The 55,340-nt window shown below is 72.5% G+C and carries 58 protein-coding genes (1 of these 58 running past the window's edge); 12 read left to right on the top strand and 46 right to left on the bottom strand.

Translation table 11 applies throughout. From position 1 onward, the window contains the following. Nucleotides 1-108 carry the 3' portion of a hypothetical protein gene (locus ABD352_RS44470; RefSeq protein WP_344618639.1) on the top strand. The gene continues 78 nt to the left of window position 1, outside the view, so only the last 108 of its 186 coding nucleotides appear in the window; its start codon lies beyond the left edge, outside the window; the stop codon is at nt 106-108. A 64-nt stretch (nt 109-172) separates the two neighbouring features. On the opposite strand, the gene ABD352_RS44465 is transcribed toward ABD352_RS44470, so the two are convergent. The 9 genes from ABD352_RS44465 to ABD352_RS44425 all read right to left on the bottom strand — a co-directional run bounded on the left by ABD352_RS44465 (nt 173) and on the right by ABD352_RS44425 (nt 9,357). After that, nucleotides 173-892: a gamma-glutamyl-gamma-aminobutyrate hydrolase family protein gene (locus ABD352_RS44465; protein ID WP_344618638.1), complete on the bottom strand. Its 720-nt coding sequence runs from the start codon at nt 890-892 to the stop codon at nt 173-175. A gap of 4 nt (nt 893-896) precedes the next feature. After that, complete coding sequence (locus ABD352_RS44460) at nt 897-1,799, bottom strand: TIGR03619 family F420-dependent LLM class oxidoreductase (protein ID WP_344618637.1); 903 nt, start codon at nt 1,797-1,799, stop codon at nt 897-899. A 14-nt stretch (nt 1,800-1,813) separates the two neighbouring features. Continuing rightward, nucleotides 1,814-2,512, bottom strand: a complete 699-nt coding sequence (locus ABD352_RS44455) for a gamma-glutamyl-gamma-aminobutyrate hydrolase family protein (protein WP_344618636.1) — start codon at nt 2,510-2,512, stop codon at nt 1,814-1,816. Beyond that, complete coding sequence (locus ABD352_RS44450; RefSeq protein ID WP_344618635.1) at nt 2,509-3,273, bottom strand: 3-oxoacyl-ACP reductase; 765 nt, start codon at nt 3,271-3,273, stop codon at nt 2,509-2,511. The genes ABD352_RS44455 and ABD352_RS44450 overlap by 4 nt, the downstream gene beginning before the upstream one ends. Then, a complete protein-coding gene (locus ABD352_RS44445; protein WP_344618634.1) occupies nt 3,274-4,629 on the bottom strand; it encodes an aldehyde dehydrogenase family protein in 1,356 nt (451 codons plus the stop codon). An 11-nt stretch (nt 4,630-4,640) separates the two neighbouring features. Beyond that, entirely contained in the window at nt 4,641-5,993 is a 1,353-nt protein-coding gene (locus ABD352_RS44440; protein WP_344618633.1) for a glutamine synthetase family protein, read from the bottom strand. Between the two features lie 42 nt (nt 5,994-6,035). Next, complete coding sequence (locus tag ABD352_RS44435; RefSeq protein ID WP_344618632.1) at nt 6,036-6,779, bottom strand: FadR/GntR family transcriptional regulator; 744 nt, start codon at nt 6,777-6,779, stop codon at nt 6,036-6,038. 61 nt (nt 6,780-6,840) lie between these two features. Then, nucleotides 6,841-8,388 (bottom strand): amino acid permease, encoded by a 1,548-nt coding sequence (locus ABD352_RS44430; RefSeq protein ID WP_344618631.1) that lies wholly within the window; start codon nt 8,386-8,388, stop codon nt 6,841-6,843. 9 nt (nt 8,389-8,397) lie between these two features. Next, complete coding sequence (locus ABD352_RS44425) at nt 8,398-9,357, bottom strand: phosphotransferase (protein WP_344618630.1); 960 nt, start codon at nt 9,355-9,357, stop codon at nt 8,398-8,400. A 213-nt stretch (nt 9,358-9,570) separates the two neighbouring features. On the opposite strand from ABD352_RS44425, the gene ABD352_RS44420 reads away from it, so the two are divergent. Next, a complete protein-coding gene (locus ABD352_RS44420) occupies nt 9,571-12,015 on the top strand; it encodes a GcvT family protein (RefSeq protein WP_344618629.1) in 2,445 nt (814 codons plus the stop codon). Here the strand turns inward: ABD352_RS44420 and ABD352_RS44415 are convergent. Next, on the bottom strand, nt 12,012-12,362 hold the full coding sequence (locus ABD352_RS44415; RefSeq protein WP_344618628.1) for a YybH family protein: 351 nt from the start codon (nt 12,360-12,362) through the stop codon (nt 12,012-12,014). The genes ABD352_RS44420 and ABD352_RS44415 overlap by 4 nt on opposite strands. A gap of 70 nt (nt 12,363-12,432) precedes the next feature. On the opposite strand from ABD352_RS44415, the gene ABD352_RS44410 reads away from it, so the two are divergent. After that, nucleotides 12,433-13,305: a LysR family transcriptional regulator gene (locus tag ABD352_RS44410; RefSeq protein WP_344618627.1), complete on the top strand. Its 873-nt coding sequence runs from the start codon at nt 12,433-12,435 to the stop codon at nt 13,303-13,305. 156 nt (nt 13,306-13,461) lie between these two features. Here the strand turns inward: ABD352_RS44410 and ABD352_RS44405 are convergent, their stop codons facing one another. Next, nucleotides 13,462-14,160, bottom strand: coding sequence for an SDR family NAD(P)-dependent oxidoreductase (locus tag ABD352_RS44405; protein WP_344618626.1), 699 nt, complete (start codon nt 14,158-14,160; stop codon nt 13,462-13,464). 103 nt (nt 14,161-14,263) lie between these two features. On the opposite strand from ABD352_RS44405, the gene ABD352_RS44400 reads away from it, so the two are divergent. Continuing rightward, the gene (locus tag ABD352_RS44400) at nt 14,264-15,082 is read left to right on the top strand and encodes a helix-turn-helix transcriptional regulator (RefSeq protein ID WP_344618625.1); all 819 of its coding nucleotides are present in this window, start codon (nt 14,264-14,266) and stop codon (nt 15,080-15,082) included. Between the two features lie 109 nt (nt 15,083-15,191). Next, entirely contained in the window at nt 15,192-15,644 is a 453-nt protein-coding gene (locus ABD352_RS44395) for a hypothetical protein (RefSeq protein ID WP_344618624.1), read from the top strand. A 41-nt stretch (nt 15,645-15,685) separates the two neighbouring features. Here the strand turns inward: ABD352_RS44395 and ABD352_RS44390 are convergent, their stop codons facing one another. The 8 genes from ABD352_RS44390 to ABD352_RS44355 form a co-directional block, all read right to left on the bottom strand. Then, entirely contained in the window at nt 15,686-16,282 is a 597-nt protein-coding gene (locus ABD352_RS44390) for a hypothetical protein (protein ID WP_344618623.1), read from the bottom strand. A gap of 80 nt (nt 16,283-16,362) precedes the next feature. Then, nucleotides 16,363-17,202, bottom strand: coding sequence for a GNAT family N-acetyltransferase (locus ABD352_RS44385; protein WP_344618622.1), 840 nt, complete (start codon nt 17,200-17,202; stop codon nt 16,363-16,365). A gap of 371 nt (nt 17,203-17,573) precedes the next feature. Beyond that, complete coding sequence (gene ispG, locus ABD352_RS44380; RefSeq protein ID WP_344618621.1) at nt 17,574-18,740, bottom strand: flavodoxin-dependent (E)-4-hydroxy-3-methylbut-2-enyl-diphosphate synthase; 1,167 nt, start codon at nt 18,738-18,740, stop codon at nt 17,574-17,576. A 38-nt stretch (nt 18,741-18,778) separates the two neighbouring features. Continuing rightward, the gene (locus ABD352_RS44375) at nt 18,779-20,080 is read right to left on the bottom strand and encodes a M50 family metallopeptidase (RefSeq protein WP_344618620.1); all 1,302 of its coding nucleotides are present in this window, start codon (nt 20,078-20,080) and stop codon (nt 18,779-18,781) included. After that, nucleotides 20,080-21,273, bottom strand: coding sequence for a 1-deoxy-D-xylulose-5-phosphate reductoisomerase (gene dxr / locus ABD352_RS44370; protein WP_344618824.1), 1,194 nt, complete (start codon nt 21,271-21,273; stop codon nt 20,080-20,082). The genes ABD352_RS44375 and dxr overlap by 1 nt, the downstream gene beginning before the upstream one ends. A gap of 325 nt (nt 21,274-21,598) precedes the next feature. Then, nucleotides 21,599-22,828, bottom strand: coding sequence for an aspartate--tRNA(Asn) ligase (gene aspS, locus ABD352_RS44365; RefSeq protein ID WP_344618619.1), 1,230 nt, complete (start codon nt 22,826-22,828; stop codon nt 21,599-21,601). Between the two features lie 476 nt (nt 22,829-23,304). Continuing rightward, nucleotides 23,305-24,003, bottom strand: a complete 699-nt coding sequence (locus ABD352_RS44360) for a DUF2786 domain-containing protein (protein WP_344618618.1) — start codon at nt 24,001-24,003, stop codon at nt 23,305-23,307. A gap of 6 nt (nt 24,004-24,009) precedes the next feature. Then, the gene (locus tag ABD352_RS44355; protein ID WP_344618823.1) at nt 24,010-25,632 is read right to left on the bottom strand and encodes a Rieske 2Fe-2S domain-containing protein; all 1,623 of its coding nucleotides are present in this window, start codon (nt 25,630-25,632) and stop codon (nt 24,010-24,012) included. A 146-nt stretch (nt 25,633-25,778) separates the two neighbouring features. Here ABD352_RS44355 and ABD352_RS44350 point away from each other — a divergent pair, with 146 nt between their 5' ends. Further along, nucleotides 25,779-25,997 (top strand): DUF2631 domain-containing protein, encoded by a 219-nt coding sequence (locus ABD352_RS44350; RefSeq protein ID WP_344618617.1) that lies wholly within the window; start codon nt 25,779-25,781, stop codon nt 25,995-25,997. Nucleotides 25,998-26,284: 287 nt separating this feature from the next. Here the strand turns inward: ABD352_RS44350 and ABD352_RS44345 are convergent, their stop codons facing one another. The 9 genes from ABD352_RS44345 to ABD352_RS44305 all read right to left on the bottom strand — a co-directional run bounded on the left by ABD352_RS44345 (nt 26,285) and on the right by ABD352_RS44305 (nt 34,789). After that, nucleotides 26,285-27,475, bottom strand: a complete 1,191-nt coding sequence (locus ABD352_RS44345; protein WP_344618616.1) for a DivIVA domain-containing protein — start codon at nt 27,473-27,475, stop codon at nt 26,285-26,287. After that, nucleotides 27,472-28,662: a dual-specificity RNA methyltransferase RlmN gene (gene rlmN / locus ABD352_RS44340; RefSeq protein WP_344618615.1), complete on the bottom strand. Its 1,191-nt coding sequence runs from the start codon at nt 28,660-28,662 to the stop codon at nt 27,472-27,474. The genes ABD352_RS44345 and rlmN overlap by 4 nt, the downstream gene beginning before the upstream one ends. A 67-nt stretch (nt 28,663-28,729) precedes the next feature. Beyond that, nucleotides 28,730-29,671: a phosphatidate cytidylyltransferase gene (locus tag ABD352_RS44335; protein WP_425553910.1), complete on the bottom strand. Its 942-nt coding sequence runs from the start codon at nt 29,669-29,671 to the stop codon at nt 28,730-28,732. Then, the gene (gene frr / locus ABD352_RS44330; RefSeq protein WP_344618614.1) at nt 29,671-30,228 is read right to left on the bottom strand and encodes a ribosome recycling factor; all 558 of its coding nucleotides are present in this window, start codon (nt 30,226-30,228) and stop codon (nt 29,671-29,673) included. The genes ABD352_RS44335 and frr overlap by 1 nt, the downstream gene beginning before the upstream one ends. Further along, complete coding sequence (gene pyrH, locus ABD352_RS44325; RefSeq protein WP_344618613.1) at nt 30,225-31,016, bottom strand: UMP kinase; 792 nt, start codon at nt 31,014-31,016, stop codon at nt 30,225-30,227. Before pyrH ends, frr begins: the two co-directional genes overlap by 4 nt. A 94-nt stretch (nt 31,017-31,110) precedes the next feature. Then, nucleotides 31,111-31,938, bottom strand: coding sequence for a translation elongation factor Ts (gene tsf / locus ABD352_RS44320; protein WP_344618612.1), 828 nt, complete (start codon nt 31,936-31,938; stop codon nt 31,111-31,113). Between the two features lie 35 nt (nt 31,939-31,973). Then, nucleotides 31,974-32,837 carry a 30S ribosomal protein S2 gene (gene rpsB / locus ABD352_RS44315; RefSeq protein ID WP_344618611.1) on the bottom strand — a complete coding sequence of 288 codons (864 nt, stop codon included), beginning with the start codon at nt 32,835-32,837 and terminating at the stop codon, nt 31,974-31,976. 362 nt (nt 32,838-33,199) lie between these two features. Continuing rightward, a complete protein-coding gene (locus ABD352_RS44310) occupies nt 33,200-34,438 on the bottom strand; it encodes a hypothetical protein (protein ID WP_344618610.1) in 1,239 nt (412 codons plus the stop codon). A 207-nt stretch (nt 34,439-34,645) separates the two neighbouring features. Further along, nucleotides 34,646-34,789: a hypothetical protein gene (locus ABD352_RS44305; RefSeq protein ID WP_344618609.1), complete on the bottom strand. Its 144-nt coding sequence runs from the start codon at nt 34,787-34,789 to the stop codon at nt 34,646-34,648. Between the two features lie 308 nt (nt 34,790-35,097). Here ABD352_RS44305 and ABD352_RS44300 point away from each other — a divergent pair, with 308 nt between their 5' ends. Beyond that, nucleotides 35,098-36,276 carry a pyridoxal phosphate-dependent aminotransferase gene (locus ABD352_RS44300; RefSeq protein ID WP_344618608.1) on the top strand — a complete coding sequence of 393 codons (1,179 nt, stop codon included), beginning with the start codon at nt 35,098-35,100 and terminating at the stop codon, nt 36,274-36,276. Between the two features lie 5 nt (nt 36,277-36,281). On the opposite strand, the gene dprA is transcribed toward ABD352_RS44300, so the two are convergent. The 4 genes from dprA to ABD352_RS44280 form a co-directional block, all read right to left on the bottom strand. Further along, nucleotides 36,282-37,478: a DNA-processing protein DprA gene (gene dprA, locus ABD352_RS44295; RefSeq protein WP_344618607.1), complete on the bottom strand. Its 1,197-nt coding sequence runs from the start codon at nt 37,476-37,478 to the stop codon at nt 36,282-36,284. Then, nucleotides 37,475-38,989: a YifB family Mg chelatase-like AAA ATPase gene (locus tag ABD352_RS44290; RefSeq protein ID WP_344618822.1), complete on the bottom strand. Its 1,515-nt coding sequence runs from the start codon at nt 38,987-38,989 to the stop codon at nt 37,475-37,477. Before ABD352_RS44290 ends, dprA begins: the two co-directional genes overlap by 4 nt. Then, complete coding sequence (locus ABD352_RS44285) at nt 38,989-39,342, bottom strand: YraN family protein (RefSeq protein ID WP_344618606.1); 354 nt, start codon at nt 39,340-39,342, stop codon at nt 38,989-38,991. Before ABD352_RS44285 ends, ABD352_RS44290 begins: the two co-directional genes overlap by 1 nt. Nucleotides 39,343-39,504: 162 nt before the next feature. Further along, nucleotides 39,505-40,542, bottom strand: a complete 1,038-nt coding sequence (locus ABD352_RS44280) for a GNAT family N-acetyltransferase (RefSeq protein WP_344618605.1) — start codon at nt 40,540-40,542, stop codon at nt 39,505-39,507. A 106-nt stretch (nt 40,543-40,648) separates the two neighbouring features. On the opposite strand from ABD352_RS44280, the gene ABD352_RS44275 reads away from it, so the two are divergent. The 4 genes from ABD352_RS44275 to ABD352_RS44260 all read left to right on the top strand — a co-directional run bounded on the left by ABD352_RS44275 (nt 40,649) and on the right by ABD352_RS44260 (nt 44,582). Beyond that, the gene (locus tag ABD352_RS44275) at nt 40,649-40,927 is read left to right on the top strand and encodes an ACT domain-containing protein (RefSeq protein ID WP_344618604.1); all 279 of its coding nucleotides are present in this window, start codon (nt 40,649-40,651) and stop codon (nt 40,925-40,927) included. Then, a complete protein-coding gene (locus tag ABD352_RS44270; protein WP_344618603.1) occupies nt 40,924-41,283 on the top strand; it encodes a hypothetical protein in 360 nt (119 codons plus the stop codon). Before ABD352_RS44275 ends, ABD352_RS44270 begins: the two co-directional genes overlap by 4 nt. A 695-nt stretch (nt 41,284-41,978) precedes the next feature. After that, nucleotides 41,979-42,890, top strand: coding sequence for a tyrosine recombinase XerC (locus tag ABD352_RS44265; RefSeq protein WP_344618821.1), 912 nt, complete (start codon nt 41,979-41,981; stop codon nt 42,888-42,890). Between the two features lie 531 nt (nt 42,891-43,421). Beyond that, a complete protein-coding gene (locus tag ABD352_RS44260; RefSeq protein ID WP_344618602.1) occupies nt 43,422-44,582 on the top strand; it encodes an aminotransferase class V-fold PLP-dependent enzyme in 1,161 nt (386 codons plus the stop codon). 10 nt (nt 44,583-44,592) lie between these two features. On the opposite strand, the gene ABD352_RS44255 is transcribed toward ABD352_RS44260, so the two are convergent. Next, a complete protein-coding gene (locus ABD352_RS44255; protein ID WP_344618601.1) occupies nt 44,593-45,174 on the bottom strand; it encodes a M23 family metallopeptidase in 582 nt (193 codons plus the stop codon). A gap of 138 nt (nt 45,175-45,312) precedes the next feature. Here ABD352_RS44255 and ABD352_RS44250 point away from each other — a divergent pair, with 138 nt between their 5' ends. Beyond that, nucleotides 45,313-45,492 carry a hypothetical protein gene (locus ABD352_RS44250; protein ID WP_344618600.1) on the top strand — a complete coding sequence of 60 codons (180 nt, stop codon included), beginning with the start codon at nt 45,313-45,315 and terminating at the stop codon, nt 45,490-45,492. Between the two features lie 42 nt (nt 45,493-45,534). Here ABD352_RS44250 and ABD352_RS44245 read toward each other — a convergent pair whose 3' ends face one another. The 13 genes from ABD352_RS44245 to ABD352_RS44185 form a co-directional block, all read right to left on the bottom strand. Then, complete coding sequence (locus ABD352_RS44245; RefSeq protein ID WP_033357832.1) at nt 45,535-45,855, bottom strand: DUF2469 domain-containing protein; 321 nt, start codon at nt 45,853-45,855, stop codon at nt 45,535-45,537. Further along, nucleotides 45,852-46,598 carry a ribonuclease HII gene (locus ABD352_RS44240; RefSeq protein ID WP_344618599.1) on the bottom strand — a complete coding sequence of 249 codons (747 nt, stop codon included), beginning with the start codon at nt 46,596-46,598 and terminating at the stop codon, nt 45,852-45,854. The genes ABD352_RS44245 and ABD352_RS44240 overlap by 4 nt, the downstream gene beginning before the upstream one ends. A gap of 2 nt (nt 46,599-46,600) precedes the next feature. After that, complete coding sequence (locus ABD352_RS44235) at nt 46,601-47,059, bottom strand: NUDIX hydrolase (protein ID WP_344618598.1); 459 nt, start codon at nt 47,057-47,059, stop codon at nt 46,601-46,603. A gap of 20 nt (nt 47,060-47,079) precedes the next feature. Next, on the bottom strand, nt 47,080-47,721 hold the full coding sequence (lepB, locus tag ABD352_RS44230) for a signal peptidase I (protein WP_344618597.1): 642 nt from the start codon (nt 47,719-47,721) through the stop codon (nt 47,080-47,082). A gap of 21 nt (nt 47,722-47,742) precedes the next feature. After that, nucleotides 47,743-48,558 (bottom strand): signal peptidase I, encoded by an 816-nt coding sequence (gene lepB, locus ABD352_RS44225; protein ID WP_344618820.1) that lies wholly within the window; start codon nt 48,556-48,558, stop codon nt 47,743-47,745. 756 nt (nt 48,559-49,314) lie between these two features. Next, on the bottom strand, nt 49,315-49,674 hold the full coding sequence (gene rplS / locus ABD352_RS44220) for a 50S ribosomal protein L19 (protein ID WP_344618596.1): 360 nt from the start codon (nt 49,672-49,674) through the stop codon (nt 49,315-49,317). Between the two features lie 131 nt (nt 49,675-49,805). Further along, a complete protein-coding gene (gene trmD / locus ABD352_RS44215) occupies nt 49,806-50,522 on the bottom strand; it encodes a tRNA (guanosine(37)-N1)-methyltransferase TrmD (protein ID WP_344618595.1) in 717 nt (238 codons plus the stop codon). Between the two features lie 169 nt (nt 50,523-50,691). Further along, nucleotides 50,692-51,240 (bottom strand): ribosome maturation factor RimM, encoded by a 549-nt coding sequence (gene rimM / locus ABD352_RS44210; RefSeq protein ID WP_344618819.1) that lies wholly within the window; start codon nt 51,238-51,240, stop codon nt 50,692-50,694. Between the two features lie 6 nt (nt 51,241-51,246). After that, the gene (locus tag ABD352_RS44205) at nt 51,247-51,504 is read right to left on the bottom strand and encodes an RNA-binding protein (protein WP_344618594.1); all 258 of its coding nucleotides are present in this window, start codon (nt 51,502-51,504) and stop codon (nt 51,247-51,249) included. Further along, nucleotides 51,479-51,943 (bottom strand): 30S ribosomal protein S16, encoded by a 465-nt coding sequence (gene rpsP / locus ABD352_RS44200; RefSeq protein ID WP_344618593.1) that lies wholly within the window; start codon nt 51,941-51,943, stop codon nt 51,479-51,481. Before rpsP ends, ABD352_RS44205 begins: the two co-directional genes overlap by 26 nt. 194 nt (nt 51,944-52,137) lie before the next feature. Further along, complete coding sequence (locus ABD352_RS44195; protein ID WP_344618818.1) at nt 52,138-52,761, bottom strand: ribonuclease FAU-1 family protein; 624 nt, start codon at nt 52,759-52,761, stop codon at nt 52,138-52,140. A gap of 156 nt (nt 52,762-52,917) precedes the next feature. After that, nucleotides 52,918-53,565 (bottom strand): ribonuclease FAU-1 family protein, encoded by a 648-nt coding sequence (locus tag ABD352_RS44190; RefSeq protein WP_344618592.1) that lies wholly within the window; start codon nt 53,563-53,565, stop codon nt 52,918-52,920. A gap of 557 nt (nt 53,566-54,122) precedes the next feature. Then, nucleotides 54,123-55,196 (bottom strand): amidohydrolase family protein, encoded by a 1,074-nt coding sequence (locus ABD352_RS44185; RefSeq protein ID WP_344618817.1) that lies wholly within the window; start codon nt 55,194-55,196, stop codon nt 54,123-54,125. Nucleotides 55,197-55,340 lie beyond the last annotated feature (144 nt).

The raw sequence follows: 55,340 nt of genomic DNA, 5'->3' as shown, positions 1-55,340 counted from the left end.
GCCCAGGCCGAGGCCGTACTGCAGGACTCCGACGACCGCGAGGACTACCGCGAGAACGCGCCTGACCTGCGCATCGAGCACCGCACGGGCGACGAGGCCGCCTCCTAGCGCGCGGCCAGCAGCGCCCTCACGGCCGAGGCCGGCGCGTCCTCGCGGCCGAAGGCCAGCCCGGTTATGGGCGTGTGGCTACATTGTCCCGGCGGGCGCGGGCGGCCGCCACGAAGGCCTCGAACAGGCGGAAGTCCGTCGTGTCCTCCGGGTGCCACTGCACGCCGACCGTGAATGTCTTCGACGGGTCCTCGACGACCTCGATGAGGTCGTCCTCCGGGCACCAGCCGGTCGGCACGAGCCGGCCCGGGTCGGCGCAGCCCTGGTGGTGGAACGAGTTGACGATCACCGCCTCGCCCAGCACCGCCGCCGCGCGGGAGCCCCGGGCCAGCCGCACCGGGTGCTCGCCGAACTTCGGCCCGCTCACCGGCCGGTGGTTGTGGTGGCCGAGCACGTCGGGCAGGTGCTGGTGCAGCCGGCCGCCGTAGGCGACGCACATGAGCTGCATGCCCCGGCAGATGCCGAACAGCGGCAGGTCGGCGGCGAGCGCCGCCTGCATGAGCAGCAGCTCGGCGGCGTCGCGCTCGGGCTTGACCTTGGTCGTGGCGTGCGGGGGCTCGCCGTAGAGGTCGGGGTTCACGTCGGAGCCGCCGGTGAACATGATCCCGTCGAGGCCGTCGAGCACGTCGATGTCGGGGTCGTCCGGGGTGACGAGGACCGCCCGGCCGCCCGAGGCGTGCACCGCGTGCACGTAGGAGAGCGGCAGGACTGCGGAGAAGGTGTCGTTGAGGCCGAAGCGGGTTTCCTCGGCGTACGTGGTCAGGCCGATGACCGGTCGCGACATGACCTCAACTTAGACCCATCGGGCTGAGGTTGTGCAGGATGCCCAGGGCCCGCTCCTCGGCCGCGACCGGGTCCACGTCCTCGCCGACCACCAGCGGATCCCAGTTCAGGTCGTAGAAGACCTCGGTGACGCCCTGGGTGCCGAGCCACGCGACGTCCTCGCGGATCTTCTCCCAGGACCCGTCGAGCAGGCCCCGCTCGGGCCGGAAGAGCACGCCGCGGCACACGATGCGCAACTCGTCCGGGTCGCGCCCGGCCTTCTCCGCGCCCGCGCGCACCAGCGCCACGTCCTTGTGGATCTGGGTCAGGTCGTGCGCGCTGCGGCTGATCCAGCCGTCGGCGATCTCCCCGGCCCGGCGCAGCGCGGCCGGCACGGAGCCGCCGAGCAGGATGGGCACGCCGCCCGGCTGCACCGGCCGGGGCGCCATGCGGCTGGGCGGCACCGTGTAGAGCTCGCCGCCGAACTCGCTCACCTCGTCGCGGAAGAGGGTGCGCAGCGCGGCGACGTACTCGCGCGACCGCGCGGCCCGCTTGCCGCCCTGGGCGCCGGTGGCCGCGAACTCGGCCTCCGACCAGCCGGTGCCCAGACCCAGGTCGATCCGCCCGCCGCTGAGCACGTCCAGCGTGGCGACCTGCTTGGCGACGTACGCGGGCGAGACGAAGGGCAGATTGAGCACCGCCACCCCGAGCCGGATGCGCTCGGTCAGGGCGGCGGCGTAGCCCAGCGCCACCAGCGGGTCCAGCACGCTGCGATACACGGGCTCGAGCTGCTGGTCGGCCCCGACGAGGAGCCGCTGGAAGCTCCAGAGGGAGTCGTACCCCTCCCGTTCGGCCGCCACCGCGACCCGCCCGAGCGGGCCTGGCGTGGCCCACGTGCCCGACACCGGCAGTCCGAACCCGATCCGCATACTCCGAACCTAGTTCAGATCGCGGCGACGAGCGCGGCGAAGGGCCGCACATCGCCGGCCTCCTCGGGGTGCCACTGCACCCCGAGGACGAAGCGCCGCCCGGGGTCCTCGACCGCCTCGACGACCTCGTCGTCGGCCCAGCCGGTCACCGCGAGGGTGCCGGGCTTCTCGACCGCCTGGTGGTGGTACGAGTTCACCTCGGCGACCGGCCCGAACACGGCCTCGGCCCGGGAGCCGGGCGCGAAGCGGGCCGGGTGGGCGCCGTACACCCCGGGGGCCGGCTGATGCCGCTCGCTGCCCAGCAGGTCCGGCAGGTGCTGGGTCAGGGAGCCGCCGTAGGCCACGGCGAGCAGCTCCATGCCCCGGCACACGCCGAGGATCGGCAGGTCGGCCTCCAGCGCCGCGGCGAGCACGGCCAGCTCGCCCGCGTCGCGGTCGGGCCGGGTCTTCGTGGCCGGGTGCGCGGCCGCGCCGTAGCGGGACGGCTCGATGTCGGCCCCACCGGCCAGCACGAGGCCGTCGAGCCGGGCGACCAGGCCGGCCGCGTCCGCGGGGCCGCCGAGGTCGTCCGCGGGCAGCACGACCGGGCGCGCCCCGGCCGCCTGCACCATCCGCACGTAGGCCTCCGGGATCAGCACCGCGCGGGTGTCCCAGACGCCCCACCGGGCCGGCTCCGCGTAGGCGGTGATCCCGACGAGCGGCCGCGCGCTCACAGCGGCGTGACGTAGGCGCCGGTGATGCCGCCGTCGACGAGGAACGTCGAGGCGGTGATGAACGACGCGTCGTCGCTGGCCAGGAACGCGACCGCGCCCGCGATCTCCTCCGGGGTGCCGAAGCGGCCCATCGGCACGTGCACGAGGCGGCGCTGGGCCCGCTCCGGGTCCTTGGCGAAGAGCTCCATGAGCAGCGGGGTGGCGATCGGGCCGGGGCACAGCGCGTTGACCCGCACCCCCTGCCGGGCGAACTGCACGCCGAGCTCGCGGGTCATGGACAGCACGGCGCCCTTGGAGGCGGTGTAGGCGATCTGCGAGGTCGCCGCGCCCATGAGGGCCACGAAGCTGGCCGTGTTGATGATGGAGCCCTTGCCCTGGGCGAGCATGTGCGGGATGGCGTACTTGCAGCAGAAGTACACGCTGGTGCTGTTGACCTTCAGCACGCGCTCCCACGCCTCGAGGCCGGTGTCGAGGATGGAGTCGTCGTCGGGCGGGGAGATGCCGGCGTTGTTGAACGCGATGTCCAGCCGCCCGTAGCGCTCGGCGACGCCGTCGAAGAGGGCTTTGACCGCGGCCTCGTCGGCCACGTCGGCGGCGACGAACTCGCCGCCCACCTCCTCGGCGGCGGCCTTGCCGGCGTCCTCGTTGAGGTCGACCGCGACCACCTTGGCGCCCTCGGACGCGAAGCGCCGCGCGGTCGCGAGGCCGATGCCGCTGCCGGCGCCGGTGATGACCGCGACGCGGTCCTGCAGACGTTGCACCTAAACCTCCGTGCTGAAGAAGACGTTCTTGACTTCGCTGAACGCGGTGAGCGCGTCCGGGCCGAGCTCGCGGCCGAGACCGCTCTGCTTGACCCCGCCGAACGGGGTCCAGTAGCGCACCGAGGAGTGCGAGTTGACGCTGAGGTTGCCCGACTCCACGCCGCGGGCGACGCGGATGCCGCGGCCCAGGTCGCGGGTCCAGATCGAGCCGGACAGTCCGTACTCCGTGTCGTTGGCCAGCCGGATCACCTCGTCCTCGTCGTCGAAGCGCAGCACCGACAGGACGGGGCCGAAGATCTCCTCGCGCCAGTGCCGGTCCTGGGTGGAGCGGGCGGTGAGCACGGTCGGGGCCATCCAGTAGCCGGGGCCGTCGGGGGCGGTGCCGCGGAAGGCGATCGCGTCGTCGGAGACGAAGGAGCGCACCGTGTCGCGCTGGCCGGCCGAGATGAGCGGGCCCATCTGGGCGCTGTCCAGGGCCGGGTCCTCGCACCGGAACGCCTTGACCGACTCCTCCAGCAGCCCCATGAACTCGTCGTAGACGCTCGCCTGCACGAGCAGCCGCGACCGCGCGCAGCAGTCCTGGCCGGCGTTGTCGAAGACGGATCCGGGCGCGGACGCGGCCGCCTTGGCGAGGTCCGCGTCGGCGAAGACGATGTTGGCGCTCTTGCCGCCCAGCTCCAGGGTCACCCGCTTCACCTGCTCGGCGCAGCCGGCCATGATGCGCTTGCCGACCTCGGTGGAGCCGGTGAAGCAGACCTTGCGCACGAGCGGGTGGGTGACGAAGCGCTGACCCACGACGGAGCCCTTGCCCGGCAGTACCGTGAACACGCCCTCCGGCAGCCCGGCCTCCAGGGCCAGCTCGCCGAGCCGGATCGCGGTCAGCGGGGTGAGCTCGGCCGGCTTGAGCACCACGGTGTTGCCGGCCGCGAGGGCGGGCGCGAAGCCCCAGCCGGCGATCGGCATGGGGAAGTTCCAGGGCACGATGACCCCGACCACGCCGAGCGGCTCGTAGAAGGTGACGTCGAGCCCGCCGGCGACGGGGATCTGGCGGCCACTGAGCCGCTCGGGCGCGCCGGCGTAGAAGTTCAGCACGTCGCGGACGTTGCCGGCCTCCCAGCGGGCGTTGCCGATGGTGTGCCCGGCGTTGCGCACCTCGAGCTGGGCCAGCTCCTCGTTGTGCGCGTCGACCACGGCGGCGAAGCGGCGCAGCAGCCGCGCGCGGTCGCCGGGCGCGACCGCGCGCCAGGTGGCGAACGCGGCATGGGCGCGCTCGATCGCGGCGTCGGTCTCCTCCTCGGTCAGCGACGGAACCGTCGCGACGACCTCCTCGGTGACCGGCGAGATGACGTCGTGCATGGAGAACCTTCCTAGAGACGCTCGAAGCCGCGGGTCAGCTCCCAGTCGGTAACCGCCGCGTCAAACGCTGCCAGCTCGATGCGGGCCATGTTGGCGTAATGCGCGACGACGTCCTCGCCGAACGCCTCCCGCGCGGCCGCGCTGCCCTCCCACAGCTGCAGCGCCTCGCGCAGCGTGGCCGGCACCCGCGGGGCGGCGGCGTCCTCGTAGGCGTTGCCGGTGTACACGTCCTCCAGCGCCAGTCCCTCGCGGATGCCGTGCAGCGCGCCCGCGGCCATGGCGGCGATGGCCAGGTACGGGTTCACGTCGGCCCCCGGCACCCGGTTCTCGACCCGCATGGACGGGCCATGCCCGACGAGGCGCAGCGCGCAGGTGCGGTTGTCCACGCCCCAGCGCACCGCGGTTGGGGCGAACGAGCCGGCCTGGAAGCGCTTGTACGAGTTGATGTTCGGCGCGTAGAAGAGGGTGAACTCGCGCATCGTGGCCAGGATGCCGGCCATGGCGGAGGCGAACACCGGCGACAGGTGGTGCGGCCCGTCCCCGGCCACGGCCGGGCGTCCGTCCGCGACCGAGCGCAGCGAGAAGTGGATGTGGCAGGAGTTACCTTCGCGGGCGTTGGGCTTGGCCATGAAGGTGATGGAGACGCCCTCCTGCGCGGCGATCTCCTTCGCGCCGTTCTTGTACAGCACGTGCCCGTCGGCGTTGGCCAGCGCGGCGTCGTACCGGAACGCGATCTCGAGCTGGCCGAGGTTGCACTCGCCCTTGGCGCTCTCCGGCACGAGCCCGGCGCCGGCCATCTCGTTGCGGATCCGGCGCAGCAGCGGCTCCACGCGCGCGGTCTGCAGCAGCGAGTAGTCGGAGTTGAACAGAGTCACGGGGGTCAGGTCGCGGTACCCCCGCCGGAACGCGTCCTCGTAGGAGTCCCGGAACGCGATGAACTCGAGCTCGGTGCCCGTGTAGGCGGTGAACCCGGCGCCCCCGAGCGCGCCCAGCTGGGCCTGCAGGATCTGGCGGGGCGACGCGGTGACCGAGCCGCCGGACAGCAGCCGCAGGTCGGCGAGGACCAGCGCGGTGCCGGGGTGCCACGGGATTCGGCGCAGGGTGGCGAAGTCGGGGATCATCGCGAAGTCCCCGTAGCCGCCGGCCCAGGAGGACATCGCGTAGCCGTCCACCGTGTTCATGTCCACGTCGACGGCGAGCAGGTAGTTGCAGCCCTCGGTGCCGTGCGCGACGACGTCGGCCAGGAAGTGCGCGGCGTGGAAGCGCTTGCCCTGTAGCCGTCCCTGCATGTCGGTGACGGCCACGATGACGGTGTCGATCTCGCCCTCGTCAACGGCGATGCGCAGCTGTTCCACGGTCAACATCTGACGTCCCGTCCCCTAAAGGTCTGGAAAGAAACCATAAGCTCATCCGAGCAGGCCGCGCAACAGGGCCGCGGTGGCGTCGCAGTGCTGCTCCATCTCGCTGCGCGCCACGTGCGGGTCGCCGGCCAGGATCGCCTCGACCACGCGCTCGTGCTGGGCGTCGGAGTGGTCGAGGTTGCGCCGCAGCACCGGGATCGCCGCGAGGAGGCGGTCCAGGCGCAGCTGTACGTCGGCGATCGCGGCCGCCACCGACGTGGACCCGCCGGCCGCGGCGATCGCCAGGTGCAGCCGCGAGTCGTTGACCCGCCGGGTGAGCGGGTCACGCGTCCGCGCGGCGGCCAGGCACGCGACCAGGTGCGCGCGGTCGGGCGCGGCCAGCGCGCGGGTCGCGGCCAGCGCGGCCGCGCCCGGCTCCAGCACCCGCCGGAAGTCCAGCGCGTCGTGCAGCGCGTCGCCCATCTCCCGGGCCAGCTCCGCGGCGTCGCGGGCCGGCTCGGCCGCGGTGGGCTCCCCGTTGGCCCGGACCACGAACGTGCCGCCGGAGCGGCCCCGGCGCGACTCCAGGAACCCGGCCTCGCGCAGGGCGGCGATCGCCTCCCGCAGCGTGACCCGGCTGACCTGGAGCCGCTCCGCCAGCTCGCGCTCGGGCGGGAGTCGCTCACCTACCGGCACCAGCCCGAGCCGGATCGCCTGGGCCAGCCGGGCGACGGTGATCTCGAAGGCGTTGCCGCCCCGGACCGGCCGCCACATCGGCACGCCCGACAGGGGCTCCGCAGCCACCGGCATCCGACCTCCCCGCGACGGTCCCGGGCCGGCACGCGACCGCGCGGCCCGGAACCATCATCTCCTACTCCGTCACGGCCGCCGTGTCCTCGGCCACGGCCTCGTCGATGGTGCGGATCGGGCCCTTGAACCAGTGCTTGGCCGACACCGCCCACCACAGCGCGGCGCCGCCGATGACCAGCAACAGGGCCAGCGGCGCGTAGTTCACCGCGGTCCAGGTGAAGCCGTCGTTGCCCGGGACCGCGGCCGGCGTGAACGGCATGATGAAGTAGATCGACACGATGACGATCTCGATCACGGCGATCCAGCCGAGCACCTTGTACTTGCTCCCGAGCGTCCACGGCCCCGGCACGAACCGGTCGCCCATGCGCAGCCGCAGGTAGATCGGGATGAGGAAGGCGACGTAGAGGCCGATGACGGCGACGGAGACGACGGCGTAGAACGCGGTCGGCACGCCGGTCGGGCTCTTCCACAGGGCCGGCAGCGTCAGCACGAGGCCGGCGATCGAGGCGCCGACGATGGCGTTGACGGGGGTGCCGTTGCGGTCCACCTTGGACCACAGCCGCCAGCCCGGCACCGCGCGGTCGCGGCTGAACGCGTACGTCATGCGCGACATGCTGGTGATGCAGCTCATCCCGCAGAAGAACTGGCCGATCGTCGAGATGAGGATGACGGCCTTGAAGAAGCCGGGGCTCAGCGACGTCTCGAAGATGGCGCCGGAGAACCCGCCGGCCTTGGTGATGGCGTCCACGTCGGTCGCGGCGAAGAGGAACGACAGCAGCAGGATCCAGCCGCCGATGGCCGAGTAGAAGATCGACTGCCACAGCCCCCGCGCGGCCGCCTTCGAGGCGCCGAGGGTCTCCTCCGAGACGTGGGCACAAGCGTCGAAACCCGTGATGGTGTACTGCGTGAGGAGGAACCCGAACGGCAGCACCAGGAACCAGTAGGTGGCGTCGGAGTACCCGGAGTTGTTGAACCGCTGGGTGAAGACGAACTCGAGGCTCTGGTGCTTCTCGGGCACGAAGACCAGGATCAGCACGACCACGGCCGAGCCGAACACGTGCCACCACACCGAGACGTTCTGCAGCACGTCGATGATCGCGTGGCCCCAGATGTTGATGACCATGTGCGCGGACAGGATCACCACGAAGAGCAGGAACGTGAGGTACAGGTTCGTGCTGTCCCACGAGGTGTAGGCGTCCAGGACGAGGCTGAGGAAGGTGGCACAGCCGTAGTCGACCGACGCGGTGACGGCGACGAGGCCGACGAGGTTGAGCCAGCCGGTGAACCAGCCGTGCACCGGCTTGCCCATCCGGGCCGCCCACCAGTAGATCCCGCCCGCGGTCGGGTAGGCCGAGACCAGCTCCGACATGCAGAAGCCGATGATCAGGATGAAGATCGAGATGAGCGGCCAGCCCCAGGAGATGGCGATCGGGCCGCCGTTCATCCAGGCCTGGCCGAAGGTGGTGAAGCACCCGGCGAGGATCGAGATGATGGAGAACGAGATGGCGAAGTTGGAGAACCCGCTCCACTTGCGCCGCAGTTCCTGCTTGTAGCCCAGCTCGGCGAGACGCTTCTCGTCGTCATCGGCTTGAGTCGACGTAGCCGTCATGGGCACCTCCTATGTGTTGGGGGTGGGTGTGTTCCTTCCGGTCACCGTGCCGAGCAGGCGCCCGAGCCCGGGGTCCTCCAGCGCGTCGCGCGCCTGGCCCCACTTGTCGGCCGCCTCGGCGTCGTAGTCAAAGCCCACCGCATCCCCGCCGCGGGCGGCAGCGAGGAGTCCATGGTGGACGGTGAACCACAGCGCCCAGGTGACGTTGGACGCGATCTGGAACAGCCGGACCCGGGCCAGCAGCGCCGGCGTGAGCGCCTGGCCGAAGTAGGCGCCGGCCAGCCGGCCGGCCTGGTCCGGGTCGTAGTCCGCCTCGGCCGCGATGTCGCCGAGCTCGAACGCCGGGTCGTTGTTGCCGGAGAGCTGGTAGTCGACGATCCGCACGCCGCTGGACGTCGCGATGAAGTTCTCCGCGAGGAGATCGTTGTGGCACGGTACGGCGGGCAGCGCCGCCTCCGCGAGCGCCGCCCGGATCACGTCCACTGTGGACGAGTGGTCGGCGTACCCGCCCGGGAGCGGCAGGTCGTGCCGCGCGCAGACGCCCAGCAGCTCCTCCCGCTTGGCGAAGATGTCGAAGTCGTTGTCGAAGGCCGGCCCGGCGTGCAGCCGGCGGCACGCGAGCGCCAGCGCCGGAATCACCTCGGGGCGGCGCACCTCGGCCGCCGAGAGAGTGCGCCCGGGCAGGAACTCGAGCACGACCGCCGGGACGTCGGGCAGCACGGCGTAGACCTGGGCGCCGACGCTCGCCGCGGCCGCGCGGGTGTTGGCGATCTCCCGCTCGGGCGCGATGCCGAGCCCGGCCGCGGACACGGCCGGTTCGAGCACCCGCAGCACGTACGGCACGCCGTCGACGTCCACGCGGTACACGTGGTGCGACAGGCCGCCCTCGAGCCGGCGCCACTCGACCGCGCGGCCCACCCACGACGGGACCCGCTCCAGCAGGTCCGCGACCGACGGCACCGCACTCATGGCATCCGGCCCCTTCGCCGCGCCGAATTCGGGCGAAACCAGGCCTTTAACGCCTTTGGCCTGGCCAGCTCGAAGTGATCGGCGTCATAGTGGGACCGAGTTAACGCCGCTGTAAGCCGCCCGTCAAGAGCGATCCTCACGTTTACCAGCCGGAAACAGTTGGCACGCGTTCAGACCTTTTCCGCGGCACATCGCCGGGTTCACAATCATGCGATGTCGATCGAGACGGAGCCGCCCCGCGCCGCCCGCGCGGTCGTGATCGGCGGCGGCGTGGCCGGATGCTCCATCGCGTACCACCTCGCCCGCCTCGGCTGGACCGACGTGCTGCTGCTCGAGCAGCACGCGCTCACCGAGGGCACGACCTGGCACTCCGCCGGCTTCGTCGGCCAGCTGCGCTCGACGGTCAGCCAGACCCGCATGATCATGTACTCCTCCGGCCTCTACGCCGAGCTGCGCGAGCTCACCGGCCTCGACCCCGGCTGGCGCGGCGTCGGCGGCCTGCGCCTGGCCACAACGCCCGAGCGGGTCGAGGAGCTGCGCCGCCAGGCGAGCTCCGCCACCACCTACGGCCTGGACATGGCGCTGCTCGGGCCGGCCGAGACGCTCGACCGGCTGCCGCTGCTCAACGTCGCCGACGTGCGCCTGGCCGGCTGGCTGCCCGGCGACGGCTGGCTGGAGCCGGCCCGCCTGGCGGCCGCGCTGGCCGCCGGGGCCGAGCGCCTGGGCGTGCGCATCGTCACCGGCACGAAGGTCACCGGCATCGCCGTGGAGGGCGGCCGGGTCCGCGGCGTCATGACCCCGGCCGGCCCGATCGCCGCCGAGGTGGTCGTCAACGCCGCCGGCGCGGCCGCGGGCCACGTCGCCCGGCTGGCCGGCGTCGAGCTGCCGATCGTGCCCATCAAGCACCAGTACGTCGTGACCGAGCCGCTCCCGGGCGGCGCCTCGACCGACGCCGTGCCGACGGTGCGCGACCCGGACCGCATCGTGTACTTCCGCGGCGCCGACGACACCGCGCTGCTGGTCGGCGGCTACGTGCGCGAGCCCGCGCTCTGGCGCCCGGAGTCCGGCGCCCCGCTGGACGCGCCGCGCACCCTCTTCGAGCCCGACCTCGCCACCTTCGCCGAGTCGTGGGCCAACGCCCGCCACCGCGTCCCCGCGCTGCGCGAGCTGGACATGGCCCGCGTCGTGCACGGCCCGGAGGCGTTCACCCCGGACGGGGAGTTCCTGCTCGGCGAGACCCCGGTCGCCGGCCTCTGGGTGGCCGCCGGCTTCTGCGTGCACGGGCTGGCCGCGGCCGGCGGCGTCGGCAAGGTGATGGCCGAGTGGATCGCCGACGGCACGCCGGAGTACGACGTGTCCACGATGGACGTACGCCGCTTCGGCGCCCACAGCGCGTCGCGCCGCTGGGCGTCCGCGCGGGCGCTGGACGGCTACTCCCGCTACTACGACGTCGTCTACCCCGGCCAGGAGTGGGCGACCGCGCGGCCGCTGCGCCGCTCCGCCGTCTGGCCCCGGCTGGCCGGCCTGGGCGCCGCCCTGGGCGAGAAGGCCGGCTGGGAGCGGGCCAACTGGTTCGAGTCCAACGCCGCGCTCACCCCGCAGGCCCAGCGCCCCAAGGGCTGGGCCGGGCGGCACTGGTCCCCGGCGATCGCCGGCGAGGTGGCCGCGACCGCGTCGGCGGCCGGGCTGTTCGACCAGTCGTCCTTCGCCAAGCTCGACGTGCGCGGCCCGGGCGCGCTCGGCCTGCTGCAGCACCTGTGCGCCAACGACGTCGACCGGCCGGTGGGCGCCATGACGTACACCCAGATGCTCAACGCCCGCGGGGGCATCGAGGCCGACGTGACGGTCACCCGGCTGGCCGACGCCCACTTCCGCGTCGTGACGAGCACCGCCAGCGGCGTGCGCGACGCCGACTGGATCCGCAAGCACGCCCTGGCCGCGGGCGCGGACGCGCTCGTCGACGACGTCACCGGCGCCTACGGCTGCCTGTGCCTGTGGGGCCCCCGCGCCCGCGACGTCCTGCAGCCGCTCACCGACACCCCGCTGGACTTCCCGTTCATGCGGGCCGAGCGCCTCTTCGCCGGCCCGGTCCCCGTCCTCGCGCAGCGCGTCACGTTCGTCGGCGAGCTCGGCTGGGAGCTCTACGCCCCGACCGAGTACGTGCTGACCCTGTGGGACCTGCTGCTCGAGGCCGGCGACGGGTTCGGCCTGCGCCCGGGCGGCTACCGCGCGATCGACTCGATGCGGCTGGAGAAGGGCTACCGGGTGTGGGGCAGCGACCTCACCACCGACACGGACCCCTTCGCCGCCGGCCTGGGCCAGTTCGTGCGCCTGGACAAGCCGTTCCTGGGCCGCGAGGCGCTGCTGGCGGCGCGCGCGGCCGGGCCGCCCCCGCGCCGCCTGCGCTGCCTGGTGCTGGACGACCCGGGCACGGTCTGCCTGGGCGGCGAGCCGGTGCGCGTCAACGGCGTGCCGGCCGGGCGGGTCACGTCGGGCGGGTTCGGCTACCGGGTCGGCGCGTCGATCGCCTTCGCCTACCTGCCCGGGGACGTCCCCGCCGGCACCCCGGTCGACGTGAGCGTCTTCGACCGCTGGGTGCCGGGCGTGGTTCGCCAGGATCCGCTGTACGACCCCAACATGACTCGAATCCGCGGCTAGCCGCGCTGCTCCGGCCGGTCGATCACCCGGAGCCAGCCGCCGCCGGCCTGGCGGCGCACGACCTGCACGCGGCCGCCCGTGCCGTCCTTGGCCGCGGTCGACGTCAGCGCGAGGTCGCCGTGCCGGACGGTCGGCAGGGCGTCCTCCGGCTCGAACCTCGGCACGTGCTGGAGCATCGTCGCGAACACGGCCCGGATCGCGTCGTGCCCGACGGAGGTGCTCCCCGGCGGGTACGCGAGCACCGCGTCCGGCTCGTAGAGCTCGACGAGCCCGTCCACGTCGCCGGCGTTGGCCCGCTCGACGAACAGGCGGGTGATGTCCTCGGGAGTCTCGGCCTTGATGGTCATGTCTCCACCGTGCCGCACCCGCGCGCAGAACTCCAAGAACGGTTCCCGATCGGATCTAGAATCATCGGTTATGGAGCTGCACCAGCTGGAGTACCTCGTCGCGGTCGTCGAGGAGGGCGGCTTCACCCGCGCGGCCGCGCGCCTGCACATCGCCCAGCCCGGGGTGAGCGCGCAGATCCGCAAGCTGGAGCGGGAGCTCGGCCAGCCGCTGCTGGACCGCTCCGCCCGCGCGGTGCGCCCGACCGCGGCCGGGCGGGCCGTGCTGCCCTACGCCCGCGCCGCGCTGGCCGCCGTGGAAGGCGCCTGCCAGGCCGTCGACGAGCTGACCGGCCTCACGCGCGGGCGCGTCGCGATCGGCACCGTCACCTCGCACACCGTCGACCTGGCCGGCATCCTCGCGGACTTCAACGCCCGCCACCCGCTGGTCGAGATCACGCTGGTCGAGGACGCGTCCGAGCGGCTCGTCGACGACGTGCGCGAGGGCCGCCTGGACGCGGCAATCGTCGCCCTCGGCGCCGCCGACCCGGACGGCCTGGACGTCCACGTGGTCACCGACGAGGCCATCGACGCCGCCGTGTGGCCCGGGCACGAGCTCGCCGGCCGGGACACGATCCCGCTCACCGCGCTGCGCGACCGCGCGCTGATCTGCCTGCCGCGCGGCGGCGGCATCCGCGCGATCCTCGACGAGGCGTGCGCGGCGGCCGGCTTCACGCCGCGGGTGGCGTTCGAGGCGGGCTCCCCCGCGGTGCTGGAGCAGCTGGCCGCGCGGCGCCTGGGCGTGGCCATCCTGCCGTCCTCCATCGCCCGCCACCGCGCGCACCTGCACGCGCTGCGCATCGTCCGCCCGTCTCTGCGCGGGCGCCTGGGGCTGGCCTGGCGGCGCTCCGGCCCGACCAGCCCCGCCGCGGCCGCGTGGCTCGCCCACGCCCGCGCGTCGCTCTAGAAGGGCACTGCCCTTTCCTCACCGTGCCCTAGAAGGGCACTGCCCCTTCCTCACCGCGCCCTAGAAGGGCACCGCCCCTTCCTCACCGCGCCCTAGAAGGGCACCGCCCCTTCCTCACCGCGCCCTAGAAGGGCACCGCCCCTTCCTCACCGCGCCCTAGAAGGGCACTGCCCCTTCCTCGTCGAAGAAGCCGCCCGTCGGCCCGTCGTCGGGCAGCGTCGCGAGCCGGATCGCCGCGACCGCGCCCTGCCCCGGCGTGCGCGGCCCCGCGTGCCCATTCAGGTCGGTGGCGCAGTACCCGGGGTCCGCGACGTTCACCTTGATCGACGTCCCCCGCAGCTCGTTGGCGTACGCGAGCGTCACCGCGCTCAGGGCCGACTTCGAGGAGTTGTACGCCAGCAGGGGATTGCGCGCATACACGTGCTCCGCGTCCGCGGCGTACGCGAGCGACCCCAGCCCGCTGCCGAGGTTCACGATCCGCGCCGCCGGGGCCCGCCGCAGCGCCGGCAGCAGCGCGTTGGTCACGGCCACCACGCCGAACACGTTGACGGCGAAGGTGTCCCGCAGCATCTGCACCGGGATCCCGCTCGGCGGCGCCCCGCGCTCCAGCAGGATGCCGGCGTTGTTGACGAGGACGTCGAGCACCTCGATCCCCTCCGCGAGACGGGCGATCGAGTCCTCGTCGGTCACGTCGAGCGGCACCGCGGTCGCCCCGATCGCCTCGGCCGCCTCCTTGCCGCGGATCGGGTCGCGGGCCCCGAGCAGCACCTCGAACCCGACGTCGCGCAGCCCCCGGGCGATCTCCAGCCCGATGCCCTTGTTGCCCCCGGTGACGAGGGCGGTCTTGGTCGTCATGGCTCCAACCGTCGGGCGCGGGGGCGCCCGGCGGGAGAGACGCGGCGAACATCGGATCGCCGGTCCCTGGTTCGGGCGGGCGGGATCGCGCAGCATGGAACACATGAACCGGGCGCTGCTGGCCGACTTCCTGCGGGACCGCCGGGCGCGGGTCAGCCCGTCCGACGCGGGCCTGCCCGCGGGCACGCGCCGCCGCACGCCGGGCCTGCGCCGCGAGGAGGTCGCCCGGCTGGCCGGCATCTCGGTGGACTACTACGCGCGGATGGAGCAGGGCCGCGGCCCCCGCCCGTCGCGGCAGGTGCTCGCCGCCCTCGGCCGGGCGCTGCGGCTGTTCGAGGACGAGCGCGCGTACCTCTTCCAGCTGGCCGGCGAGCAGCCCGGCCCGCCCTCCGGCCCGAGCCAGATCGTCTCGTCCGGCATCCGCCACCTCCTCGACCGGCTCGACGACACCCCGGCGTTCGTGATCGACGCGAAGTACGACCTCCTGGCCTGGAACGCGATGGCGGTCCGGCTGATGGGCGAGCCCCCGCCCGAGCGCAACATGATCTGGAACGCCTTCTGCGGCCCCTGGCCACTGACCCCGGACTCCCCGCCCGAGGCCCTGGCCTTCGCCGACGAGTCGCTGGCCGACCTGCGGGCGGCGTCCGTGCGGTACCCGGACGACGAGGGCATCCGCTCCCTGATCGCCCGGCTGCACGCCGCCAGCCCGGAGTTCACGCGCCGCTGGAACGAGCACCGGGTGTGCGTGCGGCGGACCACGGTGAAGACCCTGACCCATCCCGTGCACGGCGAACTGGTCCTCGAGTGCCAGCTGCTGCACGCCGACGAGCAGGGCCAGCGGGTCGTCTTCTACACCGCGGCCCCCGGCACCCACGCCGCTGACGTGCTGTGCGGCCTGCGTGGGCGCATTCCATCGATATGATGACGGCATGCCGCGCCCGGAACTGATTCCTCTGCCCGCCGCGGACGCGGTTACGTTCCGTCCCGGCTTCTGGCGCTCGTTCGGGTTTGCGCTGACGATATCCGCGGCGGTGTCTTCTGTGCTGCTCATCGCTTTGGCGGCGGCACCCGTCCCGATGTCCGTGGCGCAGTGGCTGGTGCTGGGCGGCAACACCCTTGCCGGATCGATCACCTACGCCGCGACGTTCGCCCTGCTGCGCTGGCGGTGGTGCCGGGACTGGCTGCGGATCTCCAGTGCCGGCCTGGAGCTGGCCAGTCAGGGCTCGTATCCGATGCTGGTGCGGTGGCCGGCGCTGGAGACGGTGCGCCTCGTCCGGCGCTGGGGCACCCCGTCGCTGGAGGCGACACCGACCGGACCACACGGTGTCGCGGTCCCCGCCGGTAGCCCGTCGATGCCACGACCCAGGACCCACGACGGTCGCGACACGTTCACCGTCGTGACCTGGCTGACGCAACCCGGCCGCGCCGCGCTGCGCTCCGCGCTGGAGCGCCACCTGCCGCCCGCCGCGATGCCCGCACCGTAGGCGGGTCCGCGGCCGTGCCGCCGGGGCCGCGGCCGTGCCGCTCAGGCGACCCGCGTGGCGTCGGGATCGGCGGCGACCGGCCGGGTCACGGTCGCATCCGGGTCGTCGCCCACCCGCCGGGTCGGCTCGTCCTCGGCATTGCGCCGCGCCGCATCCGGCCCGGCGAACTCGGAGGCCCGCTCGGACTGGTGGCTGAGCCGGACGGTGAGCAGCGCCGCCTGCCGCGCGATCCCCCCGACCACCGCCGGCACCAGCGGCAGCAGCCAGTCCGCGACCACCCCGGTGGCCGGCAGATGCACGATGATCAGCGCCGCGAACGCGGCCGCCGCCCCCTCGGCGAACCCGCGCCAGGCCCCCCGCCCGGCCGCCGAGGCCGCCTCGCGCCGGGGCGTCCGCGCGTTGAGCGCCTCGGCCGCGGCGAGGTCCCGCCGCCCGAGATTGAACCCGAACACCCCGCTGGCGGCGGACAGCCCGAGCACGGTGGACACCAGCCAGCTGCGCAGGAGCAGGTACGAGAGCCCCAGCACCGCCCCGCCGGCCACCACCGCGAGCAGCGCGCGCAGCCACTCCTTCTTGTCGCCGGGGTACCAGTAGTACCGGGTCGTGTTCGGCCCGATCTGCCGGGTCATCTGGCCCATCCGAGCATCCCCTCGTTCGGCCGCCTGCGTTGGGGGGTCCCTCGTTGATCATGCGCCCCGGACGGGCGATTTGTCCGGGATTAGAACAAAACCGTCGCGAACGTGCCGACCTGTTGGAACCCGCAGCGCTCGTACACGCGCCGGGCCGCCGTGTTGTAGTCGTTGACATACAGGCTGACCGATGGCGCCACCCTGCGCAACGCGTCTCTCACCACGGCCGCGATCCCCGCCGTGGCCAGCCCGTGCCCGCGCAGCTCGGGATCGGTCCAGACCCCCTGGATCTGGGCGGTGTGCCGCGTGACCACCGCCAGCTCCGCCTTGAAGATCACCCGGCCGTGGTGAAACCGCGCGTAGGCCCGCCGCGCCCGCACGAGCTCCCCGATCCGCTCGCGATAGGACCGCTCGCCGCCGTCGGCGGTCGGCGAGACCCCGACCTCCTCGGTGTACATGGCGACGGCGGCGGGGAACAGCGCGTCGATCTCGTCGGGCCGGACCAGCCGGACCTCGGGATCGGGCGCGATCGGCGACGGCGAGCTGATCGCCATGAGTGGCTGGTTGGGCCGCACGTCCCGGGAGGGCCCCCACGTCGGCACGAGGTGGGACCAGAGTCCGAGCACCGCGTCCGCCGACCCGACGATCGACGAGCATCCGCGCGGCTCGCCCGCCACCATCTCGGCGAAGGCCGCCACCGCGGCCGTGGACGCATGCACGGGGATGAGGTTCGCGCCGATCCAGCACAGCGACTCGAGGTTGCGCCGCGACCCGTAGCCGAAGATCCGCGCGTCCTGCCGCCACCAGGCCAGACCGGCCATCGACACGCGCTCGGCGACCTGGGCTCCTCCGAACGGGTCTCGATCGAGCAGCCGCTCCACCGACCCGCGCTCGGCGTCGCCGAGCAGTCGCGCTGCCACCGTCAGCATGCGTACCAGCCTGCCAGATCCGTCGGGGTACGGCTGCACATACCCTCGGGCCAGTGAACGGCGCGCCGCCGGGCGGCCGCGCGCTCGCCCAGGCCCGCTTCACCCCCGCGGAGTACTGCCCCGCAACCCCAGGCTCCCACAACCCTAACCATTTTGAGCGACCGGCAAACCACCACTCGCCGCCGCGGTCGCCCCGGGCCGCGGCGCGCTTTCTCAGCGCGTTCCGGGGCCAGGGGCCGCGTCCTCCAGAGGGGCCGGCGACGGGTGAGGGTACTCAGGCGTCGGACCCCGGCGGCGGCGCGCTGCTCAATCCACCGTAACAGATGGCTCCAAGTTGACCTTGGGTGGAAATGCGCAGCGTGACGGCGCCCCTAGTGCACGGTGACCGACGGGCCCACGCCGCGCAGTTCCTCCGGCAGGTCGACGCCCAGTTCCTCGGCCAGGCGCAGGGCCTCCTCGACCAGGGTCTCCACGATCTGCGACTCCGGGACGGTCTTGATGACCTGGCCCTTGACGAAGATCTGGCCCTTGCCGTTGCCCGACGCCACGCCCAGGTCGGCCTCGCGGGCCTCGCCGGGGCCGTTCACCACGCAGCCCATGACGGCGACGCGCAGGGGGGCCGGGAAGCCGTCCAGCGCGGCGTGGACCTGGTCGGCCAGGGTGTACACGTCGACCTGGGCGCGGCCGCAGGACGGGCAGGAGACGATCTCCAGGCCGCGCTCGCGCAGGCCCAGGGACTCCAGGATGGCGTTGCCGACCTTGATCTCCTCGACCGGCGGGGCGGAGAGGGAGACGCGGATGGTGTCGCCGATGCCCTCGGCCAGCAGGGCGCCGAAGGCGACGGAGGACTTGATGGTGCCCTGGAAGGCCGGGCCGGCCTCGGTGACGCCCAGGTGCAGCGGGTACTCGCACTGCTCGGCGAGCTGGCGGTAGGCGCGGATCATCACGACCGGGTCGTTGTGCTTGACCGAGATCTTGATGTCGCGGAAGCCATGCTCCTCGAACAGGGAGCATTCCCACAGCGCCGACTCCACGAGGGCCTCGGCGGTGGCCTTGCCGTGCTTCTCCAGCAGCCGCTTGTCGAGGGAGCCCGCGTTCACGCCGATGCGGATGGGCACGCCGGCGTCGGAGGCGGCCTTGGCGATCTCCTTGACCTTGTCGTCGAACTGGCGGATGTTGCCCGGGTTGACGCGGACCGCGGCGCAGCCGGCGTCGATGGCGGCGAAGACGTACTTCGGCTGGAAGTGGATGTCGGCGATCACCGGGATCTGCGACTTCTTGGCGATGGCCGGCAGGGCCTCGACGTCGTCCTGGCTCGGCACGGCGACGCGCACGATCTGGCAGCCCGACGCCGTGAGCTCGGCGATCTGCTGCAGCGTGGCGTTGACGTCCGCGGTGAGTGTGGTGCACATCGACTGGACCGACACCGGTGCGCCGCCACCGACGGGCACCGAGCCGACCATGATCTGACGGGACTTGCGCCGGGGCGCCAGCGAGGGCGGCGGCACTGCGGGCAGGCCGAGGCTGACAGCGGTCATAGGGATGCGCCCTTACCTTCGCGTGAGGAGAACGAGCATTACTTCAGCGTGATCGGGTTGACGAAGTCGGCGGTCACCGTCAGCAGGACGAAGACGCCGAGGACACCGATCACGGCCAGCGTGATCGGCGCCAGCTTGTAGTAGTCCACGCGGCCGGGGTCGGGGCGGCCCATCCGGGCCGCGATGAAGGACCGCACGCGCTCGAACCAGGCGATCGCGATGTGCCCGCCGTCCATCGGCAGCAGCGGGAACAGGTTGAAGATGCCGAAGAACAGGTTCAGGGTCGCGAACAGCGACAGCAGGGTCGCCCAGTCGCCGGCCTCGAACAGCTCGCCACCGATGCGGCTGGCGCCGACCACGCTGACGGGGGTGTTCGGGTCGCGCTTCTCGCCGAAGATGGCCTTGAACAGGTTCGGGACGCGCTCCGGGATGCCCTTGAGCGACTCGAAGGTCCGCTCGACGAGGGTGGCGGTGGCCGAGAACGTCTGGCCCGCGCCGTCGACCGGGCCGTACCGCAGGACCGGCAGGTCGGTGGTCTTGTACGCGACGGTGATGCCGAGCAGCCCGCCCTGCTCCAGGTCGTCCTTGGTGATCTGGTCGGCGGTCTTGCTCGGGTCGACGTCGGACTTGATCCGCTCGGCGACCGGGATATCGGCGTTGCCGGAGAGGGTCTGGTCGCCGCGCTTGTACTGCACCGCGACGTTCTTGCCGGCGTCGGCCTTGAGCTCGTCGCGCAGCGCCTGGTTGCCCTGGATCTGCTTGCCGTTGACGGCGAGGATCACGTCGCCCGGCTGCAGGCCGAGCTGGGCGGCCGGGCTCTTGGGGTCCTTGTCCTTGTCGCACGCCTTCTGGGTGTGCGTCGCCGGGTCGATCTCGAACTTCGTGCTGACGCACTGGGCGACGCTGCCGACGCGGACCGGCACCTGGTTGATCTTGTTGCCGTCCGGGATGCCGACGAAGGAGAAGAGGATCCACAGCACGATCAGGGCGAGCGCGAAGTGGGAGATCGACCCCGCGGCCATGACGATCGTGCGTTTCCACACCGGGAAGCGCCACATGGCCTTCGGGTCATCGGCGCCCGATTTGCCGGTCTCGGGGTCGATGTCCTCCTCGGCCGGGGTCATGCCGACGATCTTCACGAACGCCCCGAACGGGAGGGCCTTCACGCCGTACTCGACGCCGTTTCGCTTGAACGCGAAGATCGTCGGGCCGAAGCCGATGAAGAACCGGGTCGCCTTCATCCCGAACCAGCGAGCGGTCCAGAAATGGCCCATCTCGTGCAGGGACACGGCGATCAAGATGCCCAGGGCGAACAGGACGATGCCCAGCGCGAAGGTCATCAGGCCCCTCTCCGGTCGGCGCCCGACGCGATGAGCGCACGGGCGTGGGCCCGCGCCCAGGTTTCGGCGGCGAGCACGTCATCGACGGTACCTGGTTCGGCGAAATCCGGGGCCTCGGCCAAGGTCCGCTCGAGCGTCTCCACGATGCCGAGGAACGGCAGATCACCCGCCGTGAAGGCGGCGACACACTCCTCGTTGGCCGCGTTGTAGATCGCCGGGCGACACCGGCCGGCCTCCCCGGCTGCCTTGGCCAGGGCCACCGCCGGGAACGCCTCCTCGTCGAGGGGCCGCAGCTCCCAGGTGTGGGCGGTCGTCCAGTCCACGGCCGGCGCGGCGTCGGGCACGCGGTCGGGCCAGCCGAGGGCGAGCGCGATCGGCAGGCGCATGTCGGGCGGGCTGCACTGGGCGAGCGTGGAGCCGTCGGTGAACTCGACCAGGGAGTGGATGACCGACTGCGGGTGAACCATGACCTGGATGGCGGAGTACGGCACGCCGAACAGCTCGTGCGCCTCGATCACCTCCAGCCCCTTGTTCACCAGCGTGGCGCTGTTGATCGTGACGACGGGCCCCATGTCCCAGGTCGGGTGGGCGAGGGCCTCCTGCGGCGTGACGCCGACGAGCTGCTCGCGGGTGCGGCCACGGAAGGCGCCCCCGGAGGCGGTCAGCACCAGGCGGCGGACCTCGTCGCGGGTGCCGCCGCGCAGGGCCTGGGCGAGCGCGGAGTGCTCGGAGTCGACCGGGACGATCTGGCCGGGCTTGGCCGCGGCGCGCACCAGGGGGCCGCCGGCGACCAGGGACTCCTTGTTGGCCAGGGCCAGGGTCCGTCCGGCCCGCAGCGCGGCCAGCGTGGGCGCCAGGCCGAGCGAGCCGACCACGCCGTTGAGCACCATGTCGCAGGGCCACTCGGCCAGCTCGGTCATCGCGTCCGGCCCGGCGAGGATCTTCGGCAGCCGGAAGCCGCCGGTCGCCCAGCCGCGGCGCTGGGCCTCGGCGTAGAAGGCGAGCTGCAGGTCCTGGGCGACGGAGGCCCGGGCCACGCCGACGGCATCGACGCCGAGCTCGAGGGCCTGGCGGGCCAGCAGGTCGACGTTGCCGCCGCCGGCCCCGATCGCGACGACCCGGAACCGGTCCGGGTTGCGGCGGATGATGTCGATCGCCTGGGTGCCTATGGACCCGGTCGAGCCGAGGAGCACGATCTCGCGAGGGATCACCCCTTCATTGTGTCAGGCCGCCACGGGGCCGGACCGCGCCCTGCACACACCGCCCGGGAAACCTTCACAGGATCCGCCGTCCACTGTGGATCAAACGCGGCGACGCGGCCGGCGATCTCCCCCCGCCGGCCGCATCACTCATGCCTTCCCAAGCCCCCGCTGGAACTGATCAACAGCGGTACGAGCTGGGCAAACGCGACGCGCACAACGCGCGCCCCCATTCATCAGCGCGGTGAATCCCAGATGCCGTCCCCGTTCGTACGCATGTTTCAAATTATAGATCATCATAGCTGGCCCGGCAAACGATTTACGGCGCCAGCCGGTGCAGGTCCCGCGGGAAGAGCGTGGTCTCGCGCACGTTGGCCGCCCCGGTGAGCCGGGCAAGGAACCGCTCCAGCCCGATGGCGAAGCCGCCGTGCGGGGGCATGCCGTGCCGGAACGCGGCCAGGTACCCGTCGAGGCCCTCCGCCTGCGGCCCGAGCGCGGCGAGGTAGTCGGCGTAGCGGTGCAACCGCTGCCCGCCGGTCACCAGCTCCATCCCCCGGAACAGCAGGTCGAACGAGTTCGACCAGCGCGGGTCGGACGGCTGCGGGTGCGTGTAGAAGGGCCGTTTGGCCATCGGGTACCCCTCGACGTACACGAAGTCGGACCCGTGCTCGGCCAGCGCCCACGCCCCGATCGTCCGCTCGTGCTCGGGCGCGAGGTCGGGCTCGTCCGGCGCCGCCCCGGCGATCTTCAGCGCCTCCGTGAAGTGCACCACCGGGATCTCGCCGGGCAGCCGCACCTCGCTCAGCCCGGCGGCCTCCGCCATCGCCCGCACCACCCGGGACAACACCGCCATCACGTCCCGGTGGTCGCGCACGAACCCGAGCTCGGCGTCGAGCGACGTGTACGTCGCCAGGTGCCGCGACGTGTCGTGCGGCTCGGCCCGGAACACCGGCCCCACCTCGTAGACGCGCTCGAACACCCCGACCATCGTCTGCTTGTAGAACTGCGGCGACTGGGCGAGGTACGCCGGCCGCCCGAAGTAGTCGAGCGCGAACACGTTCGCCCCGCTCTCCGTCGCCGATCCGACAATCTTGGGCGTGTGCACCTCCGTGAACCCGAGCCCGTCGAGCGTGGCCCGGAACGCCTTGACCGCCGCCGCGGACGCCGCGAACACGGCCCGTCGCGCAGGGTGACGCAGGCTCACCGCGGCATGGTCGAGCAGCGCCGGCAGCCCCGCCTCGACGGCCGGCCGGAACAGCTCGACGGGCGGCGGCTCCGCCTCCGACAGCACCTCGATCCCCTCGTACGCCACCTCGAACCCGCCGGGCGCGACCGGGTTGGCCACCACCCGCCCGGTCACCTCGACCACGGACTCCTCCCCCGGCACGGCCACCCCGGGCGGCACCACGACCTGAGCCAGCCCGGCCCGGTCGCGCACGATCAGGAACGTGACCTTGGCCAGCACCCGCCGGCGATGCACCCAGCCACAGAGCCGGATCGACGCCCCGGTATGGGCGGACAGTTCGGCGGACAGCACGCGGTACGACATGAAACACCTCCTGGAAAGGGACGCTCCCCGGAGGTGTGGGCGATGGGGCCGGTCGCGGTGCCACCACACCTTCGCCGCGGCGGGACACCGTGGCCTCGATCGGCCCGATGACGAGGGGCCGGCCCGGCGGGGCATCAACGGCGGTCGTCACTCGCCGCCCCGCACCAAGAAGAATGCCGCCTGCGCCGCCCCCGCGCGACGCAAATTCCCGCTCGGGTGAAGAGCCTTTGCATGGCTCCGGTCCGTGCAACCAGGGGGCCGTTGCTCCCGTCAGACACCGGTCGGCCCTGGGGGGGCCTCCCTGCCAGCGCCGCCGTGCCAAGACCCGCGACGACTCCCACGCCAAGATCAAGCCAGATAAGTCGGGCGCTGGCGCGCCACGACTTATCCGATTTATACCCCGACACCGTATAAATCCGACAAGTCGTGGCACGGAGTGCCCGACTTGTCGGAAAAGCCCGATCCCGGCGGCTCGGTCAGCCGGTGAGCTCGGAGCGGCTCGCCGTCGCGACCCGGGCGCCGCCCAGGTCGGCCTGGTGACCGGCGGCGCTGCCCGCGTCGAAGCCGCCCCCGCTGAGCCGCCGGCGGCGGCCGGTCCTGACGTTCGGGTACTGCTCCTGCACGGCCAGGTCGACCGCGTGCTCCCGGTCGGCGAGGACGAGGGCGGTGCCCGGCGCCTCGGGCTCGGACAGGCGCGCGGCGGCGGCCTCGAAGCGGTGGGCGATGGCGGCGCCGAAGCCGACCAGCCACGAGCGGCGCCAGGCGGCGGGCTGCTCCCCGGCGGGCACCGGCTCCCGGAGCAGCCCCCGGGCGGCCTGGACCAGCAGCGAGGCGAACAGCAGCTCGGCGCCGGCCACGTCGGACTCGAAGCCGAAGAGGTGCACCGACACCCGCAGGCCGTCCGCGGCCCGCCGCTCCAGGCGGATCGACCGGCAGCGCAGGGCAGCGGCCACCACGTGCAGCAGGTAGGCCTTCTCGCGCAGGTACGGCGCGGACAGCTCGACCAGCCGGTTGCCGACGACCGGCGCACGCTCCTCGCGGGCGTCGAGCAGGGCCTGGTCGATGCCGTACTTGGCGACGAGCGCGAGCGCCTTGGCCGTCAGGGCCTCGGCCTCCTCCGGCGTGCACGCCGGGTCCTCGGCCTTGGCCAGCAGCTTGCGGACCTTGTCGAGCACGGCCGCCTATTCGCCGCCCGCCGCCGCCTCGACCGGCTCGCCGCCCATGGGGGCCACACCCGACGTTCCGGCGTCCGGGTCGGCACCGGGGGCGGGGGTGCCGGCCGGGCGGGAGCGCAGCTCGTGGCCCACGCTCGTCAGGCAGCGGCCGCTGGGCAGGTCGAACTTCCAGCCGTGCAGCTGGCAGGTGAGCGTCTTGCCGTCGACGATGCCGAACCGGGTCAGGTCGGCCTTGAGGTGCGGGCAGCGGCGCTGGACGACCCAGTCGCCGAGCTTGATGTCCTCGGCGTCGGGCTTCTGCTCGGCGAACCAGCCCTCGGCGTACTGCAGGCGCTCCTCGGAGAGGCACTTGAAGAACGAGTAGACGAACTCGTTGTACTGCCCGATGCGCGCGGCCGAGAAGCGGCAGGACAGGAAGAGCGAGTTGACCCAGTCGACCTCCTCGATGAACAGGAGGTGCTCGATCAGCGCGCGCTCGGTGCGGAACCGGTAGCGGACCTTCTCGTCGTCGTAGTGGCGCACCTCCTTGCCCGGGAAGTCGACCACGATCGACTCGACGGACTCGCCGTCGTAGCCGACGAGGTCGAAGCGGACCGGGCCGCCGACGCCCTTGGCGAGGTACACCGACTCGTCCAGCAGCGGCTCGATGCGCCGCTTCATCTCGGCCAGCACGTCGACCTCGGGGTGCCGCCAGCTCGCCTTGGCCGCCTCGATCACCGGGCGCTTGCGCTCGCGCATCTCCTCGAGGTGCTCGCGCTTGTGCGCGAAGAACTCCTCGACGTCGGTCGGGTGGGTCGTCTCGGCCGAGTCGGCGGTGAGCTCCATCACGGAGCCGGGCAGGAGCACGGTCGAGTTGGTGCCGCCGACCTTGGCGTACTCCTGCTGGAACACCCACTGGTCGGGGAAGATGTTGCCTTCGTCACCGAAGATGTCGTTGAACTGCCACAGCTCGTCGTCGAGGAAGCACGGCGGGCCGGCGATCGGGATGACGTTGGACGCCTTGAGGTCGTCGATGTAGCGGAAGGTCCGGTCGAACTGCCGGTCCCGCTTCTGCTTGCCGAAGGCCCGCTTGGCCGCCTCGGGCAGCTCGTAGACCATCGGGTACCAGATCGCGCCGGAGAACTGCAGCAGGTGCGCGTGGACGTGGCCCAGGGCGTGGAACGTCGTCAGGTCGGTCGGGCGGGCGTCGTTCTGGTTGAGGACGCGCACGCCGTCGTACTCGACCCACAGCGACGAGTCGCCGATCGGCCCGTCGGTCGGCGAGGTCAGCGCCTGGATCATGACCTTCAGGCCGCCGTCGAGCTCGTGCACCTGGTTGGTCTTCGTCTCCAGGAAGCGGGTGAAGCCCAGCGCCTCGAGCTCGTCGCGCATCTCGCTGGTCGGGAACTCCGGCAGCAGGACGGTCGCCTTCTTGGACACGAACCGCCGCAGGTGCTCGGCGTCGAAGTGGTCGCGGTGCAGGTGGGAGACGTAGAGGTAGTCGCAGTCGCCGAGGGCCTCCCAGTCCAGCTGGGAGTTGTCGGGGAAGGGGAACCACGAGGCGAAGTAGGCGGGGTTGACCCACGGGTCGCACAGGATGCTCCCGGCCGGCGTGTCGATGCGCAGGCTGGCGTGGCCGGTCCCGGTAATACGCACCGCGTTATCCTCCTCGTCGGTACCGCACGTTGCGTTCCGACGCTACCCGACCGACCCGCAACCATCCGTGGCGGTGCCGCATGACAGACTTTTGGTAGGGAGCCTCGCTCCCGCACCACGATCGCCGAAAGGACGAAGCAGTGTCCGAGCACGAGCCAGTGACCTCGCCCGACCAGCACAAGCCGGGCAACCCGCGCGCGGCCCGCATCGGCGCGGGCGTGTCGGCGGTGATCCTGCTGACGATGCTCGTCGGCAACCACCGCGGCCACGTCGAGGACATCTTCATCATCGTCAGCGCCGGCGTGCTGATCCTCGCGCTTGTCGGCGACTGGGTGCTGCGCCGCAACGGCCTGCGCTGACGCTCTTGGCACCACGGCCCTGGCAGGGAGGCCCGCCAGGGCCGTCCGCTTCGCCAAGTCTGGCTCGATGAGGCTTCGCTCTGATCGACCCAGACCAGGCGCTGACGGCAGCAACGGCGCCCTGGTTGCGCGAACCGGAGCCAAGCAAAAGCTCTTTGATCTCATACACCCGCAAGGGCAAGCTCACGCTGCGCGACTGCGAGTGAGTGTCATGTTTCGAACTGTGCACACGAAAAGGGCGCGGCCGGATGTCCCGGACGCGCCCTTTTCGCACGTGTCGTGATCGGTCAGCGACGCCGCGTGACGATGTCGCGGACCTCCTTGAGTGCCGCGTCGACCTCGGCCTCGAAGTAGCCACCCGGCACCAGGTTGAAGTGCGACGGGTCCAGGTCGCCGTCGGTCAGCGGGCCGCCGCGGCCGGTCAGCGAGGCCATCACGCCCTCGAAGAGCCGGTCGACCTGCGCGCGGTCGTAGCCGCTGCCGAAGCGGCGCAGCTGGAACGTGCGGCGCAGCTGGTCGATGCGGGCCACCTCGGTCGACTGGTGCTGGACCGGCGGGGCGCCCTGGGGGCCGCCGTACGGGTCGCGGTCGGCCGGCGCGCCGTACGGGTCGCGCTCCGGGGGGGCGCCGTAGGGGTCGCGCTCCGGCGGGGCGCCGTAGGGGTCGCGCTCCGGCGGGGCGCCGTACGGGTCGCGGTCGGGCATAGGTGCGCCGCCGTAGGTCGGGGGCTCGGGGCGGTCCATGCGGATCTCGGCCGTCATGTCCGCGCGCTGGCCGCGAGGGCCCTGGTCGTAGCCGCCGCGGTCGTCGTCGAAGGCCCCGCCGTAGGTGGGCTCGTCGTACCGGCCGTAGCCGGCGTCGCGCGGCGCGCCGGCCGGGGGCTGGCCCGGACGCTGGGGCAGCGGGGCGCCGGGCGGCGGCGGGGCCATGCGGTCCATCGGCCGGTCCATGGGCGGCGGGCCCATCCGGTCCATCGGGGGCGGGCCCATGCGGTCGGCGCCGGGCGGGGGCCCCATGCGGTCCTGCGGCGGGGGCGCCATGCCGACCCGGTCGGGCATGCGCTGGGGCTCCATGCGGTCCGGGCGCTCCGGCATGCGCTGCGGCTCCATGCGCTCGGGCATGCGCTGGGGCTCCATGCGGTCCGGGCGCTCCGGCATCCGCTGCGGCTCCATGCGCTCGGGTGCCATGCGCAGCTCGCCGCTGCGGGAGTCCAGGGCCCGGCCGAAGCCGCCGCTGCCGCGCTCCTCGTGCTCGGCCAGCTGGCGCTCGACCCGGTCGAGGTGCAGGTCCACCTGCCACTCGTCGTATCCGCCGAAGCGGACGCGGAAGACCACGTCGTGGACCTCCTGGGCGCTCACCGGCGCACCCATCGGGTCTCCGGAGAGGGTTGCTTCCACCCGGTCGAGGAACGAGTCGACCTCGTCGACCTTGTATCCCCGACGCATCGCACGGCGCCGGAACCGCTGACCCTGACTCACTGTGTCTCCTCGTTCGCTCGCCGTGCTAGCAAGCCGCTTTCACGCTCTCCCACCTTGCCACCTCCGGAGGCCGCAAGCTGCCCGCAGGCTCCGTCAATCTCCCGACCCCGGGTGTCACGCACTGTAGTGGGAACACCGGCAGCCCGGAGGCGCCGGACGAACTCCCGCTCAACCGGCTTCGGGCTGGCGTCCCATTGGCTACCCGGTGTCGGATTGAGCGGGATGAGATTGACATGTGCGAGACGGCCGGACAAGAGCCGGCCGAGCAGATCCGCCCGCCACGGATGGTCGTTCACATCCCGGATCATTGCGTACTCAATGGACACGCGCCGACCAGTGCGAGCCGCATACTCGAACGCGGCATCAAGCACTTCGGCGACCTTCCAACGTTGGTTGACCGGTACGAGCGTGTCGCGCAGATCATCATCGGGTGCGTGCAGCGACAGCGCAAGCGTCACCGACAGGCCCTCCTGCGTCAACCGCCGCATCGCGGGGACCAGCCCGACGGTCGACACCGTGATGTGCCGCTGCGACAGGCCCAGGCCCTCGGGCGCTGGCTCGGTGAGCCGCCGCACGGCCGCGATCACGCGGTTGTAGTTGGCCAGCGGCTCGCCCATGCCCATGAAGACGATCCGCGAGAGCCGGTCGGGGCAGCCGGGCAACGCGCCGCGGGCGGCCAGGCCGGCGAACCACACGACCTGGTCGATGATCTCCGCGGTGGACAGGTTGCGGGTCAGGCCGGCCTGGCCGGTCGCGCAGAACGGGCAGGCCATGCCGCAGCCGGCCTGGCTGGAGACGCAGACGGTGACCCGGTCGGAGTACCCCATCAACACGCTCTCCACCAGGGCGCCGTCGTGCAGCCGCCACAGCGTCTTGCGGGTGGTGCCGTTGTCGGTGGCGAGCTCGCTGACGGGGGTCAGCAGCCGCGGCAGCAGCGTCCCGGTGATCGCCTCGCGGGTGCGGGCCGGCAGGTCGGTCATCTCCTCCGGCTCGCGCACGAGGCGGCCGAAGTAGTGCGTGGAGATCTGCTGCGCGCGGAAGGCCGGCTCGCCGAGCTCGGTGACCGCGGCCCGGCGGCCGGCGAGGTCGAGGTCGGCGAGGTGGCGCGGGGGCAGCGTGGCGCGGCGGCCGGTCGGGGTGGTGCCGGTCGCCTCGGAGGACAGGTTCAGTACGGGCAGCTGCGTCATGACGTTTCCAGTGTCCCATGCCCGGCGGCATGATCTCCAAGACCGCTGGCCAGCACGGCCGGGCGACTCACTTGGACCAGGGCACCAGAAACGCCAGGACCGCGTAGGCCGTTGGCAGGGCCAGCAGTACCGAGTCCAGGCGGTCCATCAGCCCGCCGTGCCCGGGCAGCAGGTTGCTCATGTCTTTGACGCCGAGGTCCCGCTTGATCAGCGACTCGCCGAGGTCGCCGAGGACGGAGGCGATCGACACGGCCACGCCGAAGATCGCGCCGTGCCACCACACCGCGTCGTCGAGCAGCAGCGGCAACGCGATGGCGCTGCCCGCCCCGGTCCACACGATCGAGCCGGCGAAGCCCTCCCAGGACTTGGCCGGGCTGACCGAGGGTGCCATGGGGTGTTTGCCGAGGAAGACCCCCGTGGCGTACCCCCCGGTGTCCGACAGCACCACGGCCAGGATGGTCACGAGGACCCGGACCGCGCCGTCCTCGGCGGGGTAGGCCAGCAGGGCCGCGAAGGAGCCCAGGAACGGCACGTACACGGCGATGAGCGCGCCGGCGGTGACGTCGCGCTGGTAGTTGGCGACCCCGTCGGCGAAGCGCCACACGAAGACGAGCAGCAGGGTGGCGAGCAGGCCCAGCGGCAGTCGCTCGGCACCGCCGAACCAGGCCAGGCAGACCATGAGCGGGCAGCCGAGCAGCAGCGGCACCAGCGGCGGGCGGGCCTTCTGGACGCCGACCGCGCGGACCATCTCCCACACGCCGACCAGCACGGCGGCGATGACGAGACCGAGGAACAGCCACTTCCAGACGAACAGGGAGACCACGACCACGCCGCCGAGCCCGGCCCCGACGCCGATCGCGGCCGGCAGGTTGCGCCCCGCCCGGCTCTTGCGCGGGGCCGGTTCCGGCGTGGTCGCTTCCATGATCTCCGCAGACGGCTCGGGCGCGGCATCGTCCTGCCGCGCCCGGGTCGGGTCGGGGGCCCGGTGAGCCCGATCGAGATGGGCCATCAGACCTCGAGTAGCTCGGCTTCCTTGTGCTTGAGCAGCTCGTCGACCTGCGCGACGTACTTGTGCGTCAGATCCTCGAGCTCCTTCTCGGCCCGCCGCACCTCGTCCTCGCCGGCCTCGCCGTCCTTGACGATGCGGTCGAGCTCCTCCTTGGCCTTGCGGCGCACGTTGCGGATGGCGACGCGGGTGTCCTCGGCCTTGTTGCGGGCCACCTTGATCATCTCGCGGCGCCGCTCCTCGGTCATCTGCGGCAGCACGATGCGAATCTGCGTACCCTCGTTGTTCGGGTTCACCCCGAGGTCCGAGTCGCGGATCGCCTTCTCCATCGCGCCGATCTGCGACGTGTCGTAGGGCTTGATGATCGCCATGCGGGGCTCGGGGATCGCGATCGAGGACATCTGCGGCAGCGGAGTCGGGGTGCCGTAGTAGTCGACCATCACCTTGCCGAACATGGCCGGGGTCGCGCGGCCGGTGCGAATGACCGCGAACTCCTCCTTGCCGTGGTCGATCGCACGATCCATCTTCTCTTCGGCCTCGAAGAGCGTCTCTTCGATCACGTGGTCTGTCCTCCTCGATCCGGGACGGGCTCGGCGGTGATGAGCGTGCCGATCCTCTCACCACTCAACGCGCGAGCGACGTTGTCCTCCCCCTCCGCGCCGAAGACCAGCATCGGCAGCCTGTTCTCCTGGCAGAGGCTGAAGGCCGTCTGGTCCACCACTCGCAGCCCCTTGACCAGCGCCTCGGCGAAGGTCACGTGGTCGAGCTTGCGGGCGGTCGGATCGGTGCGCGGGTCGGCGGTGTAGACGCCGTCGACGCCGTTCTTGCTCATGAGCACCGTCTGCGCGTGGATCTCCAGGGCGCGCTGGACGGCGACCGTGTCGGTGGAGAAGTACGGCATGCCGGCGCCGGCCCCGAAGATCACCACGCGGCCCTTCTCCAGGTGACGGATCGCCCGCCGGGGGATGTACGGCTCGGCGACCTGGGCCATACTGATCGCGCTCTGCACGCGGGTGTCGATGCCGTCCTTCTCCAGGAAGTCCTGCAGCGCCAGGCAGTTCATGACCGTGCCGAGCATGCCCATGTAGTCGGCGCGGGAGCGGTCCATGCCCGCCCGGGACAGCTCGGCGCCGCGGAAGAAGTTGCCCCCGCCGACCACGACCGCGACCTGCACGCCGCGGCGCACCACTGCGGCGATCTGGCTGGCCATAGCGCGCACCACGTTGGGGTCGACGCCGACGGCGCCGCCACCGAACACCTCACCGGAGAGCTTCAGCACGACGCGCCGCGCCCCGATCGGGGCCGGGGTCAGGGAAAGCCTGGCCGCATCAACGGCGGTGTTCGTCATGTGCGCACCTTTCGACGTTGGTGTGGAAAAGGGGTCACGGGCTCGCCGTGCTCGGCGGACCGTGACCCCCTCACTCTTGGCTCGTTTCGGCCGGTCAGGCCTGGCCGACCTCGAACCGCACGAAGCGCGTCACCTCGATGCCGGCCTCGGCCAGCACCTGCTTGACGGTTTTCTTGTTGTCGCTGACCGAGGGCTGCTCGATGAGGACGAAGTCCTTGAAGAAGGAGTTCACCCGGCCCTCGACGATCTTCGGCAGGGCCGCGTCGGGCTTGCCCTCCTCGCGGGCCGTCTCCTCGGCGATGCGCCGCTCGGACTCGACGACCTCGGCCGGAACCTCGTCGCGGGTGAGGTACTTCGGCCGCATCGCGGCGATCTGCATCGCCACGCCGCGGGCGTCCGCGACGGCCGCCTCATCGGTCTTGCCGGTGAACTCGACCGCGACGCCGACCTGCGGCGGCAGGTCCGGGCTCTTGCGGTGCATGTAGACGGCGACCTGCTCGCCCAGCACGGCGATGCGGTTCACGACGAGCTTCTCGCCGATGCGGGCCGACTCGGCCTGGATCAGGTCGGCCACCGTGGTGTCGCCGAGCTTCGAGCCCAGCAGCGCGTCCACGTCGGCCGGCTTGACCGCGTCGACCTGCTCCGCCAGCTTCTGGCCGAGCTCGACGAAGGCCTCGTTCTTGGCGACGAAGTCGGTCTCACAGTTGATCTCGACCAGCCCGGTGGCGTGGTGCGCGACCAGGCCGTTGGCGGTGGTGCGCCCGGCCCGCTTGCCCACGTCCTTGGCGCCCTTGATGCGCAGCAGCTCGACGGCCTTGTCGAAGTCGCCCTCGGCCTCCTCGAGCGCCTTCTTGCAGTCCATCATGCCGGAGCCGGTCAGTTCGCGGAGTCGCTTGACGTCCGCGGCGGTGAAGTTGGACATGACTCTCTCTCGCTCTGTGAATTACGCCTGGGCAGTTACGCCTGGGGGTTCTCTTCGGCGGCGGGAGCGGCGGGAGCGGCCGGAGCAGCCGGAGCAGCCGGAGCGGCCTCGGTCGCCTTGGCGCCCTCGAGCAGTTCGCGCTCCCACTCGGCGAGCGGCTCGTCGCCGGCCACGACGCCCGGCTCGGGCTTCTGGTCGGCGCGGGTCGCGCGCCCGGAGCGAGCGATCAGCCCGTCGGCGACCGCGTCGGCGACCACGCGGGTCAGCAGCGCCGCGGAGCGGATGGCGTCGTCGTTGCCGGGGATCGGGAAGTCGACCTCGTCCGGGTCACAGTTGGTGTCGAGCACGGCGATCACCGGGATGCCCAGCTTGCGCGCCTCGTCGACGGCGATGTGCTCCTTCTTGGTGTCGATCACCCAGATCGCCGACGGCAGCTTCTGCATGTCCCGCAGGCCGCCCAGCGTGCGGCTGAGCTTGGTCTGCTCGCGGGAGAGCTGCAGGGTCTCCTTCTTGGTGTACCCCTGCGCGGTCCCCGTCAGGTCGAGGCTCTCGAGCTCCTTCATCCGCTGCAGCCGCTTGTAGACCGTCTGGAAGTTGGTCAGCATGCCGCCGAGCCAGCGGTGGTTGACGTACGGCTGCCCCACGCGCGTCGCCTGCTCGGCGATCGCCTCCTGGGCCTGCTTCTTGGTGCCGACGAACAGCACCGAGCCGCCCTCGGCCACCGTGTTGCGGATGTAGTCGTACGCCTTCTCGATGTAGTCGAGCGTCTGGCGCAGGTCGATGATGTAGATGCCATTGCGCTCGGTGAAGATGAAGCGCTTCATCTTCGGGTTCCAGCGGCGGGTCTGGTGTCCGAAGTGCACGCCGCTCTCGAGCAGCTGGCGCATGGTCACGGCCATGTTTGCGGGATCCCTTCGATCCTGGTTGTCACGGCGGGCCGGTCGGCCCACCGTCCTGGCGCCTGGTCGTCGGCCGTCTCAACCCTCGGCGCACGCCGCAGTCGTCTGCCGGCGTGCCTATCGGGACCAGGGCGGCCGCCGCCCTTGGAAACTCACCCGGCGCAAGAGAACGGTGCGACCGGGCTAGGGAGGGCGCGCGAGGTCGACCGCACGGTGTGCGGTCGCCGGGGGAAAGTGTACGCGCCGCGGCCCGGCAACCTCGAATCCCCCCGGTCCCGTGTTGTTTGCGGGGGTTTGTCGTGATCGCCGCGCCTACGGAGGGTGACGGCGGCCGCCTCCGTCGGTCAGCGGCCGCCGTCTCGTCAGGAGGCCGCCAGGCCGGCGGAGACGAACAGGAGCAGCGCGACCGGCAGGTAGACCAGCGGCGTGCGCAGCCACGCCCGAGCACCGGGCGCCGCCGCGGCCGCCCCGCCGATGAGCCCGTACAGCCCGAGCGCGAACATCGGCAGCGCCGGGATCATGAAGATGCCGGACAGGGTCGCCCCCACCAGCACCTCCTTCGCGGTCATCGCGTTGACGAACAGGCGCAGCACCGGCACCTCGAACAGGATCGTCGCCAGCACGAGCACGACCGCCAGCCCGGGCCGCTTGCTGCGGTACACCGCGCCGCCCGGCTCGGGCTGCCCGCCGCCGTACTGCTGCTGGGGCGCCTGCTGCTGGGGCACCGGAACCGCCGCGGTCAGCGCGGTGGGCGCCACGAACGCGCTCGGCGGCGCGCCGGTCGGCCCGCTCGACACCGGCGCGGTGGTACCCGCACCGAGGCCGGCGCCCGACGTGGGCATGCCCTGCGCCGCGGCGAGCCCGGGGATCGGCGCGCCGGACGACGAGAGCGCGGAGCCCCCGCCCGGTCCGCCGAGCCCACCGGCGCCGGCTCCGCTCGTGGCGGCCAGTCCGCTGGTGGCGCTCGGCCCGCTCGTGGTGCTCAGTCCGCTCGGGGCTGCGGGGCTGTTCCCGGCGCCGAGGCCGCTCGGGCCCACGCCGAGGGCGCCACCCGAGGCGCCGGTCGACGTCGCCCCGCCGGACACCGGCCGCTGCAGCGCCGCGCGGTCGAGCGCCTCGGACCGCCGCGACCGCCCGCCGAACTCGCCCGAAAGGTCACCACTCGCGTCACCACCCCGGCCCGCGCCGGCCGGTGCACCGAACTGCCCGCCCTGGCTGTCGCCGTAGCCGGAAGTCTCCGCCGCGTACCCCCGGCTCCCGCTGCGCGGCTCCGGCACCCGGTACCCGTCGTCGTACTCCCGCTCGTCCGCGTACCGCGTCGGCGTGTACCCGCGGTCCTCAGCGGGGTATCCGCGGTCCTCGCCGCCGTAGCCCCGGTCGTCGCCGCCGTACCCGCGGTCCTCGCCGTACCCCCGGTCGTCGTCACGGCCGCGCGGGTCACGGGCCCGCTCGTCCCAGTCCCGATCCCGGTCCCGGTCCCGCTCGTCACGCATCCGGTCGTCCCGGCGGTCGTCGTACCCGCGATCGTCGTACCCACGGTCGTCCGGGTACCAGCGGGAATCCGCCTCCGGTCCCGGGGTGAAGTTCCGGCGTCCATCCACGGCACGTCACGGTAGGCCCTCGACATGATCCTCGCCACCCGGCAAAGGTCCGTGTAATCTGCGTCGCTGCCCAGCAACACCTCCCCATCCCCATCCGCTCGTTTCGTTGGCCGTTCTCCCCCGCAAGTTCACCCCCAGCGCGGGTCCGGCCCTACGCACGCGGCGCGGCGCCGACCGCGGCGCTCGCCCGGCGGCGACCTGCTCCCCCTAGCCCGTACGGTCCGACGCGGGCCGCTCGCGGCTGGCGAACTCGGCCCCACCGGCGAGCCGATCGCCCAGCGACTCCTCCCGGCCCAGCGCCCGGCGACCGTGATCGACCGACCACTCCCGCCGGTGCACACGGTCCGGCACCCGGCGACCGTGATCGACCGACCGCTCCCGCCGGTGCACGCGGTCCGGCACCCGGCGACCGCGCAGGCCAGAGCCCGCACGCTCGCGATCGACCGACCGCTCCCGCCCGTCGTGCACGCGGTCCGGCACCCGGCGGCCGCGCAGGCCAGAGCCCGCACGCTCGCGATCGACCGACCGCTCCCGCCAGGGCGCCCAGCCGCGGCCCGGACCGGCTCGGCCCGCTGCGGCTGGGGCTCGCCCACCTGCGTCCGGCCACGCGGGGCGCCGCGGACTGCGGGAGCGACGGGCCCGGGCCGCATACTCGGGGGGTGACTGACGCCACGCGTGACCACCTCGTCGCCCGCATGCGCCCGTTCGGCACCACCATCTTCGCGGAGATGTCGGCGCTGGCCGTGCGCACCGGATCCGTCAACCTCGGGCAGGGCTTCCCCGACACCGACGGTCCCGCCGCGATGCTGGAGGCCGCCGCCGCGGCGATCCACGGAGGCCGCAACCAGTACCCGCCGGGCCCCGGCGTCCCCGAGCTGCGCACCGCAGTCGCCGCCCACCAGCGGGCGTTCTGGGGCCTCGACTACGAGCCCGACGGCGAGATCCTGGTGACCGCCGGCGCCACCGAGGCGATCGCCGCCAGCATCCTCGCGCTGTGCGAGCCGGGCGACGAGGTCGTCTGCTTCGAGCCCTACTACGACTCGTACGCCGCCTCGATCGCCCTCGCCGGAGCCGTCCGCCGCCCGGTGACGCTGCGGGTCGCCGACGGCAGGTACGCATTCGACCCCGACGAGCTGCGCGCCGCTTTCGGCCCGCGGACCCGGCTGGTGCTGCTCAACTCGCCGCACAACCCGACCGGCAAGGTCTTCACCGCCGACGAGCTCGCCCAGATCGCCGCGCTGTGCGTGGAGTTCGACGCGTTCGCCGTCACCGACGAGGTCTACGAGCACCTGGTGTTCAGCGACGCCTCCGCGCCGCACGTGCCGCTGGCCGGGCTGCCGGGCATGCGGGAGCGAACCGTGCAGATCTCCTCCGCCGGCAAGACGTTCTCGTGCACCGGGTGGAAGATCGGCTGGGTGTGCGGCCCCCGTCCCCTGGTGTCGGCCGTCACGCGGGTCAAGCAGTTCCTGACGTACGTCAACGCCGGCCCCCTGCAGCCCGCCGTCGCGATGGCGTTGGCCTCGCCATCGTCGTACTACCAGGAGTTCCGCGACGACCTGCAGCGCAAGCGTGACCGCCTGTGCAAGGGCCTGGCGGAGGCGGGGTTCGCCGTGCTGCAGCCCGAGGGCACGTACTTTGTCACCGCCGACATCACGCCCCTGGGCGGCACCGACGGGGTGGAGTTCTGCCTGTCGTTGCCGGAACGCTGTGGTGTCGTCGCGGTACCGACGCAGGTCTTCTATGACGACGCCGAGGCCGGCCGGCGGCTCGTGCGCTTCGCCTTCTGCAAGCGCGACGAGGTGCTCGACGAGGCGGTCGTCCGGCTGCAGCGGCTCTGACGCGTTCACCGGTCCTCCTCGTCGACCGGTCCGCGCGGTTCGCGGCGCAGCCGGTACCCGTCCACGCCCGACACCACGAACCCCAGCTCCTCCAGCAGCGGCAGCGCGCGCCGGGCGTCGCGGCCGCTCACCCCGGCCGTGGCCGCGATCTGCTCCGCCGCCATGGCCCGGCGGGGGCGCACGGCGTCGAGAATCCGCGCCTGCAGCGGGTCCAGGACGTCCTCGGGCCGCCCGGCGCCCTGGATCGGGTCGGCCAGCTCCCCCACCGCGCCTACCTCCTCGATGATCTCCTCGACCCGGGTCACCAGCACCGTGCCCGGCTGGCGCAGCTCCAGGTGACAGCCGACCGACATCGCCGAGTTGATCGGCCCGGGCACCACCATCGCGGCGCGCTGGAGCAGCCGCGCGTACCCGAGCGTGTTGCGCGCCCCGCTGCGCGAACCGGCCTCGATCACCACGGTGCCCCTGGTCGCGGCGGCGATGACCCGGTTGCGGGTCAGGAACCGCGTCTTGTGCGGCATCGTCCCCGGCGCCCACTCGGTCAGCAGCAGCCCGTCGGCGCCGATCTGCTCCAGCACCGCCGCGTTGGCCGCCGGGTACGCCCGCTCGATCCCGCACGGCAGCACCGCCACCGTCGGCCCGCCCGCGACCAGGGCGCCGCGGTGCGCGGTCACGTCGACGCCGAGCGCGCCACCGGACACGACCGTCCACCCCCGCTCCGCCAGCCCGAAGGCGAACTCCGAGGCGACATATCCGCCGTACCCCGTGATCGCCCTCGCCCCGACCACCGACACCGACCGCTCCAGCGCCTCGTCCAGCCGCAGCGGACCGCGCAGCCAGACGCACATGGGCGGGTCCGTGTCCCTCCGCAGGACGTTGCCCTCGCGGCTGGCCCGTACCAGCTCGTCGAGCGCTTGCGGCCACTCGGTGTCGGCGGCGGTGACGATCCGCGCACCGCTGCGCTCCGCCTGCTCCGCCATCTGCTCGGCCACCTGCGCACCCGGGTCCGCCGCGTCGAGCACGCCGGCGCTGCGCAGCCTGGCCTGCACGGCCCCGGCCAGCTGCGCCGAGATGCCGAACCCGCCGATCACCCGGGCCAGCGCCTCCTGCGCCCCGACCGAGCGGACCAGCACGCCGAGCTCCCTGCTACCGGGCTCAACGAGCGTGCCCAGCGCCATCTGCGACACCCGCTCCTCGTTCATCGGGCCGTCCTCGATCGCATCTCGAGCGCCTCCCGCACGTCCGCCGCCTCGGGCCGCTGGCGCCCGTCGAGGTCGGCGATCGTCCAGGCAACTCGCACGGATCGTTCGAACCCGCGGGCCGACAGGCGGCCCCGATCCATCTCGACCGTCAGCGGGCGCAGGATCTGGCGGGATAGCCGGAACCGCTTGTCCCGCAGCATCGCCCCGGAAACGTCCCCGTTGGTCCTGGCGCTCGCGCCCCATCGTTCGGTGGCCGCCTGCCGCGCCATCATCACCCGCTTGGCGATCACGGAGGACGGCTCGACGTGCTCCGTGTTCAGCAGCGCCGCCGAGCGGACCGGATCGAGATCGACCTGAAGATCGACCCGATCCATCAGCGGTCCGGACAGCCTGGCCTGATATCGCCGCCGGATGATCGACGGACATTGGCACATCTGCCGACCGCCCGGCTTCGCGCACGGGCAGGGGTTGGCCGCCATCACGAGCTGGGCCTGCGCTGGGTAAACGGTCTCACCGTATGTACGCCGAAGCCGAACCTCGCCCTGCTCCAGCGGTTGGCGCAGGGCGTCCAGCACGCCGGATGCAAATTCCGCGCACTCGTCGAGGAAGAGGACCCCATGGTGCGCAAGGCTGATGGCGCCCGGCTTGGCCAGCCCTGAGCCCCCGCCGACGAGCGCGGAAACCGAAGCCGTGTGGTGTGGAGCCTGGATCGGCGCGCGCCGTATCAATGCACCGGTAGGGGCCAGGGTGCCGGCAATCGAATGCAGGGCCGTGACCTCGATGGCCTCCTGATCGCACAGCGGCGGAAGCACGCCGGGCAATCGGGCCGCGAGCATCGTTTTTCCGGCTCCGGGCGGACCGAACATCGCGACATGATGACGACCCGCGGCTGCGAGCTCGATGACCCGCCGGCCGCGCTCCTGACCCAGGACGTCGGCGAGATCGAGTGGGGGAGGCTCAGGCGGAGGACCTTCGAGGACCGGATCGAGCAGGTTCTCCGAGCCGTAGAGGTAACCGAGGATCCGGCCCAGGCAGTCGGCGGCTCGGACCTCGATGTCGGGGACCAGGCGCGCCTCCGTGATGTTGGCCTGCGGTACCACGGCGAAACCGACCCCCGCCCGGCTGGCGGCCAGGACGGCCGGCAGGACTCCGCGCACCGGGCGGATCGTGCCGTCCAGCCCCAGCTCGCCGAGGACGACCGCGTCGGCGAGCCGGCCGATCGGGAGGTCCGCACCCGCCGCCAGCACGGCGATCGCCACGGCGGTGTCGAACCCGGAACCGTGCTTGCGCACATGGGCGGGGAGCAGGTTGACGGTGATGCGCTGCTGCGGCCAGTACGCGCCGGAGTTGTGCACGGCGGCGCGCACGCGGTCGCGGGCCTCGCTGAGCGCGGCGTCGGGCAGTCCGGACACGACCAGGCTGGGCAGGCCCGGCGCCACGTCAGCCTCGACGACGATCACCTCGCCGGCCACGCCGTGCAGGGCGACGGAGCGGACCATGGCGTACCCCATCAGAACGCCCCGCGCAGGTGCTGGACGGCCACGGATCGGCCCACGAGCACGCTGATGACGTCGAAGCGCACCCGTTCGCAGCGCTCGCCGCTGTCGGCCAGCCACATCCGGGCCAGGGTCCGCAGGCGGCGGACCTTCGCCGGGACGAGCGCCTCGACGGGCTGTCCGTAGCGGGTGCTGCGGCGGGTCTTGACCTCCACGAACACCAGGTCGCCGCCGTCCCGGGCGACCACGTCGAGTTCCCCGGCCCTGCTGCGCCAGTTGCGGTCGAGCAGCACGAGCCCTTGCGACACGAGGTACCGGCAGGCGATGCGTTCGCCGAAGGCGCCGACGATCTGGTTGCGGTTCGTCATGCGGGCGACTCTGACCGGCCGGAGCGATCAATGCGGCGCGACGGAGATCAACATGTGGATAACCGAGGGCTTGTGGATAAATTCGGACAGGTTATTTGACTTTGGTATGTAGCGGGGTCGCGGCGCAGGCCAGCCCTGGTGTGGCCATTACCGGGCCTCGGCTCAAAAATTTCTGCGCCAGTGCTGATGGACGAGATCTTGGCCGTACGCCGGCTTGCGTTCCTCGCTGTCGAGCACGAACCCGGCGCGCTGGTAGAGGCGGCGCGCCTCGACGAGGATGTCGTGCGTGAACAGGACCATGTCGGCATAACCGATGCTCTGGGCGAACCGGACGCACTCGTCGACCAGCCGACCACCCACGCCCATCCCCCGAGCCTTGGGCTCGACCAGCAGGAGCCGGAGTTTCGCGGTGGTACCGCGGGCAAGCCCGGCCGCCGGCCCCGGCCCCTCGGCGGCATCGCCCGGGTCCGCGCGGACGCAGAAGATCGATCCGACCGGCTCGCCGTCCACCTCGGCGATCCAGCCGCGGTCCCAGTGCGGATCGCGCGACTCCGCGTAGTCCGCGACGATGCGCGCGACAAGCCCCTCGAACTCGTCGTTCCAGCCGTACTCGGCCGCGTACAGCGCGCCGTGGCGCTGCACGACCCAACCCAGGTCGCCGGGCCCGGGCGGGCGCAGCACCACCGTGCGCCCGGACGTCGCGCCACCGTGCGCGGCGGCGCCCGCCCCGGCTCCGGCCCCCGCGCGGACGCCGGACGCGGTCGGGCCGGCGCTAGTGAGGATCGACTCGATCGCGCCCATGGCGCCGACGAGCCGCCGCTGGTCCCCTTCCGTGGCGGCGCCCAGCAGCACTCCCGCTTGCGCGTCCGAGCGCCGGTCCAGCTCGGCCTGGGCGGTCCGGCCGGCGTCGGTGAGCCGGATCCGCTGCTTGCGGGCGTCCGCGTCCGAGCGCTCGCGCACGACCAGCCCGTCGGCCTCGAAGCGGCCGAGGATCCTGCTCAGGTAGCCCGCGTCCATGTCCAGTCCCTGCCGCAGGCCGGCCACCTCGAGCGCGGGCACGGGCGCGTTGGCCAGCTCGTACAGCACCCGCGCTTCGGCGAGCGAATAGGGCGAGTCGAGCAGCCCGGCCCGCAGCACCCCGATGAGATTCGTGTAGAAGCGGTTGAACCGGCGAAACGCGGCGACCGTCTCGATAGTCATAGTTGACATCGTCATGCGATCGCTTGACTCTGTCAACGATTCTCCGGAAAGCCGCACGACGTGGCGTCGTAACTGCCGGGAAACGCAGCGTCGTCAGGCTTGCCCCATGTCGCTACGTCACGTAATCGTCGAACTGCCCGACCGCCCCGGCTCCCTGGGCCAGGTGACCACGTTGCTCGGCCGCCTGGGCGTGGACATCCGCCAGATGCGCGTGCTGGGCCGCGACGGCGCCGTGGCAACGGACGAGTTCTTGGTCAGCGTTCCGGGCGTGGTGATTGACCGGACCCTGCCGGAGCTGCTGGAGGAGATTCAGGGCGTGCGCGTGGTGGCGATGGAGCCGGTCAATAGCGATAGCGGGATAGCGGGCGCTATCGTGACCGTATGACCGCTCCTGTCGACAAGCTCGTGGCGTTGCTCGAGACACTTCCGGCCGACGCTCGCCAGGAGCTCACCGTCTGGCTGCTCAACCGAACCGTCCCGGTCGGCCAAAGCGCCCTGCTGACCAGCCCCGAGCTGCGCGGGCGCAACCTCATGGACGCCCCGGACCTGAGCCAGGCGGCCAGCCACGGCGCGCTCGGCGGCTCACTGCCGGCGGGCGAGGAGAGCCAGCTCGTGACGTTCCGCCTGCCTGCGGAGCGGCACGCCGAGCTGCGCGCCTGGTGCACCGAGCACGGCTTCACCATGGCCGCGGTGGTACGCGGGCTGATCGAGCGGTTCCTCGAAGAGCAGCAGCGCCGTTGACGCGCCCGACGCGACGCGGCGCACCCGCGCCCGGCAGCCGGTCCGGTCGCGATGACGTCGAGCCCGCCGTCAAGTCGCGGGGGCCCGGCTCCGCCTCCGCGCGGCCCGACAAGGCGGACGTGGCTGGGGAGTCCGCGGCATCACCTGACGAGCCGGCCGTGCCTGCGCGGCCCCGCGATGCAGATGACCACAACGGAGTGCCCGGACGACCTGACGAGCCGTCCGTGCCTGTGCGGCCGCGCGATGCAGATGACCACAACGGAGTGCCCGGACGAGCCGATGCCGCGGACCGGCCAGGCGAGACTCGGGGCACCGGCCCCACGCCGGCTGGCGAGCCCATCGTGCCCGCGCGGTTGCCGGACATCGACGCGACCAGACGTCCGAACGAGTCGTCGCGGGGCGCGGCGGATACCGACGGGCTCCCGCATCCCGAGGGTCGGCTCCCCCGCGTTGGGGTCGACGCGTCCGCGCGGGGCGGGCGCGCTGGCGCCGGCGTCGAGGAGCCACCGCGCGGCGACGACGCGGCCGAGGGCGGCAGCGGCGGTCGCCCGGGGGCGCGCAAGGCCGGGCGGCCGGGGGCGCGCAAGGCCGGGCGGCCCGCCTCACGTGGTGACGCGACGCAGCGGGCCGGCGGCGGGGCCGCGCGGACTGCCGGGCGCGGAAGCGCGGACGCGGCCGTCGCCGGCACGGCCGAGATGCACGAACGGCTGCCCACGGCCATGCGAGACGCCGTGGACGACTTCGCGCGGTACCTCGCGGCGGAGCGCAACCGCTCCGTGCACACGGTGCGGGCGTACGTCGGCGACGTCGTCTCCCTGCTGGATCACGCGGCGAGCGAGGGCGCGGACGCGCCGGCGGACCTGACGCTCACGGTGTTGCGGGGCTGGCTCGCGCGGAGGCGGGCGGCCGGCGATGCCAGGACGAGCCTGGCCCGGCACGCGGCGTCCGCGCGCACATTCACCGCCTGGGCGAAGCGGGAGGGGCTGATCGAGGCCGACCCGGGGCAGCGGCTGGCCAGCCCGAAGGCGCACCGGGACCTGCCTACCGTCCTGCGCGCGGACCAGGCCGAGAAGCTGGTGACCTCGCCGGCCGGGCGCCTGGACGCGGTCGGGCTGCGCGACCGGGCGGTGCTGGAGCTGCTGTACGGCACGGGGATCCGCGTCAGCGAGCTCTGCGGGCTGGACCTCGGCGACGTGGACCGGATGCGGCGCGTCGTGCGGGTGGTGGGCAAGGGCGACAAGGAGCGCTCGGTGCCGTACGGCCTGCCCGCCGACCAGGCGGTGACCGAGTGGCTGCGGCACGGGCGACCGGCGCTGGAGGGGCCGCAGAGCGGGACGGCGCTGCTGCTCGGGGCGCGCGGGGGCCGGCTGCAGCCGGGGGCCGCGCGGCGGATCGTGGACGGGTACGCACGCGCGGCCGGGCTGCCGCACACATCGCCGCACGATCTGCGGCACTCGGCCGCCACGCACCTGCTCGAAGGGGGTGCGGACCTGCGCTCGGTGCAGGAACTGCTCGGTCATGCCTCGCTGTCGAGCACGCAGATCTACACCCACGTGTCGATCGAGCGGCTGCGCGCCGCGTACGAGCAGGCGCATCCGCGCGCGTAGCCCCGCATCCGGGCAAGCAGCCCGGCACGGAGGCATGCGAGCCACGGACGCAAAGACGCGCACGCGAGCCACCGGCGCGGACGCGCGCCGAGCCACGGGCGCGAGGACGCGTACGCGAGGACCGCGGACGCGAGGACGCGCACGCGTGGACCGCGGACGCGAGGACGCGCACGCGTGGACCGCGGACGCGAGGACGCGCACGCGTGGACCGCGGACGCGAGGACGCGCACGCGTGGACCGCGGACGCGAGGACGCGCACGCGAGGACGCGCACGCGAGGACCGCGGACGCGAGGACCGCGGACGCGAGGACGCGCACGCGAGGACCGCGGACGCGAGGACGCGCACGCGAGGACGCGCACGCGAGGACCGCGGACGCGAGGACGCGCACGCGAGGACGCGGACGCAGTAGAGAGTGCAAAGGGGCGGGTGAGAGGGCGGCAACCAGGCGCGGGAGCGCCCAACGGGCCCTAAGATCGTGGATATGACCCAGGCCGCGCAAGCCGCGCTGTGACGGGACGGTAGCGCCCGACATGTCCGCTCCCGAGCCGCTGCCCGGCGCCCGGCTGCTGTTCTCCGCCGACGCGACCGTCGCGCATCTCAATCACGGGGCGTTCGGCATGGTGCCGATCGCGGTGCAGCGGGCCCAACAGCGGCTCCGGGACGAGATGGAGGGCAATCCCCACCGGTTCTTCTCGGTCGGGATCGAGGAGCGCATCGCGCACGTCCGGCGGCATCTCGCGGCGTTCGTGGGGGCCGATCCGGACGGTACCGCGCTGGTCGAGAACGCCTCCACCGGCACGTCGATCGTGCTCGGCAGCGTGCCCTTCGAGGCCGAGGACGAGATCCTGACGACCGATCACGGGTACGGCGCCGTGGACCTCGCCGTGGCGGCCACCTGCCGGCGAACCGGGGCCGTCCATCGCGTCGTGCGGGTACCGATGGCGCCCGATGACGCGGAAGTCACCGCGGCCGTGCGGGAGGCGATCACGCCGCGCACCCGGCTGGTCATCGTGGATTCCGTCACGGCCGCGACCGCGCGCGTGCTGCCGGTGCGGCGGATCGTCCAAGCGGTGCGCGAGCAGTGCGGCGACCGCGCGGCGGTCCACGTCGACGCGGCGCACGCGCCGGGCATCCTGGACGAGCCCGTGGCACAGCTGGGGGCGGATTTCTGGGTCGGCAACCTCCACAAGTGGGCGTTCGCGCCGCGCGGGACGGCGCTGCTGAGCGTCGCACCGGCGTGGCGGGATCGGATCCGGTCGCTGGTGCTGTCGTGGTCGGAGGGCGCGGGGTTCCCGGGCAGCCTGGAGTGGGTGGGGGCGCACGACTACACGCCATGGCTGGCCGCGCCCACCGGGCTGTTCGTGCTGCGATCGCTGGGCATCGAGACGGTGCGGCGGCACAACGCGGCGCTGGCGGAGTACGGGCAGCGGGTCGTGGCCGGCGCGCTCGGCGCCGAGGTGCCGGCCACGACCGGGCTGCCGATGACGGTGGTGCCGCTGGCCCCGGCCGTGTCCGGCGAGCCCGGCGCGGTCGCGGCGCTGCGCCGCCGGATCGCGGACGAGCTGGGCGTCGAGGTCGGGCTCACCGGCTGGCGCGGGCGCGCGCTGCTGCGGCTGTCGGCGCAGGTGTACAACCGCCCCGAGGACTACCAGCGCCTCGCCGAAGGCCTACCCAAGCTGCTCACCCGCTAGGTCGCGGAGACTAGGTCGCGGAAGACGGGTACAACCGGACGCGAACGGGGCGCAGCAGGCTGAGCGGGTCGAGGTACACCCCCTTCTCGGTCTTCAGACCCCAGTGCAGGCACGCGTCACCCGGGCACCCGGGATGGCCCGGTCTCAGCCGCCCCAACGGCGTCCCGGGCGACACCGCCTGCCCCGCCACCACCGTGGCCGTCACCGGCTCGTAGGTGGTGCGCACCCCGTCCGCATGCTCCACGCTCACCACCGGCCGCCCGCCGACCATCCCGGCGAAGATCACCGTGCCGGCCCCGGCGCTGCGCACGAGCTGACCGGGCACGCCGGCCAGGTCGACGCCCCGGTGGCCGGAGGAGTACCGGTCCGACGGTGGCTCGAACGGCCGGGTCACGGTCACCGGCCCGTCCAGCGGGGCCTCGTAACGGCTCTCAGGCGCCTGCTGAGCGGCCGCCGGCGGCGGAGGCGTGGGCGGGTCGGCCGGGGCCGGAGGCGAGGCGAAGGCGGCGCCGAATGCGGCCACGGCGGCACTGGCGGCGGCAAGGGCGGAGGCGGCGAGCGTGAGCAAACGGCGAGCCAGGGTCTTCAACATGCCGGGGAGCGTGGCCCAAACCGGCGAACCCGGCAAACGCGATCATGGCTATTCTGTGGATAACTGGGTGCTTGTGGATAACCCGCGAAGTGCCGCGATTTCTGCTATAAGCACCGGACACAACGGGAGGGAACCGGCATGAACGCATTGAAGGCGGCCTTGGTCATCATCGGCCTGATCGTGGTCGGGATGGTCGCCTGGGGGCTGGTCAAGCTGGTTTTCGGCCTCATCGGGTACCTGATCGTCGGGGCGCTTGTCGTGGGCGGCGCCTGGTACCTGTACACCCGCCTCAGCCGGCCGATGCGGACCCGGCGCTGACCGAAAATTTCTCGGCCGGGCCCGCGATCATGTCCGGCCGGGTCAGCCGCCGAAGCCGTTGTCGGGCAGCGAGATGTCGGGCTTCTCGAGCTCCTCGACGTTGACGTCCTTGAAGGTCATGACCCGCACGTTCTTCACGAACCGGGCGGGCCGGTACATGTCCCAGACCCAGGCGTCGTGCATCTCGACCTCGAAGTAGACCTCGCCGTCCGAGTTGCGCACGTGCAGATCGACCTGGTTCGCCAGGTAGAAGCGGCGCTCGGTCTCCACCACGTAGGAGAACTGGCGGACGATGTCGCGGTACTCCCGGTAGAGCTGCAGCTCCATCTCGGTTTCGTACTTCTCGAGATCTTCGGCGCTCATCGCGGTCCGCCTTCCATAGCCACATTGTCGCCCACTTGCGCCGGAACCCGTGCGGCGTCGCCGGGCGCCACGCCGACGTTACCGCGCCTCTGGCCCGGCCGTCCCACCGCCGCGACGTTCGCGTACGAGAAACGGTGCTCGGGGCAAGGGCCGTGCGCGACGAGGGCCGCGCCGTGGTCCGGGGTCGCATAACCTTTGTGCTCGTCGAAGCCGTACTCGGGGTACGACTCGTGCAATTGCTCCATGATCCGATCTCGCGTGACCTTCGCCACCACGCTGGCCGCCGCGACGCACGCGGCGACCTGATCGCCCTTCCACACGGCGAGGCCAGGGATGCCGAGGCCGTCGACCTTGAAGCCGTCGGTCAGCGCGTACTCCGGCCGCACCGACAGGCCCGCGAGGGCGCGGCGCATGCCGGCGAGGTTGCACACGTGCAGGCCGCGGCGGTCGATCTCGCCGGGCGGGATGATCACTGCGTTCCACGCCTCCGCGCGGCGCACCACCTGCTCGTAGATACGCTCCCGCGCGGCCGCGGTCAGCAGCTTGGAGTCGTTGAGTTCGTCGATCTCGCCGCGGCGTCCGGGCGGCAGGATGACGGCGGCCACGACGAGGGGCCCCGCACAGGCCCCACGGCCCGCCTCGTCGGCGCCGGCGACCCGGGTGAAGCCCCGCCGCTGCAGGGCCCGCTCCAGGGCCCACAGGCCCGCTGCGCGGTGCACGACGGTGCGCGGGGGCGCGAGCATGCTCAGCCCACCTCCCGCAGCAGGGTGGCGAGGTCGGCGGGGTAGAACCGCTCCCCCGTCGCGTCCAGGTCGCCGACGGACCACCAGCGGGCCTCGTCGACGGAGTCCGCCTCGTAGTCGACGAGGCGGGACAGATCGACCGTGAACGCCTCCGCGCGCACCACGAAGAACGACTGCTCCTGGCTGTACCACCGGCCGTCGAACGGGAACTCGACGCGGTCGGTGCGCACCGGGCCCGCGAGGTCGCCCGGGGCGATGCGCAGCCCCGTCTCCTCGTAGACCTCGCGCACGGCCGCGTCGGCGAGCGTCTCGCCCGGCTCCAGGCCGCCGCCGACGGTGAACCAGTACTGGTGCTCGGGGCGGGCCGGGTCGCATCCGCGCAGCAGCAGCACGCGCCCGGACGGGTCGAGCAGCAGCACGCGGGCCGCTCTGCGGTCAATCTCTGCCGCCGCCTCCGTCATACGACGAGCCTACGGCGTCCTCACCGCGTCGCGGGATCCGGCACCTTCTCGAAGGTGTCCGGCACACCGAGCCATTTCGCGCGCGAGAAGGGCCAGAAGACCACGAAGGCGCGGCCGATGACATTGTCCTCGGCGATCGTGGCCTGGTTCGTATCCTTCGTGCGGATGAAGTTGTACCGCGAGTCGCCCGACCGCGATCGATGGTCACCCATCACCCACAGGCGACCCTTGGGCACCGTGACGTCGAACTGCTCCTCGCTCGGCAGGTCCTGCAGCCCGTCCGGATTGGCGTAGATGTAGGTCTCGTCCAGCGGCGTGCCGTTTACCGTGATCCGCTGCTTGTCGTCGCAGCACACCACGTGGTCGCCGCCGACCGCGATGACCCGCTTGATGAAGTCCTCTTCGGACGGGTCGTTGCGCCACGAGTCCGGCGCCTTGAAGACGATGACCTCGCCGCGGTGGGGAGAACGGAAGTCGTACACCAGCTTGTTGACGAGGACCCGGTCGTGAATCAGCAGGGTGTTCTCCATGGACTCCGACGGGATGTAGAAGGTCTGGAGTACGAAGGCCCGCACCACGACGGCGACGATGATCGCCACGCCCAGCAAAACCGGCAATTCGCGCCAGAAGGTGTTGGGCTTCTTGGTCTGCTCGTCAATCACGCCCTGAAGGGTACGTGTTCGTTACCATCGGCGACGCCTCAACCGCTCCTGACGCGCCGAACGGGCCGAAAGCGTGAGGGAAACCGCGATCGGGGCAAGCACGATGTCTGGGACCAGCGGGGCGTTCGGTGCGCGATGGACGATCGGCCCCGGGGGCCCCAGAGCCGCCGGCTTCGGGACGTTCTTGAACGTATCGGGCACCGGCAGCCAGCCCCAGCGGCTGCTCGGCCACAGGATCACGAAGGCGCGGCCGATCACGTTGTCGATCGGCACCTGGCCCTGGCAGCGCGAATCCTGGGAGACGCCGCGATGGTCGCCCATCACCCACATCTGGCCTGGCTGCACCTTGATCGGGCCGAAGCGGCGCGCGGTGCACTGCTTCGGGTTGGGGGCGGCGTCCAGCGGCGAGTCCTCGTAGAGGTACGAGGACTCATCGAGCGGGTAGCCGTTGACCGTGACCCGGCCGTCGACGTCGCAGCAGGCCACGGTGTCGCCCGGCAGGCCGATGACCCGCTTGATGAAGTCCTTCTCGCCGGGTTGTGAGAAGCCCACGAGATCCCCGACGGTACGGCCGAGCTCCGCGAAGAACCCGGCGTCCTTGTCGATCTGGTTCTCCGGCGCCCACGTGTCGGGTCCGGTGAAGACCACGACCTCGCCGCGCTCGGGCTCCCGCACGTCGTAGAGGACCTTGTTGACCAGCACCCGGTCGCCGACGAGGAGGGTCTCCTCCATCGAGCCCGACGGGATGAAGAACGCCTGCACCAGGAAGGTGCGGATGAGCACGGCAAGGCAGAAGGCGACGATCAGCAGCAGCGGCAGCTCCTGCCACAGCGGCATGTTCTTGCGCTTGCGGCGGACCTTGCTGCGCCACGTCGACACCGAATCGTCGTCGTTGCCGCGCGCGCGGGCGCGGGCGCCGGAGCCCGATCCGAGGGAGCGCTCGCCCCGGTCATAGCTGCGTTCGTACCGCTCACCGCGGTCCCGGCGGTCGCCGTACCCGGACTGGTCGTAGCCGCCCTCGTCCTCGAAAGCGCGGTCGCGCACCAGCGGCGGCTCGTCCTCCCAGCGGCCCCGGCGCGAGCCGTACGGGTCGTCCCAGGCCCGGCTGGGCCGGTTCCAGTCGCCCCGGTCGCCTCGGTCGTCGCGCCCGCGGCGGTCGGGATCCTGGCGCTCGGCCCCTCGCCGCTCGGGCACAACTTCACGCCCTGGGGTGACGTCCTGATGGCCTTGGGGGGTGTCGCGGTCACGCGACCACCCGCCGTCGTACGTGCGCTGCACCTCGGCGTTGTCCGGGCGCCCGGTCGCGGCCCAGTAGTCGTGCCCCGGGTAGCTGACGCCGCCGAAGGGATGCTGCTGCTGCCCACGCTCTTCGGCCGCCTGGTCGAAGGGGCGGTTGCGTGGGTGTACGTCGTCGGCGCGATCGTCGTAACCATCGCGGCCGTAGGGGTCGCTTGCCATCGGCGTCAGCCTAGATGGACTGGACCACTTTGGGGAGCCCGGCTCCACTTGACCGAATAACCCGATCCCGGACGCGACGAAGGGAGGAAACGCACCAGGCGCTCCTCCCCGTCGACGTTCTCGTGGACCGTACGGTCAGCTGCTGACCTTGGTCTCGCGCTTCTCCTTGATCTTGGCCTTCTTGCCACGGAGATCGCGCAGGTAGTACAGCTTGGCGCGGCGCACGTCACCGCGGGTCACGACCTCGATCCGGTCGACGGCCGGGCTGTTGACCGGGTAGGTGCGCTCGACACCAACGCCGAAACTCACCTTGCGAACCGAGAAGGTCTCCCGCAGGCCGGCGCCCTGGCGACGGATCACGACGCCCTGGAAGACCTGGACCCGGGACCGGTTGCCCTCAACGACCCGGGCGTGCACCTTGATGGTGTCGCCGGCGCGGAAGCCCGGGATATCGGTCCGCTGCGACTGTGCGTCCAGCGCGTCCAGCGTGTTCATCGCGACTGTTCCTCGTCACTCAAGGCACGCCCTACTTCCGCGGCGCGCGAGGGTCTGGTGATCATGGGTGCCCGGCGCATCCGCCCGCGGCAACCTCACTACTTTGCCACATCGACGCGCCGAACCTGAAATCAGGCCCCTTGATCGGTACCGCGGGAGCGTTCCTCCAGCGCCGCGATCAGGTCCGGGCGCCGCTCGGCGGTGCGTTGCAGGCCCTGCTCGCGCCGCCACCGGGCGATCCGGCCGTGGTCGCCCGAGCGCAGGATCTCGGGCACGTCGAGGCCGCGCCAGCTGGGCGGCTTGGTGTACATGGGCGCCTCGAGCAGCCCGTCGGCGTGCGACTCCTCCACGAGCGAGTCGGCGTTGCCCAGCACGCCCGGGAGCAGCCGCGTGACCGCCTCCAGGACCACGAGCACCGCGACCTCGCCGCCGAAGAGCACGTAGTCGCCCAGCGAGATCTCGCTCACCCGCATCCGCGCGGCGGCGTGCTCGAACACCCGCTGGTCGATGCCCTCGTACCGGCCGCAGGCGAACAGCAGGTGCTCGTCGGCGGCCAGGGCGCGCGCGGTCGCCTGGGTGAACGGGGCGCCGGCCGGGCTGGGCACGATCAGGTGCGTGTCCGGGCCGGCCAGCTCGTCCAGGGCGAGGCCCCACGGTTCCGGGCGCATGACCATGCCAGGGCCGCCACCGTACGGCGTGTCGTCCACGGTCCGGTGCACGTCGAACGTCCACTTGCGCAGGTCGTGCACGTCCAGCCGCAGCGTGCCGTTCGTGCGGGCCTTGCCGATGAGCGACAGCTCCAGCGGCGCGAGGTACTCGGGAAAGATGGTGACGACGTCGACCCTCATGCGGGCCTTCCTGAGGCCTTTGCCGGCCGGGCGAGCCCTCCTGAGGCCTTTGCCGGCCGGGCGAGCCCTCCTGAGGCCTTTGCCGGCCGGGCGAGCCCTCCTGAGGCCTTTGCCGGCCGGGCGAGCCCTCCTGAGGCCTTTGCCGGCCGGGCGAGCCTTGCGGCGGGCCTCATAGGTCGAACAGGCCTTCCGGCGGGGTGACGACGATGCGGCGCCCGGGCACGTCGACCTCGGGCACGATCTCTCGCACGAACGGCACGAGGCCGGTGCGCCCGTCGGTCAGGCGGACCACCAGCAGGTCATGCGCGGGCGCGTGGTCGATGCGCAGCAGCTCGCCCAACCGCTCCCCCGCGGCGTCGACCACGTCGAGCCCGACCAACTCGTAGTCGTTGAACTCGTCGGGGTCCTCGCTGGCCGGGATGGTGGCGCTGTCGACGCACAGAAGCACGCCGCGCATGTCCTCGGCGAGGTTGCGGTCGTAGATGCCCTCGAAGACCACCAGGAGGCGGCCCTGGTGTGGGCGTACCGATTCAATGGTGAGGGTGGGCGGGGGACGCCACGCGCCCGGAGGGACGGTCTGCAGATGCCGCACCGCCGTCGAGTCGGTCTCGAGGACCGACCCGACGGCGAAACGCTCTGCCGGCGCGTCCGTGCGCACGTCCACGACGACTTCGCCCCGGACCCCGTGCGCGCGGAAGATCTGGCCGACGACGAGCAGCATGTGTCAGTACGCGTCGACGATCTCGACGCGCACGCCGCGGCCGCCGATCGACATGATGACCTGCCGCAGCGCCTTGGCCGTGCGGCCGCCGCGCCCGATCACCGTGCCGAGGTCGTCCGGGTTGACCCGGACCTCCAGCCGCTGACCGCGACGGGAGTCGACCATGCGCACGCGGACATCGTCAGGGTTGTCGACGATGCCCTTGACCAGGTGCTCGAGCGCAGGGCGCAGCACGTCAGGCCTCCGCGCCGGCGCCGGCACCGGACTGCTCCTCCGCCTCGGCGGCCGGAGCCTCGGCCTCGGCCTTCTTCTTCGGCTCGGCGGTCTTCTTGGCCGCCTTCGGCGCGTCGGCGAGACCGGCGGCGGCCTGCGCCTCGGCCTCGTACGTCGCGCGACGGTCGGGCGCCGCCGCCCGCACCTTCAGCGGCTCGGCCGGGGCGGGCAGGCCCTTGAACTTCTGCCAGTCGCCGGTCTTGGAGAGGATGGCCTGCACGGCCTCGCTCGGCTGCGCGCCGACGGAGAGCCAGTGCTGGACGCGGTCGGAGTTGACCTCGATGCGCGAGGGCTCCTCCTTCGGGTGGTACAGCCCGACGAACTCGATCGCCCGGCCATCGCGCTTGGTGCGCGAGTCGGCGACGACGATGCGGTACTGCGGGTTGCGGATCTTGCCCATCCGCAGGAGCCGGATCTTGACGGCCACTTGGTTGCTCGCTCCTGGATCTGTTGGAAGCCGAGCGACCGCCCGGACACCGTGGGGATGGTGCCGTCGGCTGCTCTGTTGGACTGGCGCTACGCCGGGTTAGAGGGCTCGACGCACACCGGATACCAGCAAACTATTGTGCCAGACCCGCTACCGTGCGCAAAAACGACCCCGGAACCTTCCCGAATTCCGCCTCAGCGCGCCGGCGGCCTGTCCCATCCAGGCGTGAGGCCCGGAATGTCCCAGCCTGCGGGCGGCCTGAAGTCCGTCCACGTGCCGTCGAACGGGAACGCGCCCGCCTCGATCTCCTTGACGACGCGCAGGCCCTCCTCGCGCACCGCCGCCTCGTCCGCGACCCAGTAGTGCTCCGGGATGGCCAGCCGCTCGAGGAACTCCTCCTCGTCCTTCCACTCCCAGCTGCGATCGGGCGCGACGAGAATGTCGAGGTCCTCGTCGGTCACGTCGACCCCGGCCGCCCCGCCCGGGTCGCGCCAGCGCACCGCCGGCCGTTCGAGGTTGACGTACCAGCCGGTGAACTCGCCGCCGTCGTTGCGGAACCACCACACGGAGTGCGCGAGGTCGCCCGGCCGGTGCAGCTTGAGCACTCCGGGCCCGTTCCAGGTGCCGTGCCGCAGCCCGGTGCCGAGCGTGACGTACTCCGCGAACGGCATCGACCGCATCCCGCGACCGTCGCCGGACACCTCGTTGACCACGGGCGTGTCGCGGGCGATCCAGACCAGCAGGCCGCGCTCGTCATCGGACACGACGCGGGCCGGCCGCACCCACCCGATCCGCCCGCGCCGCACGTTGCGGTGCATGACCACTTCCCCGGGCGTGAAGACGACGCTCAACCGCGCTCCCTAGCTCCGTCCCGGCCCGGAGGCAGCGGGAGACGACCACTCGAACCTGCCCGGCATGCCACTGGGCGTCCGGGCGTGCGGCATTCCCACGCGCGGTCGGGCCGGCGTCGCTCGTCAGCGCGCACGGGGGCGGTCCCAGCCCTCGGCGACCCGCTCCGGGATGGCCCAGTCCTCGGGCGGCCGGAAGTCGGTCCAGGTCCCGTCGAACGGCCAGGTGCCCGCCTCGATGGCCGGCAGGACCGCGCGCCCCTGCGCCCAGACGGCCTCGGGGTCGCTCACCCAGTACGCGTCGGGGAACGCGAGGCGCTCCTCGAACTCGTCCTCGTCCTTCCAGTCCCAGCTCCGGTCGGGCCAGATCCAGATGTCCAGGTCCTGATCGGTGAGGTCGACCCCGGCCACCGCGCCGTCGTCCCACGCGACGCCGGGCTCCTCCAGGTTCACGTACCACGCCCGGAAGCCCCCGGCCGGGTCGAAGAGCCACCACACGGAGTACGCCGCCCCGCGCGGATGGAACTTCAGCGTGCCCGGCCCGCGGTACACGTCGTGGATGATCTTCTTCGGCGCCTCGATCCACTCCGCGAAGGGCATGTCGCGCGGCCCCTGACCGTCCTCGGTCACCTGCCGGATGAGTGGGCTGCCGGTCGCCAGCCATAGCCGGGTGCCCTGCTCGTCGTCGGCCACGACCCGCGTGAGCGGCGCCCAGACCAGCGTGTCGTGAGTGAAGTGCCGGTGCAGGACCGGTCTTCCGGGACGCAGCGGCACGCCTGTGATTGTATCGGCCGCACCACGCGCTCCGGAGCCCCGCCGCTCCTCCGCGTCCCCACGCCTCCGCGCCTCCGTGTCCCCGCGCCCGGCCACTCCCTCGCGCCCTCGCGCCCCCGTGCCTCCGTGTCCCCGCGCCCGGCCACTCCCGCGCGCCCTCGCGCCTTCGTGCCCCCGCGGCGCCCGGCCACTCCCGCGCGCCTCCGCGCCCCGCGTCCCGGAAGCGCGGCCACTCCCGCGCGCCTCCGCGCCCCGCGTCCCGGAAGCCCGGCCACTCCCCCGCGCCTCCGCGCCCCGCGTCCTCATGTCCCGGCGCCCGACCACCCCTCCGCGTCCCCGCGTCCCCGCGTCCCCGCGTCCCCGCGTCCCCGCGTCCCCGCGCCCCCGCGCCCCCGCGCCCCCGCGCCCCCGCGCCCCCGCGCCCCCCGCGTCAGTGTCGGCAGGTCGCGCGCACGGGCGCGGCGATGCATCCCGCGAGCCGAGCCAAACGAGGCCGAACCAGCGAACCGCGGCCCCGGACGACACGAGGGACGTGCGCGGGTGGGACGGCCGAAGGGTCAGCGGATGACGCGGCCGCGCAGGACGATGCGGCGCGGCCGCAGGAGGGTGGTGAGGTCCTTGCGGGGGTCCTCGGCGTACACGACCAGGTCCGCCAGGCCGCCCTCGACCAGGCCCGGGAAGCCGAGCCACTCGCGGGCGCCCCACGAGCCGGCGCGCAGGACCGCCTCCGGGGAGAGGCCGGCCTCGCGGTGGAGCAGGAGCATCTCCTCGGCGGCCAGGCCGTGGTTGATGCCGCCCCCGGCGTCGCTGCCCACGTAGATGGGCACGCCGGCCTCGTGGGCGGCGCGGACGACCGACGGGAAGCGGTCGCGGAGGGCGAGCATGTGGCGGGCGTACACCGGGAACTTCTCCTCGGCTTGCGCCGCGATGCCGCCGAACGTCGCGATGTTGATCATCGTGGGGACGAGGGCGGTGCCGCGGCGCGACATCTCCTCGATGTCGGCCTCGGACAGGCCGGTGCCGTGCTCCACGGAGTCCACGCCCGCGCGGACCAGGGCGGCGACCGACTCCTCGGCGAAGACATGGACGGCCACCCGGGCGCCGGCGGCGTGCGCGGACGCGACCGCGCCGGCCATCGCGGCGACGTCCCAGGCCGGGGCCAGGTCGCCCACGCCGCGGTCGATCCAGTCGCCGACTAGCTTGACCCAGCCGTTGCCCAGGCCCGCCTGGCGGGTGACCTCACCCGGCAGGTCGGCCTCGCCGACCTCGACGCCGATGTCGCGCAGGTACCGCTTCGGGGGCGCCACGTGCCGCCCCGCCCGCGCCAGCCGGGGCACGTCGTGGTCGTCGTCCAGCGACGGGTACGGGATCGGCGACCCCGCGTCGCGGATCGCCAGCACCCCGGCATCCCGGTCGACGATCGCCAGCGTCCGCGCGCCGTCGACGTCGGCCGACGGACGGCCGCCCGGCTGGATCCCGAGGTGGCAGTGGGCGTCGACCAGGCCCGGCAGGATGAAGCCCTCGTCGGCGACCGTGATCGCGCCGGCCACGGGGCTGAAGGTCACCCGGTCGCCGACCAGCCACAGGTCGCGGCGCTCGCCGGAGGGCAGCAGGGTGCCCCGCACGTGCAGCGCTGGGGCCGGCTCCGGGCCCTCCGACCGGCCATGACGCGACCGCGCGGACGCGACACCCGCCGCACCCGCACCCGCGACGCCTGCCGCGCCCGCGCCCGCGACGCCTGCCGCGCCCGCGCCCGCGACGCCTGCCGCACCCGC

The organism is Dactylosporangium salmoneum, assembly GCF_039532525.1.
Classification (GTDB): domain Bacteria; phylum Actinomycetota; class Actinomycetes; order Mycobacteriales; family Micromonosporaceae; genus Dactylosporangium; species Dactylosporangium salmoneum.
Note: the sequence above shows the minus strand (reverse complement) of the source record. Positions and strands in the feature narration are given on the sequence as shown.

What these genes read in the sequence shown, in the direction of transcription:
- ABD352_RS44410 (WP_344618627.1), top strand. Translation starts at nt 12,433, where the DNA reads ATGGAGCTGCACCAGCTGGAGTACCTCGTCGCGGTCGTCGAGGAGGGC.
- ABD352_RS44390 (WP_344618623.1), bottom strand. Translation starts at nt 16,282, where the DNA reads ATGGGCCAGATGACCCGGCAGATCGGGCCGAACACGACCCGGTACTAC.
- ABD352_RS44245 (WP_033357832.1), bottom strand. Translation starts at nt 45,855, where the DNA reads ATGAGCGCCGAAGATCTCGAGAAGTACGAAACCGAGATGGAGCTGCAG.
- ABD352_RS44270 (WP_344618603.1), top strand. Translation starts at nt 40,924, where the DNA reads ATGACCGCTCCTGTCGACAAGCTCGTGGCGTTGCTCGAGACACTTCCG.
- rlmN (WP_344618615.1), bottom strand. Translation starts at nt 28,662, where the DNA reads ATGACGCAGCTGCCCGTACTGAACCTGTCCTCCGAGGCGACCGGCACC.
- ABD352_RS44195 (WP_344618818.1), bottom strand. Translation starts at nt 52,761, where the DNA reads ATGCACCGCAACGTGCGGCGCGGGCGGATCGGGTGGGTGCGGCCGGCC.
- ABD352_RS44385 (WP_344618622.1), bottom strand. Translation starts at nt 17,202, where the DNA reads ATGCTGACGGTGGCAGCGCGACTGCTCGGCGACGCCGAGCGCGGGTCG.
- ABD352_RS44280 (WP_344618605.1), bottom strand. Translation starts at nt 40,542, where the DNA reads ATGACTATCGAGACGGTCGCCGCGTTTCGCCGGTTCAACCGCTTCTAC.
- ABD352_RS44405 (WP_344618626.1), bottom strand. Translation starts at nt 14,160, where the DNA reads ATGACGACCAAGACCGCCCTCGTCACCGGGGGCAACAAGGGCATCGGG.
- ABD352_RS44435 (WP_344618632.1), bottom strand. Translation starts at nt 6,779, where the DNA reads ATGCCGGTGGCTGCGGAGCCCCTGTCGGGCGTGCCGATGTGGCGGCCG.
- ispG (WP_344618621.1), bottom strand. Translation starts at nt 18,740, where the DNA reads ATGACCGCTGTCAGCCTCGGCCTGCCCGCAGTGCCGCCGCCCTCGCTG.
- ABD352_RS44290 (WP_344618822.1), bottom strand. Translation starts at nt 38,989, where the DNA reads ATGGGGTACGCCATGGTCCGCTCCGTCGCCCTGCACGGCGTGGCCGGC.
- ABD352_RS44415 (WP_344618628.1), bottom strand. Translation starts at nt 12,362, where the DNA reads ATGACCATCAAGGCCGAGACTCCCGAGGACATCACCCGCCTGTTCGTC.
- ABD352_RS44445 (WP_344618634.1), bottom strand. Translation starts at nt 4,629, where the DNA reads ATGCACGACGTCATCTCGCCGGTCACCGAGGAGGTCGTCGCGACGGTT.
- trmD (WP_344618595.1), bottom strand. Translation starts at nt 50,522, where the DNA reads ATGAGGGTCGACGTCGTCACCATCTTTCCCGAGTACCTCGCGCCGCTG.
- rplS (WP_344618596.1), bottom strand. Translation starts at nt 49,674, where the DNA reads ATGAACACGCTGGACGCGCTGGACGCACAGTCGCAGCGGACCGATATC.
- ABD352_RS44400 (WP_344618625.1), top strand. Translation starts at nt 14,264, where the DNA reads ATGAACCGGGCGCTGCTGGCCGACTTCCTGCGGGACCGCCGGGCGCGG.
- ABD352_RS44265 (WP_344618821.1), top strand. Translation starts at nt 41,979, where the DNA reads ATGCACGAACGGCTGCCCACGGCCATGCGAGACGCCGTGGACGACTTC.
- ABD352_RS44430 (WP_344618631.1), bottom strand. Translation starts at nt 8,388, where the DNA reads ATGACGGCTACGTCGACTCAAGCCGATGACGACGAGAAGCGTCTCGCC.
- tsf (WP_344618612.1), bottom strand. Translation starts at nt 31,938, where the DNA reads ATGTCCAACTTCACCGCCGCGGACGTCAAGCGACTCCGCGAACTGACC.
- ABD352_RS44260 (WP_344618602.1), top strand. Translation starts at nt 43,422, where the DNA reads ATGTCCGCTCCCGAGCCGCTGCCCGGCGCCCGGCTGCTGTTCTCCGCC.
- ABD352_RS44240 (WP_344618599.1), bottom strand. Translation starts at nt 46,598, where the DNA reads ATGCTCGCGCCCCCGCGCACCGTCGTGCACCGCGCAGCGGGCCTGTGG.
- ABD352_RS44375 (WP_344618620.1), bottom strand. Translation starts at nt 20,080, where the DNA reads ATGACCTTCGCGCTGGGCATCGTCCTGTTCGCCCTGGGCATCTTGATC.
- dprA (WP_344618607.1), bottom strand. Translation starts at nt 37,478, where the DNA reads ATGAACGAGGAGCGGGTGTCGCAGATGGCGCTGGGCACGCTCGTTGAG.
- lepB (WP_344618820.1), bottom strand. Translation starts at nt 48,558, where the DNA reads ATGCCGCTGTGGCAGGAGCTGCCGCTGCTGCTGATCGTCGCCTTCTGC.
- ABD352_RS44275 (WP_344618604.1), top strand. Translation starts at nt 40,649, where the DNA reads ATGTCGCTACGTCACGTAATCGTCGAACTGCCCGACCGCCCCGGCTCC.
- ABD352_RS44460 (WP_344618637.1), bottom strand. Translation starts at nt 1,799, where the DNA reads ATGCGGATCGGGTTCGGACTGCCGGTGTCGGGCACGTGGGCCACGCCA.
- ABD352_RS44465 (WP_344618638.1), bottom strand. Translation starts at nt 892, where the DNA reads ATGTCGCGACCGGTCATCGGCCTGACCACGTACGCCGAGGAAACCCGC.
- ABD352_RS44235 (WP_344618598.1), bottom strand. Translation starts at nt 47,059, where the DNA reads ATGACGGAGGCGGCGGCAGAGATTGACCGCAGAGCGGCCCGCGTGCTG.
- pyrH (WP_344618613.1), bottom strand. Translation starts at nt 31,016, where the DNA reads ATGACGAACACCGCCGTTGATGCGGCCAGGCTTTCCCTGACCCCGGCC.
- ABD352_RS44335 (WP_425553910.1), bottom strand. Translation starts at nt 29,671, where the DNA reads ATGGCCCATCTCGATCGGGCTCACCGGGCCCCCGACCCGACCCGGGCG.
- rpsB (WP_344618611.1), bottom strand. Translation starts at nt 32,837, where the DNA reads ATGGCCGTGACCATGCGCCAGCTGCTCGAGAGCGGCGTGCACTTCGGA.
- ABD352_RS44250 (WP_344618600.1), top strand. Translation starts at nt 45,313, where the DNA reads ATGAACGCATTGAAGGCGGCCTTGGTCATCATCGGCCTGATCGTGGTC.
- ABD352_RS44420 (WP_344618629.1), top strand. Translation starts at nt 9,571, where the DNA reads ATGTCGATCGAGACGGAGCCGCCCCGCGCCGCCCGCGCGGTCGTGATC.
- ABD352_RS44255 (WP_344618601.1), bottom strand. Translation starts at nt 45,174, where the DNA reads ATGTTGAAGACCCTGGCTCGCCGTTTGCTCACGCTCGCCGCCTCCGCC.
- ABD352_RS44425 (WP_344618630.1), bottom strand. Translation starts at nt 9,357, where the DNA reads ATGAGTGCGGTGCCGTCGGTCGCGGACCTGCTGGAGCGGGTCCCGTCG.
- ABD352_RS44440 (WP_344618633.1), bottom strand. Translation starts at nt 5,993, where the DNA reads ATGTTGACCGTGGAACAGCTGCGCATCGCCGTTGACGAGGGCGAGATC.
- ABD352_RS44285 (WP_344618606.1), bottom strand. Translation starts at nt 39,342, where the DNA reads ATGACGAACCGCAACCAGATCGTCGGCGCCTTCGGCGAACGCATCGCC.
- aspS (WP_344618619.1), bottom strand. Translation starts at nt 22,828, where the DNA reads ATGTCGTACCGCGTGCTGTCCGCCGAACTGTCCGCCCATACCGGGGCG.